Below are 57,671 nucleotides of genomic sequence, written 5' to 3' on the forward strand. Positions count from 1 at the left end.
ACCAACCAGAGGTCGTATCAAAGCCACCAATGGTTAATTTTGATAAAATATCTAAAGGATTGATCTGCAATGCTAAACGAAAGGTCAGTCCAGTTCCCACTTGCCCTTTACTTTGCATAAGATTTAGGGCAACTGGATAGATCAAGACGGACACTAGTCCTATCGCTATAACAGAGTAACTAAAAGTCCTTAGAAGAGGAGAAAAGAAACTCCCTAGCTTCTTTTTCCAATCTCCTTCAACTGCCAGACGAGGAGAAACATAGAAACAAGCATACAAGGCAACAAAAATACCAATCATATAGCCCATATAAAACTGCAAAAAGAAGGTCAAGGCTATCGTCCAGATATAACAAAACGGTTTCCCTCCGTCCAGTAGTTCTTCCAGTACCGCAATAACAAGTGGTAACAAAATCATAGCATCGTAAAAGATTGGATTCATCTGATAAGAAACCAGCATCCCAGACAAAGCATAAGCAGTTGATACAAAAGGCACTAGCCATGCATTTCCTTCCAGCGCTTTATAGCGTCTCACTAAAAGATATGCAAAACTAAGTCCGATAACCCCATAACGCAGCCAAATTGTCAGGAAGACTGCTAAACTAAAATGACTAAATGGAGTGATGATATAGATGAGATTAAAAGGACTCAATAGATAATAAGCTAATACTCCAAGCATATCCCCACCTAGTGATTTGGTAAAGGAGTAGAAAAAACTAGACCAATCACCCGAAAGAATTGCTGATTTCAAGAAACCATAAAAACTGATGTACTGTTGTCCAAAGTCAACTGCCATAAGACTCTTTGTACCAAAAGGGTACATTCCAATAAAAGACCAAACTACCAATATAATCACCATTGGAAGTAGAGCGCTGATAATATAAGTGCTTAACTTTCGGTGAGCCTTAAGCGAATTTAGCAGCCGTTGATATAATCTCGTAAACAATTTCATTCTTACCCTACCCTATCTTTTCTTGCTGCCTCAATATTTGTTTCTCCAACAACAAAATGTGGACGTTGCTTGACTTCATAATAAATCTTCCCAATGTATTCTCCCAAAATACCGATAGAAATCAATTGGACTCCACTAAAAAGAATAATGGCAGCTATAGTTGTAAAATAACCGCTGACCCTATGCCCTGCATACATAAAATATCGAACAAGTTCAACTAACAGGTAGAGCAAAGCGATTCCTAAACTGATTAACCCAAACTGTACACAAACTCTCAGAGGCTTATCGTTAAAGGAGATGATTCCTTGAATAGCATAATTGAAGGACTTTTTCAATCCAAATTTACTCTTCCCAGTTATCCTAACTTGATTTTTGTATGGAATTACTTTTTCTTTAAAGCCAATCCACTCATAGAGCCCTTTATTAAAGCGATTGTATTCCGGTAATGCTATAAAGGTCTCAACAGCACGTCTGCTCAGTAATCGCAATTCTGATTTCCCATCAGTTAGCCGAACATCCATTGAGTGATTCGATACATCATAAAAAACTTTTGCAAAAAGACTTGCTAGTTTAGATTCTCCCACACGGTCTCTCTGACCGCTAACAATGTCATATCCCTCCTTGTAAGCTGCAACAAATTCTGGAATGAGATAGGGTGGGTGCTGAAGATCTCCGTCCATTACCATCACCGCATCACCAGTTGCATATTTAAAACCTGCTAAAATTGCTCCCTCGCGACCAAAATTTCGACTTAAGCTAATATAGCGAACCCTTGAGCTATCCGCTGCAATCGTCTCTATCAACTCAAGAGTTGCATCACTCGAACCATCATCAACATAGAGCAATTCATAATCTGAAAGCCCTGTTCCCAGCATACTATCCAACTGTCTAGACATTTCATCATGTGTTTTAGTCAATATATTTTCTTCATTGAAAAAAGTAATTAGTACAGTTAATTTCATTGAACTACCTTTCTTTCATATTTTCTTAAAGGGAACAAATAATAAAGTATTTATTCCTTCTAAAAAAGAGAGAAAATCTGTTCTCTCTTGTAACATTAGCCTAATGATTTTTTGATTTACGATGGTACACCATCGCTGTGATTATCGAAACAAGGACACCAAATCCAAGCATAGTTGCTAAAAAGCTACCTACTTCTCCCGTAGATGGGAGCGATGCTTTTCTAGATTTGTCATTTGTGGTCGTTTCTGGTTGACTAGGTTTTTCACTTGTTGTGGTGGTGGTCGTTGGCTCCTCAATTGTGGTAGTGGTTGTTGGCTCCTCGGTAGTCGTTGTAGTTGTTGGCTCCTCGGTAGTCGTTGTGGTTGTTAGCTCCTCGGTAGTCGTTGTGGTTGTTGGCTCCTCGGTAGTCGTTGTGGTTGTTGGCTCCTCGGTAGTCGTTGTGGTTGTTGGCTCCTCGGTAGTCGTTGTGGTTGTTGGCTCCTCGGTTGTAGTAGTGGTTGTTGGCTCCTCGGTTGTAGTAGTGGTCGTTGGCTCCTCGGTTGTAGTAGTGGTCGTTGGCTCCTCGGTTGTAGTAGTGGTCGTTGGCTCCTCGGTTGTAGTAGTGGTCGTTGGCTCCTCGGTTGTAGTAGTGGTCGTTGGCTCCTCGGTTGTAGTAGTGGTCGTTGGCTCCTCGGTAGTCGTTGTAGGTTTATTTCCGTCCGCACCACCATCTGCTTTCACGTTAACAACGGAATGATTAAACTCTTTACCTTCAATAGCATCTTTACCATTTTCTTTATACCAAGCCTTAGTATGATTTTCAAAGGTTTGCTGTTCCGAATTGTCAACCTTTGTCTTATACATAATACTGAAATTACTTAAAGATGCATAGCCTTGAGTAATAAGAACTGAAATTTTCCCCGTCGTAGCATCGACTGAAATAGATGATCCAGGAAAGTCCTTGATAAATTTATTAATCGCATCTGAACCATAGTAATGCCCAGGCTTATAGCCTCCGACTGTAATATCAAAACTATTTAAATCCAGTGTCTGACCGGGTTGAATTTCATCTTCTATTCTGATATCACTATCTACATATGCTTTCTCATTATTTATATTTAAAAACCAACGAACATGCTCCGTATCCTCTGGTAACATATCACCTGTTTTATAGTAAAAAACTCCTACTGTTCCCGAGGCACCCTTTTTTACAGTAACAACTACTGATTGTCCTCCACTATTGATTGTAAAAGTCCCTGAATGTTCATCACTTGTCTGTGTCATATCGCGACCTTGAATTTCAAATTCACCCCAACCAGTGATATTCTGTAACCCTTTAACTCCCTCATTAAATGTTACCACCGCTTCTCCATCGCTGATAATCATATCACCAACGTATTCTCCACCAATCATCAGTCTAATTGTCTTCTTAAAACCTGAACCATATACTGTCCCTGAATTTTGCCAATTAACTCTAATTGTATCACCAGAATTGATTTTTTGTGAATGTTCATCAAAAGTAAATCTAACAGTGGTTTTTCCACCGTCATTAATTTGGCTAGGTGATACCGTCAGTGATGTAACGTTAGAACTGACATCTGCTGCTTTAACTATTTTAATGGGATTAAATAATGCTGTAATAAATAAAAGCGGTAAAAAAATAATAAGAAGTGTTTTAACAAATCTATTTTTTAATAACTGTTCCAATTTTCTCCTCCTGCTACTCTGGTCAAGTTTAATTATTATATAAAATAAAAATTACCCCTAACTCAATTAATATCTATATAGTAGAATGTTTGCCAATTTAAAATAATCCGCTCACCTCCTTTAATTATAGATTGATATTTTAAAAAATCTATATTTATTACTATAACGTAAAAAATAACTCTTCTCTAAATTTTTTGCTTTTGAAATCGCTATATTTATAATATTCTGCATATTCATCATAAGATAAATCCTCTTGTGCGAATATCTCATTGGAAGTCCTCAAGAAATACTTTTTCATCTGAAATATCGTTTAGAGTAACCTCTGCTTGAAAAATTTCTCTTTCAAGTTCTTTTATCTGCTTTTGTATTGATAGGATTAGGTTATTTTTTTATGTTAAGTACCTTCTTAATGAATTAGCAATATCCATCTGGGCTCCTAAGTTATAATTTTTATTTTATTTTAACATAATAACACTCAATTGGCAATGCAAAACGCAATGCATATTTAGCGTACAAAATGCTATATCCTAAAAACAAAAAGAGGAGAAAAGATATGGCATTTCAACTAAAATCAAATCGTAAAGAAACGGAAAATAAAACTATTCGATTTCCAGTACCACTTATTGAAGAAATAGAAAAAGCAATTCAAAACAAGGATGTAACTTTTTCGAGTTTCGTGATTCAAGCATGTGAGTATGCGTTGAGGGACATGGAAGATAAAAAATAACAACAAAAACCAATAAAGGTTGACTTTTTTGGAAAAAATCTTAAACTAAGACTACAAACTTTAAAGGAGTATTTAATGAACAATTTGCCATAACCAATCTATAAATTTGCTCAAATATTTTCAACAAGTCACAACAGGGGAGGTTGAGAAAATATTTTCTGATAATGAGTTCGAAATAAAAATAGTCGTCATATTTTAATTTGGGATTTTATTTATCGTGATATTGCAAATACTGCAAAATCAAATAAATTAACATCACCTGCTATGGATATGGGGGATCTTTGGACTCTGAGAGGAGTAATTATTGAGGGAAGCCTATATATTTTTATGATGAAGCAACGATTCGAAGATGTCATTAATAAATACGAAAAGCATCACCATCTTACTTGTATAGCACATTCGAAAAATTCTCATTTAAATGAGAAAGAAGAGGATAAACTATCAATTGAATTATTTAACGACCTAGATGATGAGTTGAGCAATTCATAATCTGAAAGCCCTATTCCCAGCATACTATCCAACTGTCTAGACATTTCATCATGTGTTTTAGTCAATATATTTTCTTCATTGAAAAAAGTAATTAGTACAGTTAATTCATTGAACTACCTTTCTTTCATACTTTCTTAAAGGGAACAAATAATAAAGTATTTATTCCTTCTAAAAAAGAGGTTGGGACAATAGTCCAATTTCATATATAAAAAGCGAACAAAACCAGTTTTCTGACAATCAGAATCTTGGTTTGTTCGCTTTTTTTGTTCAATTATAGATCTAAAGGACTTGATAATTGAGATTTTCAAAATTGAAAATCTTTTTGTCCCAAGCTCTTGTAGTATTAGCCTAATCATTCATGATTAAGATTTTTTTATTTACGATGGTACACCATCGCTGTGATTATCGAAACAAGGACACCAAATCCAAGCATAGTTACTAAAAAGCTACCTACTTCTCCCGTAGATGGGAGCGATGCTTTTCTAGATTTGTCATTTGTGGTCGTTTCTGGTTGACTAGGTTTTTCACTTGTTGTGGTGGTGGTAGTTGGCTCCTCAATTGTGGTAGTGGTTGTTGACTCCTCGGTTGTGGTGGTCGTCGTTGACTCCTCGGTTGTGGTGGTCGTCGTTGACTCCTCGGTTGTAGTAGTGGTCGTTGACTCCTCGGTTGTAGTAGTGGTCGTTGACTCCTCGGTTGTGGTGGTCGTCGTTGACTCCTCGGTTGTAGTAGCGGTCGTTGGCTCCTCGGTTGTAGTAGTGGTCGTTGGCTCCTCGGTTGTGGTGGTCGTCGTTGGCTCCTCGGTTGCGGTGGTAGTTGTTGGCTCAACATACTCATTATTGAACTCAATATCGTTAGGATATTCAACTGCAGCAACAAGAGTACCCTGTTTATCATCGCTCACACGAACAGTTACATGAACTCTGAGATCATCATATTTCAAGCCATCAATCATTTGACCTGCATTAACCTCTTCAATCGTGTATTTATAGATACCAGCCGCAGAGTAGTCAATTGCCTTGAAAACGACAGAACCATCAACTGCATTCTTTACTCTTTGAAGCTCAGTTCCATTTTCATCTCTTAAGATAAATTCAAACTCTTGATTCATGAGAGTACGGCCTTTCAAAGCCTTCTTAACCGCAATCGTTGCTCTAGCTGGTGTAGTCTTATTTAAAGTATTCTTGATGGTAAAGTGACTGTCTGCACTCTTTATATACTCAACAGTATAGATTTTTCCTTCCAATACTACTTTACCATTATTCTCGCCTACTTCTTTAACTGTATAGCTATAATCTTTACCCTTATTGTCTGTTTTATCTAAGGCTTTCCAAGTATATGAACTACTATTTGGTGTTATTGAAATTGGCTGTCCTTCTACCACATTATTTTTATACAATTGTAGCAATATTGTCGGTTTCTTATCATCTAAACCAATCCATTCTTTATTGACTTTAATATCTATTTTTTTCTTTGTATTTTCTATCTGGAAAGTTTTTCCTTCTGTATCACTTTCCTTAACTTCAAATTCATGGGTGATTGCCTTAGATGGTTCAAAGTCTATCCATGCCGGAGCAGAAATTTCTTTCAGTCTATATTTTCCATCTACCAAACCCTTTTGACTGGCAATACCTGATTCATTAGTCTTTATTTTGTACTGCACGTTTGTATTGTTTACTGATTCAATCAGAAACTCTACTCCTGCGATTCCAGTCTCCGTCCCTGCAATCTTCTTAAAGATCCTTACCTCACCTTTTACGGTTCCTTTTGCCCAACCTCCAACACGAATGATTTCAACAGAGGCACTCTTATCGCTCTCCTGTATCTGCCAATCTAGATTGGAAAGGTGAACAGTTGATGTGTTCGTCACTCGTGTAATTGCTGGGTTATTCATGGTTTCTGCTGTCAGCCTAGCCTTCAAACGAACGGAGATACTTCTGCCGTTCAGAGGCTTTACCCATGTACCGTGCTCAAGAACCCACTGATTGGATAGTTTAACATTTAATTTTCGCTTGTTGGAAGTATCAAACGAAATCGTAACTCCCCTTTTTCCAGCCTCTTCTAGACTAATCCAGTTACCAGAACCAAATTCAACTGCATAAGAAGCCTTATTATTATAATCAATGTCCCACTCCATTGTCTCTGGAAGTTCATCGTTAATCTCAAAAGTGGCATTTAAGTCTTCCACAGATTTTCTTGCAGTGTTAACATTAAAGATCCAATCTACACTATCATCCTTATCATCCCAAACTCCAGATTTGTAATACACATTATCCGTCGTTTCTGAGCCTTTCTCGTATTTAAGTGTAATGCTCTTACTAATGCTTCCTGAACTTATATTGATTGTTCCTTGACCTGATTGACTATAATCTCTGTCGTAAAATGCTGAGGCACTAAAATAGAAAGCCCCCGTAACGTCATCAAGAGTTGCTGCATACTTATTAAAAGTTAATACCGCTTCATTGTTATTAAATTTAACACTTCCAAGAGTCTGACTCTTTTCATTTTTCAACTCAATTTCAGTTGACGGAAATGTTACTTTCACATCTTGAAGGTCAAATCTTATTTTTTCAACTTGCCCTTCTTTAACTTTCGTACCTGGACCTCCAAAATCTACATCCACACGGAAATGATCACCATGCCTCATCTCTTGTTTATCAACTTTAATGTCTTTAATCAAGCTCCCCTGCGCTTGGCTCACACTTGCTCCCATAAATGCACCAGCTAAGGTTGACACTACCATTAAGATGCTTAACATCATCGCACCTACTTTTTTCCGCATCATTACCAATCCCTCTCTATTTTGTCTTTTTCTACCACCCACTCCTCTTTTTTCACGATGAAAAGAAGAGTATACAAAAAAATATTTGCATCGATCTGTTACAAATACTATGAAAATACTGGGTGATAGAACATCAACATAACTTATGACAGTGTAACATAGCTGAAAATAAAAGTCTATTATTTTGATTGAAAAAAAAAGACTACTAAGGTGTAGTCTCACGTTCAATCAAGGTCGCTTGGCAATAATGTCCCTGCTTGGTTAGGGGCTTTCCCTCCAATATAGTCATCAACTGTTTGACACTTAAAGCCCCCATTTGTCGAATAGGCTGCTTCATGGTCGTCAGAGAGGGCCTGGACATCCGATCCAGGAAAAAACCATCAAAACCAATCACACCAACATCCTGTGGGATGGATTTCCCCAAAGCTAGTAAACCTCTTGTAATCCCTAGGGCCAAACGATCCGAAGCGCAAATAAAACAGGTATTTTCTAATAATAGGTCACTGTTTTTTACAAACTCTTCTGCTAACCGAGAACTATTTTCTAACCGATAAAGGTGAGTCTCACGTCCCTGCATAGCAGCTTTATAGCCCCCTTCTCTGCTCTTTTCAAAGGCTTCTGGCAAATCAATCCCAACAAATATAATCTGTTCGTATCCTTTGGATAGGGCAAACTGGGTAGCTGATCGGGTCGCCAAGTGATTATCCGAGTCAACAAAGGGAAGCCCCTCTTGATTTTCTCCAAACAAAACCAAGGGTTTTCTCAACCTCTTCAACCAAGTATAGTCCGCTTTCCTAGCTCCTGTTACGATATAGCCATCACACTGATCAGTGATTAGATCAGAATCCGTCACCAGTTGCAGAGTATAATGCCGATGATTTAGTTCATCAGCGATACCGGCTAAAAGGTCGATATAGTAAGGTTCCACCACATCCATCTTCTCCAGAATAATCACCTGAACAATCAAGGTTCGTTGTTGAGCTAAAGCCTTGGCAGCCACATTTGGCGTATAATCTAACTCTTTCATCGCTGCCATTACCAGCGTACGCAATTCTTTCGTGACCTGTTCTGGATGGTTGATGACACGCGAAACGGTCATTTTTGATACATTGGCTAACCTAGCCACGTCGGCTAATGTTGTCATAGAACTTCTCCCTATCCTTCCCTTATCTGATACGATTCGACAAATCAAATGCCTTTAATAGTGCAAACGTTTTCTTGGTAGTATTATATACTATTTATCTTAGAAAAGAAAGCCTTTCTACTTATTATCGTTTTTTATAGCCTTTCAATTTACTCTTGGCATTCGTTCCATAGGCTTGAAAATAGCGTAAACATAGTTCGTACCAACACAGTCTGGTTGGGAGAACTATTCAAACACTCATCCCCATACATAACCTTGTTCGCTAACTTGACCACCTACTCAAATGACTAGGAAAAACACTCCAAAGCTAGACTAGAGATTTTCTATCTAGCGTTTAGAGTGCTGCATAATTTTAAATGAAACTATTGTACGTCTTCCTTTCGAATACGAGCCAAGAATCGCTTAGTCCGTTCTTCTTTTGGATAATCAAACAAATTTTCTGGCTGCCCTTCCTCAATAATCTGACCACCATCCATAAAAATTACTCGATCAGCTACCGCACGCGCAAACCCCATCTCATGAGTAACAACAACCATTGTCATGCCTTCTCTAGCAAGCTGAATCATGACCGCTAAGACCTCTCCAATCAATTCTGGATCCAACGCTGAAGTCGGCTCATCAAAATAAATCACTTCTGGACTGGTTGCAATGGCTCTGGCAATCCCAACTCGTTGTTGTTGACCACCTGAAAGTTGACTAGGGAAAAAATTATACTTGTCTGATAGCCCAACCTTATCCAAGGCTGCCTTACCAATTTTTTCTGCCTCTGGCTTGGCTATGTTTCGTGCCACAATCAACCCCTCTGTTACATTCTCTAGGGCAGTCTTATTGGCAAAGAGATTATAATTTTGAAAGACAAAGACTGTCCGCTTGCGAATAGCCGCAATGTCTTTACTGGAAATCTTGGACAAATCATACTGACTATCACCAAAGACCAAGTGACCTGCGTCAGCTTTTTCCAAAAAATTTAACGAACGAAGGAGGGTGGTTTTACCTGAACCAGAGGGCCCCAAAATCACCACTACTTCTCCGGGATTAACCTGAACATCAATCCCCTTCAAAACTTGCTGATTACCGAAAGCCAACTCTAGGCCATTAACTTGAATCATCTGAACCTCCTAATAAACTGCCAATTTCTTCTCGCCATAGGCTTGAAGTTTTGTCAAAATGGTCGAAAAGAATAAATATATCACAGCGACTTCACAATAAAGAATAAAAGGCTCGTAGGTCCGAGCCGCAATTTGCTGGGTTACCATAAACATCTCCAAAACAGTAATATTGGCTGCTAGTGACGTATCCTTAACGAGACCGATGAGGGTATTAGACAAAGGAGGAAAAGCTACACGAAAGGCTTGCGGTAGGATGATTCGGCGCATGGTCTGAGCAAAGCTCATCCCCACAGAATAACCTGCTTCCAACTGTCCTTTGGGAACAGACTCGATAGAAGCCCGAATGGTCTCAGCAGCATAGGCTCCAGTATTAACTGAGAAAACCAAGACCGCTGATGGAAAAGCTGCTAAGACAATCCCCAGACTTGGCAGACCATAGAAAATCACGTACAGTTGCACCAAGAGGGGAGTTCCACGAATAAGCCAAATGTAAAACCGTGCGAGTTGCCTGAGTACAGGGATATGAGCGACTTGTACCAGAGCTGTCCCAATAGCCAGTAATAGCCCAAAAGCAAAAGACAAGATTGTCAATGGAATCGTCACCAACAATCCTGGAACAAGTATTTGCGAAAATGAATCAATCAGTAGTTGCCATACTCTATCTGTCATATTTTCTCCTGCTTACTTGGCTTTTGACACGTCTTCACCGAAGTATTTATTTGAGATCTCAGCCAGTTTTCCTTCACTTGCTAACTCAGACAAAGCCTTGTCTATCGCCTCTACCAGATCTGTATTACCTTTTGCAACTGGAAAAGCAGTTGTGGATACATCATCTGTTAAGGTCACAACTTTGATCGGTGCGTTGGCGTGTTGCTTGATATAGTCTAGGTACACCAAATTATCATTGATTGTCGCATCCACACGCCCTGTATGCAACAACTCAACCGCTTGGGAAAAACCGTCAACACCGACAACCTCTGCGCCATTTTTGCGAGCTAAATCTGCCCAGTTACTTGTCAGACTGTTAGCAGATTTTTTACCTGATAAATCTGCAAAACTTGTGATGTTTGAGCTATCTTTTTTCGTAACTAGAACGCCATAAATATAGGTATACGGTGCAGAAAAATCAAATTTTTCCCTGCGCTCATCTGTCACCCCAACCTGATTTGCAATCGTATCAAAGCGCTTGGCATCCAAGCCAGCAATCATAGAGTCCCATTTTGTCTCGATAAATTCGACCTTGACACCTAATTTAGCCGCAAGAGCTTCTGCTACTTCTACATCATAACCAACCAACTTACCATCCTCATCATGATAGGAATAAGGAGCATAGGTGCCTTCTGTACCAATCTTGATGACCCCCTCTTTTTTAATTTGGGTTAGAAGAGATTGATTTTCGCCAGCTTCCGATGTAGAGGATGACTTGCATGCAACCAAGACAATTCCTGTCAACAATAAACTAATTAAAAGAACAATTTTTTTCACGATAACTACACTTCTTTCTTTTTCATATTTTACAATAGTATCACGAAAGACTTTTTCCAGCTAATATATATTTTCTATCAGTGAGATTAAAATTTTAAATAGTGGCTTTACTAGACATAAGAAAAAAGAGACCGAAAAAATATTCCGCCTCATTAACATAACAACAAAAATACCTACTCAGTGGACAAGGCTGAAACAAGCAAAATGACCGACCATCTATTTCCTACTCTCCATAGTCCTCTCTCAGACAATAGCTTCTTTGCTAGACAGCTGGCAGATAAGGCAAGACTACACCCCCGCAGGCGGATAAATGTAGCTCACTGTTCCTTCGCTGGTTGCTGTCGGATCAAAGAAGCCACGAACATTGCTAGGATGATAAGCACCACTGTAATTTGATTCCTTTACCTGAATCCGACCATCCTTTGCCACGTCCGTCACATAGGCAACATGGCCATAGCCACCGTCCGTCCAAACAGCAATGGCTCCAGCCTTAGGTTTACTTCCAACTTCGTAGCCTAAAGACTTTGCAGTGGCAGCCCAATCGCCACCATTTCCCCAGTAGTTACCAACCCAAGGAGCCATTTGTTTGGCTCCCCAAGTACACTGACCAGCTGGATAGGTGTTAACAGTATATTCCACAGCAACTTCTGAAATCATATTCGTTGCTAATGCGACTTTAGCCGCTTTCTCGATAGCAACTTTAGTAGCTTTCAGACTCTTCGTCAGTGCCAGATTGTCATTCATTCTGGTGCTGGCGCTAACAGTTGGTACACTTGTCCACAAAAGACTTCCCATAAGAACTATAAACAGCTCTAACTTCATATACTTTCGAATAATGTTATAACTCAAAATACTCAATTTTCCTTCATATTTGTTCGGACTCATCTATCCTAATGGATAATCCTTGCAGCAGGCTTAAAAATATATAACAAATGTTACAAGCAAATTGCAATCTCTTAACAATGACATATTTTAAAATAGCATGATGACAAAAAAACGACCTCCTCATGGAAGTCGTTTAATATGGCAGCTAGTTACCTCTGCTTCTGAGCACACTGATTAGTATCAAAACCAAGCCAGCAATGATATTCAAATACTTATTTCCATAGAGCGGACTAACTGCAATAAGGAAAAATCCTAGCGCTAGTAAGAAGGGAGATTTATTCTTAGAAAACATTAGTCCTCACCAGCTTTAACCCTATTGGCAGCTATGACAAACGGAGTCCAAATCAAGAAGGCGATAAGGAGATTGAAAAGGGACACCAACGCTGCCATGACATTTCCACCTGTAGCAAGGTAAGCATAAAGCCCTGGAGGCGTAATCCACGGTACAGGCGCAAAGACCGGCGGAATCAAGCCAGCTGCTGTCGCCAAATAGGCAATGGCAGCACAGATTGGAGGTACAATCAACCATGGGATGACAAAGAGTGGATTCAACACCATCGGAACACCAAAGATGATTGGCTCGTTGATATTAAACACTCCCATCGGAGCAGATAATTTAGCCACCATCTTATGCTCTTCTCGTTTAGAAAAGATGAAAATAGCAATGATCAAGGCAAGGGTCACACCTGAGCCCCCCATTTGAGCGTAAGCATCAAAAGAACCACGAGTCCAAAGCCAAGGCAAGTTTGCAGCGCTTTGGGTTGCTGTGTAGGCAGCAGCATTTTCATTCAAAGCTACACCATAAATACCATCCATGATCGGTGCCAAAACATTGTGTCCATGCAACCCAAAGAACCAGAACAGTTGCACAAGGAAGGTTAGGAGAACTACTGACCCAAGTCCCTGCGACAATCCCAGTAAAGGCAACTGAATGTAGGTTGATACTAAGTCTCCCAAAGACTGACCAGTCAAAGCAAAAGCAAGGTAGGCAATGATAGAAGAGGCATAAACTGCAGCCGTACCTGGAATAATGGCCGCAAAAGCCTTGTTGACCGCCGGTGGAACAGAGTCTGGTAGTTTGATAGCAACGTTACGTTTCACTAAACTTGCATAAACCCATGTAGCAAGAAAACCAATCAGCAGAGCTGTGAAGAGTCCTGTTGCTCCACCATATTTCAGGGCAATAGCTCCCCACTCACTTGTTTCTAAAGCAGCAGCTCCATTAGTCGTAACAATCTTCAAACCCAAACCTTCTAAAGCTGAAAGCAACGATTTATCTGCTCCATTCAAGGCAGTAGAAATTGTTATGCTTTGGGGAATTGTTGAAATAAAGGAAGCAAAAGAAATCAAGCCCCCGGCTAAAGGATTGACCTTGTACATGAGAGACAAGTTGTAGCCGAAAGTGAAGGCAAAAACAAGAGCCATAATCCCAATGGTACCAAAGTATACATAACCATTGATGTTGATAATAGGTTGCATGGCTTCCACAAAACTAGTCCAACCCATATTAGTTGGAATATCTCGTAGAAAGACATTCAAGAGAACGGCTACTGTACCAGCCATTGTAATTGGCATCATAGAAATAAAGGAATCACGAATCGCTATCAAGTGGCGTTGCGAGCCAATTTTCCCAGATATTTCCATGAATTTCTCAGAAATATTTGACATAATCTGTCTCCTTTTTATTTTTTTGTCACATATGACCTAACTATTAAGCTGAAGTTCCTCTAAAGAATAGCGAATCATCGCTTCTAGCTGAGCTTCTGTCCGGCGTTTCAAGCTCTTTGAAAAGAGTTTTTTCATCAAAAAATAATTTCCCTTTGCAAAAATATCACCAGCTTCCATCTCATAGGAATACTCTATCTCCGTTTGATTGTTTCCCAAATCACGTAGTGAGTAGCGAATATGCTCCTTACCTCGGTTGGAATGAAAACAAACCGCATAGCAACTAGGAACAGCAAATTCTTCCACAATCACTTTGACACTATGCTGACCCTTTTCGCCAAAAGTTTTCGTATAAGTCAAACCTTCTCTGATATCCTGATCAAGAAGGGGAACCCCCGTATGCTGCTGATAATCTTCTTTCAAAGAACGCCGAATCGTATCAAAGAGGTGTTCCACGGGAACCTGTCCTACCCTTGTCAACTTCATACACATATTCCTCCCACCATCAGCTTATTTTCCTATAGACCTCAACAAACTCTCTTGCCAAATCAATGAAAGTTAAAGCGTTCATCAGATGGTCTTGCCCGTGTACCATTAACAAAGATAGTTCCACAGATTCTCCACTTGCTTCTTTTGCTAATAGATTGGTTTGTGATTTATGGGCAACATTCAAAGAGGCAGTCGCTTCTTGAAGCAACTGTTCAGCAGCTTCAAAATCGCCTTGTTTAGCCGCTCGAATTGCCTGAGTAGCATAGCCCTTGGCTTCACCTCCGTACATAATCAGCCCCATGATGGCTTCTAAATACTCTGGAGAACTCATACTACTCCTCCATCAATGTCAACGCTGCTTCTAGGACCTTGGCTCCGTTCATCACTCCGTAATCCATCATATTGATGGCATCTACTTTGATTGCCGGTTCAAATTTGGCCTTGTAATCATTCAGTAAGAATTTCACCTGTGGTCCCAAAAGAAGCACATCGATTTCTTTTTGCCCCACCTCATTATCTGCCTCAGATACAGGAACAGCCCAAATAGTTGCTTCTACCCCTGTTTCTTCCGCTGCTTTTTGCATTTTTGTTACCAACATACTGGTAGACATACCTGCGTTACAAACTAACATAATGTGTTTCATAAAAACTCCTTCTATCCCTGCTTCTGAATCAAGGGAATGAAAATATCTATCAATTCACTGTAGCTTGGGTTCTTCATCAGCCGCTCCTGCAAAGCTCCATTTTTTACAAATTCGACCAGACAAGGGGAAACATACTTCAAGTGAATATTGCGCCCCTTAGATGGAGACAATAGAAAGACTAACTGTACTTGTTTTCCCTGTCCCCACTCAACCGACCTTTGGCAAATCCCAACAACAATCTGCTCTGAGAAGCTCATCGGTAAGGCCGGATGTGGAAAAGCTAAGCTGTCCCCAAACACAACCGAGCTATAAGATTCTCGGACATGGACCTGTTCCAAAAACTGATCAACAAAATCAGAATCAACAGCCTCATTCAGGCACATTGTCAATTGGAATAGCACCGATTCGCGACTCGTTTCTTCTTGTATATAGAGAACTCGCTGAGGGGAGAAAACTGACTCTGCTATCTGTCTTGCCTGTTCTTCCCCCATAAGTACCGACTCCCCTTGCTCCGACTTGACCGGTGTCACTTGTTGTAGATAGGAACGTACAGCTTCCATATCCTTTTCTGATAGAAAGACACTCACATTGATAACGGGTGTCAAAAAAATCAAGTTGGAGAGACTAATAGAGGAGATAATTAAATCAATATCCCTCAGTCGCTCTTCTGTTATCTCATGATAACTGACACTATCTACAACCTCTAAGCTGGTGGAGAACTCCTTCTCCAAACGATTCTTTAACATTAAAGCGCTTCCAACTCCCGTTGCACAGACTACCAAAACCCTCGTCTTTTTAAATCCCTGATAGCGCTCAATCGCAGCCATAACATGAAGAGTCAAATAAGCCCATTCATCATCAGAAATCTGATAACCCATTAGTTCCGGCATCGTTGCAAAGGCACTCTTTGTTAGTTCAAACGCCTCAAAATATTGTTGCTGAATATCTGACGTTAAAGGATTCCCCAATTGGATTTTATTCTCCAAACGAGTCTGTAAAGGAATTAGGTGAGCCAAAATCCCCCTTAGTAACTGTTGATCCTTAAATAGTTCTAACCCTGTTAATTGAGAGAGGGTGCGCAAACAACTTTCCACATGATGTTGAAAACGCCCCTCAACTTCCATGACTTGAGTGGGACTTCCCGTCAATTTCACCTTAAGATGCAAGGCGATATAATTGGTCTCCTCAGTTGGGATTGTGACTTGAAACTGCTTCTCTATCCGCTGGATAATCCTTCCCGCCACTTGGTATTCCTTAGAGGACTGAATGTCATTTGATATTGGAAACTGATCTAAACTGGATCCAATCTTCATCCGCTTCAAAAGAAGCGCTATATGGAGGACAAGATTTTGCATGACAAAATCAGACAGACGGAGCTTAGCATCGCGGCATTCATCCAAAACAATCAACATCAAATCTGTAAACCAAATATCCGGCAAAAGATTGGTCTCAACCATACCATATACTGACTGAGCCTTCCCCTCGCCAAAAAAATAATCCATGATAAAATGACGAATGGCTGGCTCCTTGCCTTCCAACTTGATTCCCCTACGTGTAATAAGAAGCTCCAACTGGTAGGAAGCAAATAACTTACGGATGTCCGATAAGATGGAATGCAGGGTGGTCTTTCCAATAAACAATTCCTTCTGCAAGCAGTCTAAAGATTGAATGGGTTCCTCAAACAGTAATTTATTCAAAATATAGCGCTGACGATCCACAGCTTCTTCCAGTTGCGTCAGATCCGTAATCCGTTTCTTTAATTGGAGCTGCTCCTGCCAGAACATTTCAAATTCAACTGGACGATCAATCTGTAAACAATAGCCCTTGCTCTGTTTGGAAAGGATATGCGCACCGTTTGCCTCTAAAGAAGACGAAAGTTGATGAACATACTTCCGCACAGTACGATCACTCACTGCTAGCAACTTGGCCAATTCCAAACTGGAAACAAAAGTATCTTGCTTTGCTAACAAACACTCTAGCAGACGAACTTCTTTTTTAGATAGCATGACCCTTCCTTTCCTTCATTATATTAGCCACATATTCTATCTCTATTATAACACGCTGACTGTTTTCAAGTGTCCTGTCTTTTTCCGTATGATTAGTGAAAGTGTTCGGATGAGTTGATAATCAGTTGAAATTCTCTCCAAGGCTTGATGAGAGATAACAAGGGGAGATAAGAAGGACAAATCCGCCCAACTCGATTGACCTTGGAACTGACCGTAAATTCTTTCAGAGCAATCTGCAATTCCCCCTTATACCGACCGTAAAGATCATTGTCAATCAAAATATCTCCACGCTGCACGGTCATCATCTGATCTGATCGAGCTGGTATTGAAACATCCTGATACACGACACGCGGCATCGTTGATCGAAGAACATAGGCTGATACATCTCCACGATAGACATGAGGAAACGTTACAATCTCCTGCTCGACAGACGTTAGCCCATCTTCTACTTCCACCATCAGACGAATCTGTTCTCCTTTCAAGACCTCTTGGATGGATTGAAGCTCCTCTTCTGATACAAATTGGTTGGAGATCAAAATACAATCGATCAAGCCAGTCGCTTTCAACCAAGCGATTTGAAGGGGAATAGGTAGGTAACGATGGTCTTCCAGAGTCGGTAATCCTTCTGACAAGGGCCACGGTCCCTCGGTTGCTGATTGTGCACTGACAAAAGCAGCAGTCTGAATCCCAGAACGATGATAAAACGAAGACATCTCCAAAAAATACTCTTCAGAAAGCCCTGTATAAGCATGTGGATAAAAATTATGACAGGCGATTACATTATCCAAATTAGCAGAACTAACCAAAAGTTTGGTCAACAGTGTCTTATCCGTACTCAAATTCAGTTCAATCTTTATACCATAAGGATTGTTGGTTAGCTCAATAATTTCATCCAAAGGAAGGGCTTCATCCAGACGAATTCCTGCTAAGCCAAATTCGGCAACATGTTCCATGAGTGAATCTTGCCAACCTTGTGCCTGTATAAAACGTGGACACACATCAGCCACCACAGTTATTCCTAGTTGATTGGCATAGGAAATCAATTCCCTATATAGATCAAATACCTCTGGTTTACTGGTTTCTAGCTGCAACAAACTCAGAAACATCCGCCGCGCTCCATAACGATGCAGCAAATGAATATACTCTTGACTATCCTGTAAAGAATAATGCTCTGGATAGATAGAAAATCCTAATTGTACCATGATGACCTCCTAACGACTAAAACCATTGGTAGCACTCAAGGTCTTAAACCATTTGCCTGATTTCTTGATAATGCGATCTTGAGTATCCAAGTCCAGCTCAATCAAACCATAGCGATTCTTATAGGCATTGAGCCAAGACCAGCAGTCGATAAAGGTCCACAGCATATAACCCTTACAATTTGCCCCTTCTTGAATAGCTCGGTGCAACTCAATCAAATGATCCTCGATAAACTCAATCCGGTAATCGTCATGGATATAGCCATTTTCCTTAAAGGCAGCTTCTCCTTCCACCCCCATGCCGTTTTCTGTTACTAGCCATTCAATATTGTTGTATTCTTCTTTGAGACTGGTGGCAATGTCGTAAATCCCTTTTTCATAAATTTCCCAACCTCTATGTGGGTTGATTTTTTTCCCTGGCATATCATAAGGAGCAAAGAAGTATTCTGGAGTGAGAACCTCTCCTTCTTTCCATACCCTTGTCGGTGCTTGTACCCGAAGAGGTTGATAGTAGTTGACTCCTAAAAAATCCACTCTATTCTCTTTGATAATTGCCAGCTCCTCTTCGCTAACTTCTGGAGTCAAATCATATTCGGCAATCAATCGAACCAACTCCTCTGGATATTCTCCCAAGACAGATGGATCTAGAAAACTCTTGGTTTGGAAGAGTTCTGCAATTCTAGCTGCCTGTATATCTTCTGGCTGGTCACTACGGGGATAAGCTGGAGTCAGATTCAGCACAATAGCGATTTTTTTATCAGGATTAATCTCATGGCAAGCTTTGACTGCCAAAGAACTAGCTAATTGAGTATGGTAGGCCACGGCAACCGCTGCTTTGGCATCAACCTTACAAGGATAATGATAATCTCCCAGATAACCACATTCTACAGGAACGATTGGCTCATTAAAGGTAATCCATCGGTCAACCACATCATCAAAAAGCTCGAAACAAGTCCGTGCATAGGCTTCATAGGCCCACACCGTTTCTTTTTTCTCCCAGCCACCTTTTTCCTGCAAAGCATAGGGAAGATCAAAATGATAAAGATTAACAAATAATTGGATCCCCTTTTCTTTTATTAGGGAAAATACAGCTCGATAGAAAGTTACCGCTTCTTGATTGACCTCCCCTACACCCTTTGGTATGAGACGCGACCATTGGATAGAGGTCCGAAATACAGTATGACCTGTCTCCGCCAACAAATCAATATCCTTTTCATAATTTTTGTAAAAGGTAGAGGTCTGTTCCGGACCGATACCTCCATGAAAACGCTCCGGCTCTATATTGTACCAATAATCCCAGTTACTTTGGCCTTTCCCGTCACCGGGTTCCATCCCTTCGCTCTGAGGACCTGAGGTAGAAGAACCCCATAAAAAACCTGCGGGAAATTGATAAACTTGTTTGTTCTGAGTCATTGATTGCTCCTTCTTTCTTTTGTATGACCAATGGCAGTTGCACATGATCAACCTGTCTTTCAAACACCTCAGGAGAATTGGTGACGTCACTGATTGTCACTAACTTTGTAGGCTTCATCGCTTAGCTCCCTGCCCCATGTCTATATCCTTATTATATTCCAGCCCTTCTTGTTTGTAAACGCATCCAGCGTTCTCTCTTTTTCCGTAATGAGACGGAAATATGGTACTTTCTAAAAACACTGAGGGTATGTAAAATCGAACCCAGAAACATATGATTTTCCTTTTCCCAAAATCAATCTCTACTCATTTTTGAACATAAAATTAGACTTTTATTGACCTTTTCTCTATTGCCATTCCTTCACAAGAAATTAATCTGTAAGAAAATGCATTTTAAACTCTAAATTTAGAGGTCAGAAAGTCCACACAGTGTCAACCGATTGTTCTTAACTTCCTGTAGTTTAAGTGGTAAAATTTTATCGTAAATGCTAAAAAAAAGCATTTTTCCTGAATAAAATAAGGAAGAGGTGGTCATGATTCGTATTCGGGCTGATTCTCAAATTGGAGATAGATAAACGTCAAAGAAAAGAGGAAAATTTAAAGATGAAAACAGGATTAAAAAGTCGATTTAAGACGATAGTAATGTTATTCTGCTTGCTGTTTCAGGTCTTTGCCCCTGCCAGTACTGCCTTGGCGGAGGAAGCTCCAAAAGAAGTAGAGACTACTATAACATCACTCAAGGTGCTTAGAACACCTAATGGCGAAGAAACAGATAATGTTTTTTACAATGGTAGGTTCTATCTAGCGCTGGACTGGGATGCCAGTGGACATGGCGCAGAATTACGCAAAGGAGATTATTTCGAGGTCACACTGCCTGACGCAATGAGGTTTCCGACCAATTCTGCGGCAGTTGATTTTCCGCTACATGCACCTGATGGAAGTGTCGTTGCCAACGCCCATGTAACACCAAATCCTGATGGTGGTGGAAAAGTAAGAGCGACTTTTACCGATTATGTACAGAACAAATATAATGTCAAAGGCTCAATGCAACTAGCAGCCAATTTTGTTAACTCAAAAGTTCGCCGGAATGAAGAAAACACATTTTCTATAACTGTAAGTGGAAAAGTCCACACCATTAAGGTTAGACCAAATGGCCCAACAGATCTTAAAAATGAAAAGTTGAATAAATGGTCAAAAGAGATCGGTGGAAATCGTGTACAATGGGAAGGTCGTATCAATCATGAAAAGGGAAGCTTCCCAGATGACACTGTTTTTTCTGATACATTAGCACTTAATTCTCCAGAGAAATTTATCAAAGAGACTTTCAGATTACAAAGGGTAGAGTTTGACTCAGTAGGTAACCCAATAAAAGTCCTTGAAACCATTAGTAGTGATAAGATTTCCTTTTCAAATGATGATCGGACTGTCACAGTAAATTTAGGAAATATAAGTAACCAACAGTACTATTTTACTTATCAAACATCTTATACACCGGATACCGTTATAAAAAACAATGTTAAGCTCACTTCTAAAGACAAGGTGCTTGCTGAACACTCTGCTTCCTATATCAATTCCTCATCTGGTGGTACAGGTTCTGGTGACTTGACCAACAAGATTAAAATCATCAAAGTTGATGCTGAAAATCAAGAGACAAAACTTGCCAATGCCAAGTTTAAAATCACCAATGTTGCGAATGGCAAAGAATACGAAGTCACTACAAATGCTCAAGGCGAAGCTGTGACAGAAAAATTAGTCGCAGGTCAGTACAAAATCAAAGAACTGACAGCACCGAATGGATTTGAACTAAATCCAGAAGAAACAACCGTCTCTGTCGCTGATGGAAAAGCGATCATCCAAACCATCACAAACAAGCCAATTAAAACATCAGTAAGCGTTGACAAAAAATGGGTTGGCCCTGCAAAAGATTCCGCTACAGTCCGTCTCTACGCAGATGATGCAGACACCGGAAAAACAGCTACTCTCAACGCTTCAAACAGTTGGAAAGCAACATTTAATGACCTACGCAAGTTTCATGCAGATGGTAAAGAGATCAAGTACACCATCAAAGAAGATGCGATCGAAAACTACCAATCTGAAGTGACAGGCGACATGGCTTCTGGCTTTACTGTGACAAATACCAACATTGAAAAAGTATCTGTACCAGTAACTAAGACCTGGAACGATAACAACGACCAAGACGGTAAACGTCCACAGTCTATCACCGTAAACCTCTTGGCTGATGGCAAAGTCATCAAGAGCCAACAAGTCACTGCCGAAAACGACTGGAAGTATACCTTCACTGACCTACCGAAGTACGCTAACGGAAAAGAAATCGTCTATACCGTGACAGAAAACGCTGTTGAAGGCTACACCACAACCTACGATAAGTACAATATCACCAATAGTTACACACCTGGTCAAACTAGCCTCACAGTAACCAAGGCTTGGGATGACAAGGACAATCAAGACGGTAAACGGCCTGAAGCTATCCAAGTTCAACTCTATGCTAACGACCAGAAATCTGGCGAGGTCGTGACACTAACAGCAGCCAACAAATGGACACACACTTGGACAGGACTTGCTAAGAAGGCAAACAAAAAAGACATCGTCTACACCGTCAAAGAAGTCTCAAAAGTAGAGGGATACACCACTACTGTAGGAACTGTTGAAAATGGAAATGTCACCATTACCAACACCTATAAACCAAGTACAACCTCTATCAAGGTAAACAAGGTCTGGAAAGATAAGGACAACCAAGATGGTCTGCGCCCAACTTCCATTACCGTCAACCTCTTGGCGGACGGTGAAGTTGTTAAGACGGAAACGATCACACCAAATGCTGATGGCGATTGGAGCCACACCTTCACAGACTTGCCTGAATACAAAAATGGCAAGAAAATTACCTACACTGTGGAAGAGGCGAACACACCAAACGGGTATACCTCATCTGTAGAAGGAACTACCATCACCAACACCCATACTCCAGAAACAACGGAAGTTGCAGGTACCAAGACTTGGAACGATAACAACGACCAAGATGGTAAACGTCCAAAATCTGTCACCGTAAACCTCTTGGCAGACGGTCAACCGGTCGCAAGCAAAATCGTCACCGCAGACGACAACTGGGCTTACAAGTTCTCAAACCTACCTGCTAAGAAAAATGGAGCTGTCATTACCTACACGATTAGTGAAAAAGCAGTCGCAGATTACACTACAACCTATGATGGCTACAATATCACTAACAGCTACACACCGGGAGAAACAAGTGTCACTGCCACAAAAGTTTGGGAAGACAACAACAACCAAGACGGACTGCGCAGGGAAATCAAACTAGAACTCTACGCAGACGGTGTTCCCACTGGACAGGTTCAAACCCTTTCTGAAGAGAACAACTGGAAAGCAACCTGGACAGGACTTGCCAAGAAAGCAAACAAAAAGGACATCGTCTACACCGTCAAAGAAGTCACTGCTATTGATGGCTATACTTCAAAAGTAACTCAAACATCAACCAATAACTTTACCATCACCAATACCCATACTCCAGAAACAACGCAAATTGCAGGGACTAAGACCTGGAACGATAACAACGACCAAGACGGTAAACGTCCGAAATCTATCACCGTAAACCTCTTGGCTAACGGTGAGGTCGTTCAAAGTCAGAAAGTCACTGCCGATACGAATTGGACCTATACCTTTACTAACCTACCGAAATACGCTAACGGAAAAGAAATCGTCTACACTGTTTCAGAAGAAAAGGTAGACGGGTATGAGATGAAGGTAGAAGGAACCAATATCACCAATACCCACACTCCAGAAACAACGGAAGTTGCAGGTACTAAGACTTGGAACGACAACAACGACCAAGACGGTAAACGTCCGAAATCTATTACCGTAAACCTCTTGGCTGATGGTAAGGTCATCAAGAGCCAACAAGTCACTGCTGAAAACGACTGGAAGTATACCTTCACCGACCTACCGAAGTACGCTAACGGAAAAGAAATCGTCTACACTGTTTCAGAAGAAAAAGTAGACGGGTATGAGATGAAGGTGGATGGCTACAATATCACAAACAGTTACACACCAAGTACAACCTCTGTCAAGGTAAACAAGGTGTGGAAAGATAAGGACAACCAAGATGGTCTACGCCCAACTTCTATTATCGTCAACCTTCTGGCAGATGGTCAGGTAGTTTCTACAACAACCATCAAACCAGATACCAACGGTGATTGGAACTACACATTCACAGACTTACCTGAATACAAAAATGGCAAGAAAATTACCTACACTGTGGAAGAGGCGAACACACCAAACGGGTATACCTCATCTGTAGAAGGAACCAACATCACTAACACCCATACTCCAGAAACAACGGAAGTTGCAGGGACTAAGACCTGGAATGACAATAATGACCAAGACGGTAAGCGTCCAAAATCTATCACCGTAAACCTCTTGGCTAACGGTGAAGTCGTTCAAAGTCAGAAAGTCTCTGCCGATACGAATTGGACCTATACCTTTACTAACCTACCGAAGTACGCTAACGGGAAGGAAATCGTCTACACTGTAACTGAGAATGCCGTTGATAACTATACAACAACCATTGATGGGCACAACATTACCAACAGTTACACACCAGGTCAGACGAGTCTCACTGTTACCAAGGTCTGGAAGGATAACAATAATCAAGACGGTAAACGTCCTGGATCTATCCAAGTTCAACTCTATGCCAACGGTGAAAAGTTGGGCGAACCTGTAACCCTGACTGCTGATAACAAGTGGACGCATACTTGGACAGGACTTGACAAGAAAGCAAACCAGAAAGATATTGTCTATACGGTCAAAGAGGTTTCAGTGGTTGATGGATACACAGCATCTGTAGGAAAAGTTGAAAATGGAAATGTCACCATTACCAACACCTACAAGCCAACCACTCCTCCTAAGAAGAAAAAATCGACTCCACTGCCATCAACAGGAAGTCTCAGCGGACTAGGACTGACGTTTGTCGGACTAGCACTTGCCGCGACTATCAGTGCTCGAGCGATTTACCGAAAGAGGAAATAGGCATGACAACTTTCATAAACAGAACAACTTGAGAGAATAATACTCTCTTGAGATAGACAAAAGCCCTTAGATTTACTCTAATGGGCTTTTGTGGTATTTGCATAAAATATCACTAGAGGTGTTACAAAACAGGACAAATTTCATATTCTGTATGATTTATGTCGTCTTATAACATCTAAAGGTTAGTCAATTTGATCATCACGTCTTTTTTTCTTAAGAAGTCCTATTGCTCCAAGTACAGTTAAGGCTGCCACAGTGTAGGTAACATCAGGTCTATCTTTATCTCCAGTTTGAGGTAATTGACGAACTGCTTTCGCTTTGGAGATAGGGAGCAGAGAGGCATCTTGTTTAATTGTACCATCTTTTGGAGTTTCCGGAGATGACACAGATGGAACTTCTGAATGCAATGACCGTTGTGAATCCTCCTGAAGTGTTTCTGATAGCTGCGGATTACGAGATTCGCTTTCTGTCTTAGGAGCTTCCGGTGTTGGAACTACTGGAACCTCTGGACGACGTGGCTGGGAATCTTCCTGAGGCTTTTCAGGTCGCTGCGGATTATGAGATTCGGTTTCTGTCTTAGGAACTTCTGGTCTTGGATCAGATGGAACTTCTGGGCGGCGTGGCTGGATACCTTCCTGAGGTCTTTCAGGTCGCTGCGGATTACGAGGTTCAGTTTCTGTCTTAGGAACTTCTGGTCTTGGATCAGATGGAACTTCTGGGCGGCGCGGCTGGATACCTTCCTGAGGTCTTTCAGGTCGCTGCGGATTACGAGGTTCGGTTTCTGTCTTAGGAACTTCTGGTGCTGGGACTACTGGAGCCTCTGGTTGTGGCTGCTGTGGCTCTTCCTGAGGTTTTTCAGGTAAGTGCGGCACTATAGGTTCGGTTTCTGTCTTAGGAACTTCCGGTGCTGGTACTGCTGGAACTTCTGGAGATAGCGGTTGCATTGGTTGTTCCTGAGGTGTTTGTGGTCCCACATTCTCTTTTTCAACTTTTGGCACAGGGATCGTTTCTTTGGTGTACCTTACCTTAACCTCTTCTAATTTCTTATCTTTAACTTCTTTATCATTAATCTTGTAAGATGTAGTATTAGAAATGATTGTTTGATAAGTGGCTTCTTTATTTGTTGCTACACCTGTTGATTTAGAGAACTTATCCTTATTCACCTTCAATTTATAAGTAAAGGTTACTGGTTTTCTTTCCTCAAATGCCTTGGCAAGCTCATCCTTATTGATGGTCCATGTCAGGGATTCTTTGGTGTTAGGAGTGCTAATAATGGAAGAGAAGAGGTTAAAGCCCCATCCCAATAGCCCCCCACCTGTTCTACTAGATTTAGCAGGAGTGTGTTTAACACCAGTTTTGAAACGAGTTTTATCAAAGCTACCATCTACTACCGAAACATTCTCTCCGAAAGTATCGGTAATGGTTACTTCTTTTAAGATGTCCTTAAACTTATCTGGAGTGGTCAAGTCTTTCTCTTCTAGGAACTTGCTACCTTCTGACATCTTCTTGAGATATTCATCAAATTTATCATAAGTTTTTGCAGTGTCAGGCTTAGTGACATCAAAGCTGTAGAATAGGATACCTTCATCTCGAGCTATTTTTGCTTCTGCTTGAGCAGATAGATTATGATTGTAGAATTGGTATTGACGTCTGTAGAATAGGTGATCCAATGCTTTTCCAATAAACCAATCTCTAACAGAATCAGAAGCAGTTTTCAATCCTAGAGTGCTAAGCCATGAAGAAGCCTCTTTCGGTTCCAATTTTTCTAAATTTTTCTTAACTTCTGACTCAATAGTACTCTTAAGACCGACCGTATCCGTCACCCGATTGTAGTAGCTACGGAAGTTATAGCCCTCTCCTAAGCGGTTTGAATAGTCGAACTCACTTTCTTTCAATTCCTTTGTATCTAAATCCGCTAGTGTAATATAATCCAGCGGATTTTTAATCCCAAGCAAACTGTTTCCCAAAGAGAAAAGACTATTTCCTGTAGAAGCCATCCCCTTGACAGCATTTTTGAATTGACTAATTCCTACCTTATCTAAAAATTGAGTAAACTTTTCAGCGTCCTTCACGAAATTATGGGTTTTAGTCGTTGTATCAAAGTAAAACGGCCATGGTAGCAGAGGATTGCTATAGGTTACAGGTCCATCAACCTGTATTTTCGATAACTTTTCTTTGTCTTTTTTAATATCATAACTGAAGGTAGATTCTCCCTGAGAGAATAAAACGATGTGTTGGCGTTTACCTGATTTTTTCTCACCAGTTGAGTTAAATGCTTGACGGGCACGATGAATAGCCCCTTGAAGATCTACGCCCCAATTACGATCTTCTTTGGCAAAAACCCTAGCTTTATCAATTTCAGTATTTACTGTTTCAGGAGTTAAATAGACGGGTTCATTAACCTTATTGTAAAATGTAATCAAACGAACAGTATTGCGAGCATTGGGACTTTTTCCATCAGAAGCTTTGCTCGTTAGAGTATTGACTAATTTTTTAATATTCTCTTTGGCCGTTTTAAAGCTTTCGTCTGTCATCTTGTTAGAAACATCTAGAAGGACCATGACCTCGGCACCTTCATCGATCTGTTTCGGCTCAACAGTCAGGGTAACGTCGATGGTGTCATCGTCGTTTACCTTCACGTCACGAGACACATCAAAAATCTCTCGTTCCTTGCCATCACGGTTCTTGATGAGCTTGTTATCTCCGTCCTTCCCATCTACAACTTTAAGAGTTGACTTTTCCTTCTCAACTTTCAGTTTTTCAACTTCAATGGTCTTAGGCTCTTCTACTACTGGAGCGGCTGGAGTCGCACTTGGGCTCATACTAGTCAAAGCTGCTGGAGCGGGTGTAGAAGCGGGTGCAGCTTCTCCTGCTTGCTCTTGGCCACCATCTGCAGTCGCTGAGGTTACTGATGTTCCCGCGGCTCCCCCATTTTCAGCTTGCTCAGTCCCTCCAGTAGATGCAGTCGCAGACTCTCTACTTTCAGCAGAAGGAGCGGAATCGGAAGTAGAAGTAATTTCTGCCCCCGAAACAGTTGTCGCCATAAACATAGTTCCAACGGAAACAAGTCCGATAGACAATTTCCTGAGTCTATGCTTAATATTAACCTTAATCATTTTTTACCAATACTTTCTTTTTAATGTTTCGTTGTAGTATATAAAATAAACACTAAAAGGCTCATTTCACTACTCTATCAGTGACAAAGACAACAAAAGTAGCCAAGTAAATCACTCATGGCAACGCTCAACCTTAATAGTACAATGCAATACTCACCATGATTACAAGCTTGCCACCGACCCTATGACATTGTTGTGGAACACAGATGATTTGACAGACCTAGAGCGCCTCAATAAGTAAATACAAGAGCGATTATCTCGAAAAATACATCTCCATATAAATTTAGTAGTCACACTAATCCGAGATTATTGATCATCGGACGAATCATTGAAACCAGATTTACCGTCTCAACTCCTACTAAATTACAATGTTGATATACAATCTACGATATTGCATTTGTAACTAACTGTAGGTAGAATAGTCTTTACTATCCCATCTATAAATTGTACTTAAATAAATCACAGTTTGGTGTATTTTTTTTGTAACCTTTATCTGTTTTTTATCTACAGACGACCAGGAAACCTGCCAAACAAGAAAAGACTCTCAAATAAGAATGCGATAGAACCTTATTCACCTTGGACTGAAAGAATCTAAGGCAACTGTTTCTATTCGACTATAGGGTACTGACATTAAATAAATGAAAAAAGCGAACAAATTGGAACGGTAATCAAACCAAATCCCAATACGTTCACTTTTTTAGTTTAGACTGAACTTGTATATTTAGTTCGTCCAACTCCTACATAGAAGCTGTGTGGATAGACGACCCAATCCGGATAGTCACCCCCAAAATAAAAACTTATCGACGAATTCTTTTCTACTTGTCAAATTCTTTCTCACTCTTCCTTACTTCACTACAATATTAACAAGTTTATTCGGAACCGTAATCACCTTTACAACGGTCAAGCCTGCAATTTCTGCTTGGACTTTCGCATCAGAAAGGGCAATCTTTTCTAACTCATCTGCTGATAAATCCTTTGTAACGGTCAAGCGGGCTTTCACTTTACCTTTTATTTGGACAACGATTTCGACTTCACTTTCCACCAATTTGCTTTCATCGTAGCTTGGCCATGCAACATAGCTAATGGATTGGCCTGTATTGGTCAAACCTTGCCAGAGTTCCTCTGCCAAATGTGGTGCAAATGGTGCAATCAACTGCACAAAGCCTTTGGCGTAGTCAACATAGAGGTTGCCCTCCTTGTTGGCCGCATTGACAAAAATCATCAGTTGCGCGATAGCAGTATTGAATTTTAGTTCTTCGATGTGCTCTGTCACCGTTTTCACAGTTTCATGATAAACCTTATCCAAAGCTCCGCTATTTTCCGCTACGATCTCTTTGGTCGTTAAGAGGCGGTAAACGCGGTCAAGAAACTTACGACTGCCTTCCAAACCTTCTTCGCTCCAAGCGATAGAAGCATCAAGCGGTCCCATGAACATTTCATAAACACGAAGAGTATCCGCACCGAATTGATCCACCACATCATCTGGATTTACCACGTTTTTCAATGACTTGGACATCTTGGCTGGAGCCTGCTCCAACTCCTCGCCTGTTTCGATATTGAAGAACGAACCATCACGCTTTTCAACTTTGTCTGTTGCCACAAGCGCTCCACGACCATCGCGGTAACTTGTCCCCAAAATCATTCCTTGATTAAAGAGTTTTTGGAACGGCTCCTTGGTTGGCACAACGCCAAGATCATAGAGAAACTTGTGCCAGAAACGAGCATAGAGTAAGTGAAGAACAGCATGCTCCGCACCACCAATGTAGATGTCAACTGGCAACCATGCCTTGAGCAAATCTTCATCTGCCAATTTCTCATCGTTGTGTGGGTCAATATAGCGAAGGTAGTACCAGCTAGATCCCGCCCACTGTGGCATAGTATTGGTCTCACGACGCCCCTTAACACCATCCTCACGGGTAACCGTCAACCAGTCAGTCAAATTAGCCAGTGGGCTTTCCCCAGTACCAGACGGTTTGATGTCAGAAGTCTTAGGCAAGACTAGTGGCAATTCATTTTCAGGTACAGCTGTTGAAGTACCGTCTTCCCAATGAATGATCGGAATTGGCTCTCCCCAGTAACGTTGGCGACTGAAGAGCCAGTCACGCAGACGATAGGAAATTTTCTCTTGACCAACACCGTTTTCCTCCAGCCAAGCCACTATTTTAGCAATAGCATCTGCCTTATTGAGTCCATCCAAGAAATCCGAGTTGATATGAGGTCCATCTTCTGTAAAAGCAGACTCCTCAACATTTCCCCCCTCAAGAACAGGAAGAATGTCCAGACCGAATTGCTTAGCAAATTCCCAGTCGCGTTCATCATGAGCAGGAACTGCCATGATAGCACCTGTACCGTAGCTGGACAAAACATAGTCGGCAATCCAGATTGGAATTTCTCTGCCATTGACAGGGTTGATAGCATAGCTACCTGTCCAAACACCTGTTTTTTCCTTAGCAAGATCTGTACGAGCAAGGTCTGACTTGAGCGATGCTTGACGTTTGTATTCGGCTACTGCCTCAACTTGTTCTGCCGAAGTAATGCTATCTACCAAATCATGTTCAGGGGCTAAAACAGCATAAGTAGCACCGAAAAGTGTATCAGGGCGGGTAGTAAAGACTGTGAAATCCTTATCTGTATCCTTGATTTTGAAGGTCACATTGGCACCAGTTGATTTACCAATCCAATTGCGCTGCATATCCTTGATAGACTCCGGCCAATCCACTTCTTCCAGATCAGTAAGTAACCGCTCTGCATAGGCGGTAATCTTCAACATCCACTGGCGCATTGGTTTGCGGACAACTGGATAGCCCCCACGTTCAGATGTTCCATCAGGAAGTACTTCTTCGTTAGCAATAGCTGTTCCCAATTCCTCTACCCAGTTGACAGGCACTTCTGCCTCATAGGCTAGACCTTTTTCATACAACTTAGTGAAAATCCATTGAGTCCACTTGTAGTAGCCAGGGTCTGTCGTGCTGACTTCGCGATCCCAGTCGTAAGAAAAACCAAGGGCGTTAATTTGACGCTTAAAGTTGGCGATATTTTCTGCCGTAAAGTCAGCTGGGTCATTCCCTGTATCCATTGCATACTGCTCTGCAGGTAGACCAAAAGCATCCCATCCCATTGGATGAAGCACATTGTAACCTTGTGCCCGCTTATAACGACTGAGAATATCCGTTGCAGTATATCCTTCTGGATGTCCAACGTGCAGGCCCGCACCAGATGGATAAGGGAACATATCTAGCGCATAAAAGTTTGGCTTGTCACTATCTGTCCCCGTCTTAAAGGTATGATTTTTCGCCCAAAATTCCTGCCACTTTGGTTCGATTTCCTTATGATTGTAGAAGCTCATATATTTTCTCCATGTCAATAAATTATCCTTACTATTATACCATGAAAAAAGGAAAGAAAAAAGGTAGAGACTGAACTTTGCGACTTCCTATTTTCTAGTCAGCAAACAAAAATATGATACCATTTGTAAAAAATCAACTTCTAAATACCAAGTTCAATTTATTTCATCTAAATAAATTAAAAAACAGTAAACCTTCCGATTTACTGCTCTTTTATTCTTTAAAATCAAATAGATAGAGATCTCTCTGCAATTACCAAATAATCACACGATCCTCTTTTGAGCGCCACATACCATCACCTTCCTGAATGCCGAAGGTTTCATGGAACTCATCGAAATTTGGCAACTGTACATTGGTACGGAGATGAGCTGGTGCATGGACATCAACGCTTGCCAGCATTTGCATATATTCAGGGCGAGCCTTCATACGCCAGATACGAGCAAAGTTGGTGAAAAATTCTTCAGCCGAAAAGTCTACTTCTGACTTGGCTGCCTCAAGTGCTGCCGCAATACCACCCAAGTCAGCGATATTTTCTGACACAGTTAACTTACCATTGATCTTAGCACCATAGGACTCCTGACCTTCAAATTGGTCAATGACCTGCTGGGTACGTGCTTCAAAAGCGGCATAATCAGCCTCTGTCCACCAGTTATTGAGACTTCCATGCTCGTCAAAAGACGCACCATTTGAGTCAAAGGCATGAGAGATTTCATGAGCAATCACCGCTCCGATACCGCCATAGTTTGCAGACGAAGACTGTTCCAATGAATAGAAAGGTGCTTGCAAGATAGCAGCAGGAAAAACAATTAAGTTCTTCTGTGGATTATAGTAGGCATTGACCATGTGAGCTGGCATGCCCCATTCTTTCATATCTACAGGCTTGTTCCACTTGCTCCAACCATGGGCAATGTCAATTTTTATCAGCTCAGCAACATTTTCCACCAAGGACTTGCTTGAATCGATAATCTTCTTGTAATAACGTTCTGGCAAGGCTTCTGGATAACCGATATAAGGCTTGATGACATTAAGTTTTGTAATAGCCTTGTCACGAGTTTCTTTGGCCAACCAGTCTGCGGTCTCCAAACGTGACTTGTAAACTTCAATCATCTTAGCAACCTTGTTTTCCACATCAGCCTTAGCTTCTGGAGAGAATTTTTCTCCTGCATACCAGAGACCAAGAGCTTGGCTAAAGTAGCCTTGAGCAAGGTTATAAGCTGCTTTTTCTTTATTCTGAGCTTCTGGTGTTCCCGATAAAGCACGACCATAAGCACCTGAAAGAACTCGGATTTCATCAGAAAGGAAAACAGCATACATAGCTACTGCTCCCAAAATCAATGTCGCTTTCAGCAAGTCCCAATTATCCTGACTATAAATCTCCTTAGCTGCTTGCCAGAAACGCTCCTCCGGAACAATAATCTTATCAGGCGTCTGACCTAAAATATCTGTAAAGTAGGCATCCAGCGGCAATTCTGGCACTAAAGCTGTAAATTCTGCCCACTCATAAGGATGATAGAGTTTAGCGTACTCAGAGCCTTCTTCACTAGACAAGACATACTGAGCCACTTTTGCATCTAACTCCAAACGTTTATCCAAGAGGTCCTTGATTTCCTCATCTGTAAAACCAAACTTTGGCAAGAGGGCTTCCTGACACTCTCTCCAAGTTTTGAGCAATTCCGCCCCCTTCTCATGACCTTCTTCATAGTAGGTCGTATCCGGTAAAATAATCCCTATCGAATCTGCCCAAAGAACATTAGTCTGAGCATTCATAAAGTCCGGTGCTACACCAAACGGCATGAGGTTTGGTTTCCCTGCCAACTCGTATTCTGCCAACTTGCTGGTAAATTCTTCAAAGGAACTCAAGGACTTGTACTCAGCAATCAAGGCCTGAACTGGCTCTGCACCCAGACGGTCGCGGGTTTCATAATCTGCTACTTGCTTGTGGAAAGCCACAAAGTTTTGCAAGACGCTATCTTCTGGAACATTTTTTCCTGACAACCAATCGCTGGTCGTGTCAATCATAAGCTGTTCAATGTCATCAGCCAAATCTGAAAAACCACCTGTTCTAGGCTTATCATCTGGAATGACCGCTGTCTTAGCCCATTCACCATTGACATATTCATAAAAATCATCTTGTAATCGTGTCATAGTTCGCTCCTTTACTTCTTCTTAATACAACTATAATAACAAAAAATTCTGACAATTTCACTTACCAAACGACCTTTTCCAAGTATTTTTTACAAAAACACTGAGACAGACCACAAAGAGACTCACTGTCGCACAGGTTCCTGACATTGTTAGATCCAACTGGTTTGCTAATAGAAACCCAAGAATAACCGTAAGGACTGCAATCAATTGTCCCCAAACGAGTAATTGCCAAAAGGATTTAGCCCAATGGAGAGCTGCCATACTAGGAGCCACCAGAAAAACAATGACAGTTATAGATCCGATTGCTTCAAAGGCCAGAACAGTCGTTAAAGAAACTAGGATAAGAATCGCAACTTCTAAAAGAGACGTCTGCAAACCAGACAACCGTGCATGATTACTATCAAATAGATAAATCCGCAGACGATAATAACCCCAACTGAAAAAACCTAAAATCACCAACCAAGCAAAGGTAGACTTGACCAGACTGACCGGCAAAGACCAAGTGAAAATATCCATTCTATGCAAAGGAGCAAAGAGGACTTCTCCCTGCAAAACCATATCCACATCCAAATGAACATTACGAGCAAAAAGAGAAATGAGCATGACTGCTACTGCAAAGAAAAAAGAGAAAACCAAGCCCGTTGCTGCATCATGAGCCACCTTCCGACTATGTAAACGGTCAATCGCAAGAACAGATAACAAGCCAAATAGACTAGCACCCACTACCAAGAGGGGAGAATCCAAGCTATGGCTAATAAAAAAGCCCAAAACAATTCCCAGTAAAACCGAGTGAGACAAGGCATCAGCTAACATGGACTGATTTTTTACTACCAAGATAGAGCCGAGTAGACCACAGGAGCTAGCAATCACAATCAAAATGAGTAAGACTTCAAACACGACCATTCTCCTTTCTTACATAGGTGACATAGGTAAAAGCTAGCAGGGTCAAGCTTGTCAGACAAACAATAATCGTCGGTCCTGTTGATAGACCTGATATAGCCGAACTGAGCCATGTTCCGAAAAAGGCTGAACTAACAGCGACTAAACTTGCTAGTAATAGACTACGATGATAAGATTTTCCTAATATCAGACCAAATACAGCCGGTGCAATCAAAAAACTACTCATCAAAACTGCCCCTACCAACTTGAGTCCCACTGCAATCAAGCAAATCATTAAAAACATGGTCAGCCTTTGTAACCATTTTACCCGTACACCAATAACCTTGGCAAAGGTCGGATCAAAAAGATAGAGCTTATAGTCCTGATAAAAGAAAAAGAACAACCCTAAAGAGACCAAAGAAATGCAGCCAATCAACACAACATCATCTAGCTGTATAAAGGCAGCTTGTCCAAACAAGTAGGTCTGCAAACCTGCCTGAGATGCTCCTGCAAAAGCCTCATTCCCCTGGATAGCATTTTTCAAAACCATTCCAAGGCCAAAAAAGGAAGCAGATACCAGCGATAAGGCATTAACAAGACTATGCCCACCTTTTCTACAGAGCCAATGAACGAGACCATAGGATAAATAACCTGATAGAACAGCCCCTAAAAGTAAGTGGAGGGGTTGGCGTGATTGAAACACCATAAAGGAAAAGATTACACCAGGATAAGAAGCATGCCCCAAAGCATCTCCCAGCAAGCTCTGTCTGGTTAAAACCGTTACACTACCTATCATGCTGGCAGCCAGAGCCAAACTAATCGTCCCCAAAGCAACTGTCCAAAAGGAATATTCTTTGAAAACTTCAAACATGACTGCCTCCTTTGGTATTTCTCAGAAAAATTCCTGTCCCTATACCATAGGTAGCCTGATAATTCTCCACCGTTAGAGCTTGTTCTATCGGACCAGAAGCCACCACTTGCTTGTGGAGCCAGACCAGATGATCAAAGTAAGATTCTAGGGTTGTCAAATCGTGGTGGATGACTACAGAGGTCTTACCTTCTTGTTGGAATTCCTTCAAAATATCCATAATCATCATCTCTGTCGCCTGATCAATCCCTGCTAAAGGTTCATCCATAAGATACAACTCAGCTTCCTGTGCCAAGGCACGCGCTAAAAAGACCCGCTGTCGCTGGCCGCCTGAAAGCTGATCAATCTGGCGATGGCGCAAATCCGTAATTTTCATACGCTCCAAAGCCTGTTCAACAATCAACCTATCTTCCTTGCTCGGTCTTCGCAATATCCCCTTACTGTGAGCAAAGCGCCCCATGAGAACAATCTCAAAAACAGTAGCAGGAAACTGCCAGTTAACCTGACTAGACTGAGGAATATAGGCTACTTTTTGGGCAATCAAGCTCGGTAGCTCCGTCTGCTGACCGAACAGACTAACCCTGCCAGAATCTGGTTTTTGCAAGCCCAAGATGACCTTAAATAGACTGGACTTTCCCGCACCATTTGGGCCTACGATAGCTGTACGACTACCTTTCGGGATAGCTAAATCTACCTTTTCCAAGGCTAAGGTCTGACTGGCTGCATAGGCCAAACTGACATCTTCTAATTCTATTATCGGGAACATATTTCCTCCTGTCTAAAAAGGGACAGAACTCGACCAAGACCGAGTCCTTTATTCTATAAATTCTGTTTCAAAAGTATCCAAAACAGGTCATTCAACGCACTTGATTATTTCAAGTGTTCAACAATCAATTTAATGTTGTGTTTATACATATCAATAAACGTATCCCCAGCTTCTCCTTCTGGCGCCAACGAATCAGAGAACAATTCCTTGCCTTCACCTGATACAACTTCAACTTGACCACCCTTAGCCTTTACAGCTTCTTGCAGTTTTTTCATACGCTCTGGATTCGTTGTAGATTCTGTAAAGATAGCCTTAATCTTATGTTTGATGATAAGGTTAACCGTTTCAATCATATCGCTGTTAGCGACCTCTGAATCTGTGCTAACACCTTGAGGTGCAAAGAGGGTAAAGCCATAGCTAGAAGCAAAGTAGTTAAAGGCATCATGTGGAGTAACCAAGTAACGACGGTCTGCTGGAATCACACTCAATTCTTTTTCGATCCATTTATGCAAATCATCCAACTGGGCTAGATATTTTTCTGTGTTCTTCTTGATAAGATCTGCTTTTTTCGGAACGAGTTTCTGCAATTCCTCAGACGCTACAGCAACAGCTGACTTGTAGAGAGGAATTGAGAACCAGAAGTGAGGGTCAACAATTTTCTCACCATCTTCATCCATCGTGTTCAAGTCTTTCTTATCAAAGTTTTTAGAAACAGCAACTCCAGACTTTTCAAGTGCTTCTACCATTTTTCCTTCAAAATGTAGGCCATGATAAAGAACCAAATTTGCCTTTTGCAATTTTGACAAATCGCTAGACTTAGCGACATACAAGTGGGGATCTTCTCCCGCAGGAATCAGCAAATCACGCTCTACCTCATCTCCTGCTAACTGATGAACCATATCGTTAAGGAAGGAAGTAGTCACCGCTACGCGTGGCTTACTAGATCCCTCTTGGGTTTGTGATGAACGGCAAGCTCCTAGTCCAATCAAGGACAATAGCAGAGCAAAACTAAGAAATATTTTCTTCATATAGGTTCTCCTTCTGTATTTATTAAGTATACCTAACTTTATAATTAGATTAAGATAAAAAAATCAATTTGTCAACTGATTTTTTAAATTTTTGATATAATAGCTGTAGAAAGTGAGTTCTTATGACACCAAATAAAGAAGACTATCTCAAATGTATTTATGAACTTGGTCAGCTAGACCAGAAGATTACCAATAAACTAATCGCTGAAAAGATGGCTTTTTCTGCCCCAGCCGTATCGGCAATGCTCAAAAAAATGCTGGCTGAAAACCTCATATATAAAGATGCGAAGACAGGCTACCTCCTTAGCCAGACTGCCCTTAAAATGGTGGCCAACCTCTATCGCAAACACCGCTTGATTGAGGTATTTCTAGTCAAACAACTGGGCTACTCATCAGAAGAAGTACACGAAGAAGCAGAGATTCTTGAACATACTGTTTCGGATCGCTTCATCAATCGATTGGATCTTCTGTTGGAGCAACCACAAACCTGTCCTCATGGTGGCACCATCCCTCAAGAGGGACAACCTCTGATTGAACGCTACCAAAAACGATTGTCTCAGCTAGTAGAAGCCGGAAATTACCAACTGGTCCGAATCCACGATTTCTACCAGCTTCTCCAATACCTAGAATCACACGATTTACGGGTCGGTGATCAACTAACCGTAGCAGGATTTGACCAATTCGCTCAAACCATTACCATCCAGTACAAGAACAAAGAACTGGCTGTGCCAATAGCTATTGCCCAGCAGTTATTTGTAGAAAAAACAAACGATTCCCACCCTGCTAATGAGAATCATCCTTGAAGAAAGTTATCTAAATCCTAAGTAAGAATAATAAAAAACGAATGAATAGTAGTGAGCTTCCCTGACTTCCTACCATCATTCGTTTTTTTGCTATTCAACTATATAAACCATATATTTGAGATTCTCAGTTTGCGTTTCCTGTGAAAAATTGCAAACATAACTTAAGTACCCTATAACTTTTAGCAGAAAAATAGAGTTTTAACGCTACATTCTGCAATTTTTAACAGTAGATAAAAAACCATCGCAGGTCTTCACCCGCTGATACAGCAAAAATAACTCAAAACCAAACTAACGATTTTTTGTGTCAAGTATGATGGTCACCGGACCATCATTCACCAGACTGACCTGCATATCTGCCCCAAAAACCCCCACTTCTACGGGAACAAAAACCGACAAAGCTTGGTTAAACTTATCATAAAAGCTACTAGCCAGATCAGGAGTAGCCGCTCCTGTAAAGGCAGGACGATTCCCTTTTTTAGTATTCGCAAAGAGAGTAAACTGAGAGATGGACAAAATCTTCCCAGCCACCTCCTGAACAGACTTGTTCATCTTTCCTGCCTCATCAGAAAATATCCGCATATTGACAATTTTTCTCACTGCATAGTCTATATCCTCTTGATTATCATCAGGACTGATACCAACTAAAAGCAAAAGCCCTTGGTCAATTTCCCCGTGAACAATTCCCTCGATCGTTACCGCTGCCTGCGAAACTCTTTGTAGTACAATTTTCATCTTATCCGTTGGTCCTTTTCACTGAATACACTTCTGGTACTGACTTGATCTTGTCCACCAAACTAGTTAAGGTAGCAAGATTAGAAATACCGAAAGAGACATGGATAGTCGCAAACTTCATATCCTTGGTTGGCTGCGCATTGACAGAAGAAATATTCTTGCTAGCATTGGTCAGAACTTTGAGGACATCGTTGAGCAAGCCAGAGCGATTCAGACCGTAAATGTCAATATTGGCTATGTATTCCTTGGTAGAATTTTCATCTTCCCAACCAACATCGATCAGGCGAACATCATAATTCTCCTGGCTCTTGAGATTCATGCAATCCACCCGATGAACAGCAACTCCGCGTCCCTTTGTGATATAGCCGACAATCTCATCTCCAGGAACTGGATTGCAACACTTAGCAATCCGAATCAACAACCCTGATGCCCCTTCAATCACCACACCGCCCTCATGACGGATTTTTAGACTGTCTTTGTTATCGTGCTTGACCTCACCACCGTTAACCAATTCGTCTGCGACAGCCTTAGCCTTGGCACGCTCAGCCTCTCGACGCTCTTTCTCTGTCAAACGGTTCAGAACAGCCATGGCTGAAATTTCTCCAAAACCAACTGCCGCATAGAGAGACTCGTCTGTTTTATAGCCTGTCTTCTGCAACACCTCGTCCATGTGCCGACGATCCAAGTACTGATTTGGAACATAGCCATTCTCCAATAGGAGATTCTGCAACATCTCACGCCCCTTGGAAATGGACAATTCCTTATCTTGATTTTTGAAAAACTGCTTGATTTTATTGCGAGCCTTATGCGTTTTTACCAAGTTTACCCAGTCACGGCTCGGACCAAAAGAGTTAGCCGAAGTGATGATTTCCACCTGATCCCCTGTCTTGAGTTTCGTTGTTAGGGGCACCATCCGCCCATTGACCTTAGCACCCGTTGCCTTTTCACCGACTTTTGTATGAATCTCGTAAGCAAAGTCAATTGGGATTGAATCTTTGGGCAACTCACGTACCGCCCCATCTGGTGTAAAAACGTAAATGCGCTCTGTAAAAATATCTTCCTTGACAGAATTGACAAAAGTCTGAGCATCTCCAGCACCTTCTTGAAGCTCAATTAGATTGTTAATCCAACGGAGTTCTTTTTCTGTTGCAGCAGCCTTACCACCACGTTTGTATGCCCAGTGAGCCGCAACTCCATACTCCGCAACCTGATGCATTTCCATGGTCCGAATCTGAAATTCAATCGGTCCTCTTGGTCCATACACTGTTGTATGAATCGATTGATAACCGTTGGCTTTTTGGTTAGCGATATAATCCTTAAAACGTCCCGGCATCGGCCGCCAAAGTTCATGAATATATCCCAGCATAGCATAGACATCGCTCGGAGTAGCCATGATACACCGAATGGCAATCAAATCATAGAGCTGGTCAAACCTTTTTTTCTTGTCATACATCTTGCGATAGATGGAATAGATATGTTTGGGACGACCATAAATTTGTCCGTGGAGATGGCGTTCTTCTGTATACTTTCTCAATTTATCAACAACTTCACTGACCAGCTCTTCTCGTTCTCGGCGCTTCTCCCTCATCATGCGGGTAATTTTATAAAATTCGACTTCATTGAGGTAGCGAAAAGCCATATCTTCCAGCTCCCACTTGATAGAGGAAATCCCCAAACGGTGGGCAAGAGGAGCATATATTTCCATTGTTTCACGTGAAATCCGCTCCCGTTTATCCGGTCGCAAGTGCTTGAGCGTACGCATATTGTGGAGACGGTCTGCCAACTTAACCAAAATAACCCGCATATCTTGAGACATGGCAATCAACATATTGCGGTGGTTCTCTGCTAGTTGCTCTTCGTGTGACTTGTATTCAACCTTACCCAACTTAGTGACTCCGCCGACAATATGACGAACTTCAGGACCAAATTCGTCCTCCATTTCTCCTAGAGTAATATCCGTGTCTTCAACAACATCGTGTAAAAAACCACAGGCTACAGTAACTGCGTCCAGCTTGAGCCCGGCCAAGATTCCGGCCACTTGAATGGGATGAACAATGTATGGCTCACCTGATTTACGAAATTGATTCTTATGAGCTTCTGTAGCAAAATCCAAAGCTTTTTTAACAAAAGTAACATCTTCTGCTGGCAGATAGGTTGCTGTCAAGGCAACCACTTCCTCACCAGTATAGGTAATTTCTTTCATTCCGTACTCTTCCTAATTTTCTGTTTCCTATTATTCTACCATTTTCACATAAAAAGAAAAAGGAATCAAGCTGAATCCCCCTAGCACCTTAAAAACAATACATTTTGGTCTTGTTTGTTAGATAATGTTCACTTTTCCATGTTTTTTCTTGAAATTTTCGTATACTTTTCACAACAACGTTCAGATATATCCTTGAATTTTCCCCAGCTTCACTGTATAATAATTGATGGAAGATTATTATAAAAAGAAAAATGGAGGATTCTTATGAATTTTCGGTTTAGTAAATGTGCCATTGCACTTGCCTTGGCATTTTTTTCAGCTAGTAGCTCACATGTCGTTCAAGCAGAAGGTGTCACCGACACAAATCCCACCCCTTCAACCGCGGCCAATCTCCCCACCTCAGACAAGGCAGAAGAAGTAGCAACCGTAACCAGCGACAACCTTGCCCTTTCTGCCAGTACAACAGAGTCTCCAGTTCCTTCAAAGATTGAGGAAAGCAACGCCAAGATTGAGACCGAACGCCAGTCCGCCCCAGAGGCTAAAGCTACTACTCCTACAACCACCGAAGCAAACCAGCCTGTAGAAGGACAGTCTGTTGACGTTCGCATCCTCTCAACCACAGACCTCCATACTAACTTAGTCAACTACGATTATTATCAAGATAAGCCTGTAGAAACACTTGGCTTGGCAAAGACAGCTGTCTTGATTGAGAAAGCTAAAAAAGAAAATCCAAACGTTGTCTTACTAGATAACGGTGATACTATCCAAGGGACGCCTCTCGGTAACTACAAATCTCTTGTCGATCCAATAAAAGATGGTGAACAACATCCTATGTATGCCGCACTGGAAGCTCTCGGCTTTGATGCTGGCACACTTGGAAATCATGAATTTAACTATGGCCTGCCCTATCTGGAAAAAGTTATCCAAACAGCAAATATGCCACTTGTCAATGCCAATGTCCTTGACCCAACAACCAAAAACTTTCTTTATCAACCTTATGCGATTCTGAAAAAGACCTTCACAGATACAGATGGAAAAGCTGTAACACTCAATGTCGGCATTACAGGAATCGTTCCACCTCAAATCCTCAACTGGGATAAGGCCCATCTAGAAGGTAAGGTCATCGTCCGTGATGCTGTAGAAGCCGTCCGCGACATCATCCCAACCATGCGTGAAAAAGGTGCCGACATTGTTCTTGTCCTCTCTCATTCTGGTATTGGTGATGATAAACATGAAGTAGGTGAAGAAAACGTAGGCTACCAAATCGCCAGCCTAGCGGATGTTGATGCAGTCATTACAGGGCATTCACATGCAGAATTCCCCGGAACTTCTGAAAAACCTAGTTTCTATGCAAAATACACCGGTGTGGATGACCTTAATGGTAAAATTAACGGAACACCTGTTACCATGGCTGGTAAATACGGAGACCACCTTGGAGTCATTGATCTCAGCTTGACCTTCAAAGATGGCAAATGGACAACCACTTCCAGCAAGGCTTCCATCCGTAAGATTGATACAACATCACCAGTAGCCGATAGCCGCGTTGTTGATATAGCCAAAGAAGCACATGGCGAGACGGTCAAATATGTTCGTCAACAAGTTGGTGAAACAACCGCTCCAATCAACAGTTTCTTCTCTCTTGTTCAAGATGATCCGTCTGTTCAGATTGTAAACAATGCACAAATCTGGTATGCTAAGCAGCAACTAGCAGGTACACCTGAAGCCAGTCTTCCAATTCTCTCTGCCGCAGCACCATTTAAGGCTGGAACCCGTGGAGATGCCTCAGCCTACACAGACATTCCTGCTGGACCAATCGCCATCAAAAACGTTGCTGACCTCTATCTTTATGACAATGTAGTCGCTATTTTGAAAATCAATGGCGCCCAACTGAAGGAATGGCTAGAAATGTCAGCTGGACAATTCAACCAAATTGATCCAACCTCAACCAATCCACAAAATCTGGTCAATCCAGACTTCCGCACCTACAATTTTGATGTCATTGATGGAGTGACCTATCAGTATGATATTACTCAACCAAACAAATATGACCGCAACGGTAAAATGATTAACGAACAAGCCAGCCGGGTTCGCAACCTACAATTCAACGGGCAACCCGTTACAGCAGACCAAGAATTTATCGTTGTTACAAACAACTATCGTGCAAGCGGAACATTCCCTGGTGTCCGTGAAGCCTCGCTCAACCGTCTCCTTAATTTGGAAAATCGCCAAGCCATCATCAACTATATCATATCAGAAAAGACAATTAACCCTACAGCAGATAAGAATTGGACCTTTACCAACAACATTAAGGGATTGGATTTGCGCTTCTTAACAGCCGAACGAGCAAAAAACTTGCTAGCAAACCAAGAAAATATCATCTACCTACAGACTTCTGCAACGAATGACGGGTTCGGAGAATTTAGATTCGTTTATACTGAGCCTAAGGTAGCTATTCTGGATAGCAAACAAGCCGACCAAAACGAGCGAGGTCAGGATATTATTCTTGATTCTGGTTTGCGTATCACCCTCCCAGTAGAAAAACCTTCTGCACCTACCCCAAAACACACGCCTACAACAGCAGGCTCACAAACAAGCGCTCAATCTCTCCCTGCAACTGGTGAAGCAGTTTCTCTGCTCAGCTTCCTAGGTTTCACCTTAATTGGATTTGTTAGCACCTGGAATAAGAAAAAAGAAAAGTAATCATCGTAAGAGTTTAGGATTTCCTAAGCTCTTTTTCGGTACCTTTCTACGTCAAATATATAGCTAGTAGCAAGCACTAAGTAATTTTAGCAAAAACAGCCGGAACGTCCTATTCCAAGCTGTCAAGATGATATGCTCTCCAGTCAGAAAATTTGCGGAGGAAATAAACCATCACCAAGATCTCCTAAAGTAAGATTTGGCTTCTTACTTCAGTAATTCCATAGCATAACTAATCGCACTCAATGCGTACAAAGGAGCCGTTTCCGCTCGTAAAATACGTGGTCCCAACCCCGTCTTGATTGCTCCAGCCCCTTCAAACATAATCACCTCATCCGGTGACACCCCCCCTTCAGGTCCAACAATCACCAAGACTGACTGTCCCATTTGTAAATCAGATAGAATGTTGACGAGGTTGACGTGTTCCCCTTCTTTTGCGGCCTCTTCATATGCCAAAATAATTCGGTCAAAACCTGCTAACTGTGCTAGAAAATCCGCTTTTTTCTCAAAAAGCCTAATCGTAGGAATACAATTTCTTTTACTTTGTTCAGCTGCTCCTTGAACGATTTTTTCAAGTTTTGCTACCTTTTTAACCAGTTTTTTACCATCCCATTTGACAACAGACCAATCAGCAGGAAAAGCCCAGAAAGCTGCCATACCGAGTTCTGTAGCTTTTTGGGCAACAAATTCCAACTTGTCTCCCTTGGGAAACCCCATTGCAATCGTAACAGAAACCGGTAATTCAACGTTATCCGCTAATTCTTGGATGAGTTCGATGGATTGACTTTGACTGTCCACCACACGCGCTAATCGTTTGATACCATCATCAAAGACGAGAATGACCTCATCACCAGCCTGCAAGCGCATGACAGAAAACATATGCTTGGCAGTATCCCTATCCGTGATTGTGACGATTCCTTCTTGCGGTGCTCTGCCATTGACAAAATACTGCTGCATCTTAGCCTCCTATCACGCCGGATCGGTCGGTCGTTTTCTTGAAGATACAGCAATTCCATTCACCCTGAATCATGTGAGTCTCAAGGAAAAATCCTGCTGCCTCCGCAGCAGTCCGTACCATGTCCCACTTATCGGCAATGATCCCGCTCATAATCAAGTAGCCCTCGTCCTTGACTAGACGATAAGCATCTTCCGTCAGATGAACGAGGATGTCAGCTAGAATATTGGCAACAATGACCTCTGCCTCAATCTCAATACCACGCAAAAGGTCACCTGCTGCCACATGGATATTGCCTGTATGGACATTCAGGTCAATATTTTCCTGTGCTACACGCACCGCTACCTCATCTAGATCGTAAGCATAAATTTCCTTAGCACCCAACAGTGAACTTGCAATGGAGAGAACACCTGACCCTGTACCCACGTCAATCACCGTTTCACCACCACGGAGCACCTGCTCCAGAGCAAAGAGGCTCATCTTGGTTGTCGGGTGGGTTCCTGTACCAAAGGCCATACCTGGATCCAGACGGATTACCTTCTCACCAGATGTCGGCTCATAGTCTGTCCATGATGGCACAATGGTCAAGTCATGGGTGATACGAGCAGGCTCATAGTATTTCTTCCAGTTGTCTGCCCAGTCTTCCTCAGCCAGTTCCTGATTTTCTAGCCTTATCTCCCCTGTTTCCAAGCCAAAACCTGTCAACTGGGTCAAACGATTCTCTAAGTCTTTCTTTACCTCCTCAATATCCAAGGTATCAGGATAGTAGGCTGTGATGGCAATCATATCTGATTGCTCCACTTCAGGATAGAGTTCTCCAAAACGATCTTCCTGCCCCACATAGTCAGCCGAGTCGCTAATGGCTACCCCCTGACTGCCCGTTTCAATCATAAGGTTTGAAACAGCCTCTTCTGCATCACGATGAACGTGAACTGTTAATTCTTGCCAGTTGTTCACTCTATAGTTCCATCCTTTCCTCTAATTCTTTTAAGGTCTGCCCCTGTTTATTCTTCCAATCCGTTCTCCCATTGGTATGCATACCTAAAACAAAGGCCGCTGCATAGGAAGGACTGTTAAATAATTGATTTTCTTGTAAAATACCATCTTTTATGACAAAGGTTTCTTGTAATTGCTGACGAAGTTTTTGAATCGTTGTTGGAATTTTTGGAGAATCAATCTGTTCGATCATGCTACCTTTCAGCACTACAAAACCTTCCGTTGTCTGCTGACACCTAGCCATAATTTCCAAGTTCGATTTTTTACTTTTTCGTTTTAAAAATAACTGGTGGTTGCCACTAGAATCATCTAACACTTCTTGTCTAACAACAGGTACAAACAAGCGATAACCCAAAGTCCCGATAATGATAAGAGTATTATCAACGACTTCATCTAATTCCGATTGTTTTTCCTCGGTCACATTCCCTAGATTAGGTTCATTACTATTTCTAACAATGAAACGAGCAGCTTCTTTAGCAAGTTGAGTCAACCGATTCTCCAAGTAACTGATTTCTGTCGGACCAAAAGAATTATTCTGTGTCGTCAGGATGACGACATCACTAAAATAGTTCGAATGATCATCTCTCGTATGTTCTTGAATCCGTCTCAAAATACCATCGCCATTTTTTCGCGTTGTAGCTTGTCCAATATAAACTAAATCTTTCTGTCTATGTTCATCACGACCAAACAAGAAATAAATGCCACTTTGCTTCATTTCGGAACGATTTTTCAAGTCAGCTAATTGCAATCTTGGTATTTTATAAACAACCCCAGTCCAATTAGACAGAGTACATTTCATTTTTCCTGTGACATCACCATCCATCAGGAACATGTTAATATTCTTGCCACGTTTCATACATTTCCTCACCTTTACGCTTTTCCATATATACCAAATCCATGCCCTCTTGCACAGGATCTGTATGAGTTAGCTGGTACCCACAAGTTTCATAGAACTTCACCAGCCCCCTATTTTGAAAATCGGATTCCCTCAAAACATCATCATATGGTAAGAACTATACAAACGAAAAATTTTTTTCTCTATTCATTTACGAGTTTCCAAATAGGGATTACCTGAGTCATGGTACTTGTCATAGAGAGATTTGCTGAATCGCTTCAATAATATCCCAATCGGATCGTTCTGCTTGAATCAATACCATCATACTTCTACCACCCTTACTTCTATGCCAACTGCACCATACGTTTCTAATTGTTCTAGCGAATAGTAAACTTCCATATCTTCTGGCTTTGCTGTCCCTACATTACTTTTCGTATAGCCACAAGATAATAAATCCAATTCTTTATATAATTGAGTAAAATTATCAAATACATGGATAACGAGCACTTCCGTCAACAGCGTTTGCGCCCGATTCTCCGTACAATAAAAACGAATATGATCTCCAATTGCTAGTCTTTTCCGCTTTTCATCATAAAGACGTAGTTCAATGCTCTTCTGACCAGATTTCATCATTTCAAAGGGTTTTGGAGCCAATAGCATTTCATGAATCATCTCAATACCTCGGATAAGGATAAAACTCACTCTCCACCAGCTCAGCCCTTCCTGCTTCAAAGGCTTGCGCATTCCACTCCATCGCAAACTCTTGGGCTTCTGGATCCACCAAGAAGTCCATGAGATCATCCAAGCCTTGATCTGCTGTATCCTTTAAAAATCTTACAAAATAGGTCAAAAACTCAGCTGAAAAGCCTTTTTTGGCATCAAATGGTAGGGCAACTAGATAATCTTCTGCATCAAATTGAGATTTTTCCTTGTTGTAGAAAAGGACGTACTCTTCCAAAAAAATATCCTCAGTAGATGCGGTTCCCTCATCATCTACCGTTTCAATCCCATCCGCATTTTGTGCTTCCAAGATAAAAGCCAATTCGACAGCATGATTTTTCTTGTCCCAGTTAAGCTCATAATCATAAGTAAAATGCCTGTCCAATGCTGCTTCTAGCACATCTAAAAAGCCATGTTTTGCCATGTTTATCTCCCCTTTTCTATATATTCCAGCAAATTGGTTTCGTGACCATATTTGACAGAAGCGCATTTGTCTTTCTCTATAATCGCCTCGGTTAAATCTAACTGATTGACAGCTGCGATAGCTACTGCGTAGTGAATGACATCGGCCAATTCTTCAGCTAGGCGACTCGATAAATCTTCCTCCTCGCTTACCATCTTACGGCCAGCACGCTTATTGAGCAGCTCTGCTACTTCACCCACTTCTTCCACTAATTTCATAAATAGACTTTGTTCGGAAACTTCCATCTCATAATTGTCACGCAAGTATTCTTCCAAAACAGATACCGTCACTTGAACCATCTTCTCCTATCCCCAACTCCTGAATTTGTAGTATAATGATTATACCATAAAAGCACAGAAAGGAAGCCTATGCCAGCCAATCTCGCCCTTCGCATGCGCCCTAAATCTATTGATGATGTCATCGGTCAAGAACATCTGGTCGGTCCCGGAAAAATCATCCGTCGCATGATAGATGCCAACATGCTGTCATCCATGATTCTCTACGGTCCTCCAGGCATTGGCAAAACCTCAATTGCCTCGGCGATTGCAGGCACAACAAAATACGCCTTTCGGACATTCAATGCCACGACGGATAACCAAAAACGCCTACAGGAAATCGCTGAAGAAGCCAAATTTTCAGGTGGTCTTGTCTTACTTCTGGACGAAATCCATCGCCTCAACAAGACCAAGCAAGATTTTCTTTTACCTCTCTTGGAAAATGGAAATATCATTATGATTGGAGCCACGACAGAAAATCCCTTCTTTGCCATTCTACCTGCCATTCGTAGTCGCGTACAGATTTTCGAGTTACAGCCCTTGGATACCAGTCATATTCGACAAGCCTTGGAAACAGCTTTGCTAGATACAGAGCGAGGCTTCGCCTTCCCCGTCACCATTGAACCAGAAGCTCTAGATTTCCTAGCCAATGCCACCAATGGTGATTTGCGTGCTGCCTACAATTCACTGGAATTAGCCGTTCTATCCACAAAAGAAACAAATGGCAACCGCCATATTGACCTTGACGCTGTGGAAAATAGCCTACAAAAATCCTATATCAGTATGGATAAGAGTGGGGATGCTCACTATGACATCCTATCCGCCCTACAAAAATCAATTCGAGGTAGCGATGTCAATGCCAGCCTCCACTATGCTGCCCGCCTGATTGAGGCTGGAGACCTGCCTAGTTTGGCTCGCCGCTTGACCGTCATTGCCTATGAAGACATCGGTTTAGCCAACCCAGAAGCGCAGATCCACACGGTAACAGCGCTTGAAGCAGCACAAAAAATCGGTTTCCCAGAAGCACGGATTTTGATTGCCAACATTGTCATCGACCTTGCCCTGTCTCCCAAGTCCAATTCTGCCTATCTGGCTATGGATGCAGCTCTAGCTGATTTGCAAAAAAAGGGACATTTACCAATCCCAAACCACTTGCGGGATGGACACTACGCTGGTAGCAAAGAGTTAGGCAATGCGATTGGCTACCGCTACCCTCATTCCTATCCGGAAAAATGGGTCAACCAACAATACCTACCTGATAAGTTACTGACTGCAAACTACTTCACTGCCAACGATACTGGAAAATATGAGCGCGCTTTAGGCATGACCCAAGAAAAAATAAAAAATTTGAAAAAAATAAAATCGTAAATCCCTTGATAGAACAGGGATTTAGATTCTCTTTTGTTGATATCGCTTACATTTTTTTGATTTTTCCTCTTGATTTTTCCAAAAAATGTGGTAATATTAAGTTAGAAATAAGAACTGCTGTGGTATACGAATTCATACCTATGTGTTGACCGACTATTTTTGTATTACTAGGGAGACAAAGATCTTCTGACAGTATGCAAGCTGGCACACCCAGAAGCAACTAAGTCCGAAACGTGTCACCCACCTGCTTTTAGCGTGCGGGATCAATACAATTCATGGATAACCGGTACCAATACAGCATTTTTATTTTCTATCCTTCCTTAGCTCAGCTGGCAGAGCAGCGGACTCTTAATCCGTGGGTCGTAGGTTCGATCCCTACAGGGAGGATTGGTTGATATGTGGGAAAGTCTTGTTTTACAAGGCTTTTTCTCATTTTATGATAGATTTTGATCCAGATATGGTCGAAAATCTTTTCTCTTAGTCCTAACTTTCAACAACCATCAATTCTCCTATTTCTGGGAATCCTTCTTTTCCTATCCCTCGTAAGCCATAACTTTCTATGTTTTGAGCTCTCTACTTATTCTCATCTTCTCTTTCAACGATGACCAAAAATCTTTTTAAAGCCGTTTTTATCGTTTTGATTTTGTCTGCCTTATCGCAAAATTTCCTTTCAATTTTTTGGAGTTCCCTATATGATTTATTATTGCCTATCTATCATGTAATTCTTTTGTGTTTTTGTTCTGTATCCTATTGTCAAACCTCCCCTCGTAAGCTATCCTATACGTAGAACGCGTTTTCATTCTAGGTACCTGGATAAAATACCATTTTAGTTAAAGAGGTTAATATGTTTACTATTACTAACAAAAAGTTTTCTGCCCGTATTCTAGCAATGACAGGCGCTCTACTTCTTACCATTTTAGCTCCATCTGCTAGTGCCGAAGAAAATTATAACGGAGACACTCGTCTAGCTGGCTATCTCTACTCCCGTGGTTTGACTAACAATGACTATGGAAATGAAGAAAAGCATGACTACAACGGAGACACTCGTCTAGCTGGCTATCTCTACTCCCGTGGTTTGACTAACAATGACTATGGAAATGAAGAAAAGTATGACTACAACGGAGACACTCGTCTAGCTGGCTATCTCTACTCCCGTGGCTTGACTAACAATGACTATGGAAATGAAGAAAAGCATGACTACAACGGAGACACTCGTCTAGCTGGTTACCTTTACTCTCGTGGCTTGACTAACAATGACTATGGAAATGAAGAAAAGCATGACTACAACGGAGACACTCGTCTAGCTGGTTACCTTTACTCTCGTGGCTTGACTAACAATGACTATGGAAATGAAGAAAAGCATGACTACAACGGAGACACTCGCCTAGCTGGCTATCTCTACTCCCGTGGTTTGACTAACAATGACTATGGAAATGAAGAAAAGCATGACTACAACGGAGACACTCGTCTAGCTGGCTATCTCTACTCTCGTGGCTTGACTAACAACAACTACGAATACGGAGACAAATAGGACTATAGCGGACACACTTGCTTAGCTAGTTGCCTTTGTTAGCGTGGTCTTGATCTATCATCGCCACAAATATAAACTTATCCATAATAAATAGGAATTCCCTCAAATTTATCAATGATTTTTAGAGTCATTATTCACGTTTTCTACACCTTTTCTGAACTCCACAAGATGTGAAATGCTTTTGAGATAAAACCATAACAACTCTATTACATTATGGAGTCAGAGAAAAACTAGTTGATAAATGAAACACAGAAACATGTTGACTTGATGCATTTCAAGAATCCAACATTTTCTGTGTTTTTCATTCTCTTTCAAACCAAGAAGAGATAAAATGACAGTGTAAACATATAGCGAAGCCTATCCCCCTCCCATGCACATAAAAATAGAGTTGAATAGACTCATAAGCTTATCTTCCTACCCCTTATTCCCCAAGCCTTTTTCATAACGTGACCAGCCACTGTTATCCTTTATTCAAGCAGGCGCAAATCATTTTTTCATCTGGCTTAATTTGACAAATTGCGTTATAATGAAAGGTAGATTCATTTTTACTATCAACTGTTTTTAATAAAAATGAACAAACGACTCGGTAAGTACATTTTATACATGAGGAGAAATCCGTGAATCACTCACAAATCAGAGAAGAACTAGAAGCAGGACGCTCAGTGATTTATGTAACACAGGGCATCAGCATGCGTCCGCTCTTGTATGATAAACGCCATAAAAAAGCCACACAAATCCGTTTAGAACCCCTCCCAGATCACTCATTAAAAATAGGGGACATCCCAATCTTCCAAAAAAAGTCAAACGGTCAACTTGTCCTCCACCGCATCATCCATCAGGATGAGCAGTATTACTACACACGGGGAGATAACTGCCTGCACGGGGAGACAGTAGCAAGAGAGCAGGTTTTTGGTTATGTGACCAAAATCTATCGGAAAGGGAAGTGGTTCTCTACAGACCACAAAGGCTATAGGATCTATGTATCCATCTGGCTACATAGCCTCTGGCTTCGCAAACCCTTCATGTTGCTCCGTCAACAGCTATCACGACTAAAAAGAAAGATTCAAGGGTAATGAAAGAACTACACCACCCACCCATAAAAGATGTTTTTACATGGCTATTTTCTATATTGCCAGTTTCCAAGAAACTGCAAATCGCTTTTCTCTGCCTCTTGGAGCTGATTTCCTCTATTTTTTCCGTACTCTTTGTCTTGTATTTTCGCAATATCATTGATGCGGCAGTTGCAAAAAATAGTAACGAACTTTGGTTTTCAGCCTTCATGCTCTTATTTATTATAGCAGTGCAAATACTAGCTCACGCATTTCAACGTTATTGGGGGGAAGCAACGAGAGCTGACATTGAAAATCACTTTAAGACTTATCTGCTAACAACACTTTTTCAAAGGGAATATCAATCCATTTCCCAAATTCATACGGGCGAATGGCAGACTCGCTTGACTTCTGATACAGGGATTATCTCACGAGGAATGGCAACCGTCTTGCCAGGACTGGTCGGTATGGTGAGTCGGCTTGTTGCGATTCTACTAATGCTCAGCCATATTCAACCCCAATTTTTATGGCTCATCTTTCCAATGGGACTCATCTATCTCTTGATTGGTCTTGGAATGAAGCTAAAACTACGTCGCCTTTATCGCAATATTCAAGAAAAAACGAGCCAATTACAGGTTTTCTACAAGGATTATCTCAGCAGTCTCTTAGTGATAAAGACCTTTTCTATTGAAAAAAAGGTTGAAGAGCAAGCTCATGACTACCTAGAACAGCATAAAAAAGCCAGACTGGAGCAGACTACTTTTTCAAATATCAATATCACAGCCCTCAGTCTAGTCTTACAGACAGCCTATATCTTATCAGCCATCTATTGTGCCTATGGTATCTATACAGGCGCAATCTCCTACGGAGCCTTTGTAGCCATTACACGCTTGGTTGCTCAAGTCAGCCAACCCTTTTCGACTGCAACCAGCTACATTCCAAGTTTTTACTCAACCTTGGTGAGCTGCGAACGATTGATGGAGGTTAGCCAGATGAGTGCTGTACGAGGAGAAGCTAAGTCCTATTCAGAAATCGAGGAAGTCTACAAAAAACTTGATGCCATTGTCTTTGAGGAGGCTAGTTTTTCCTACACAGGACGCAATCTCTTTGCCAATCTCCAGCTAGACATTCAGAAAGGGGACTACATCGCCTTTTCTGGCCCTTCTGGCTGTGGCAAAAGCACCTTGACCAAGCTGATTCTTTCCATCTACGATCTACAAGCAGGGCAGCGCTTCTTGCGCTTGACAGACGGAAAAACCATCCCATTAGATGCTCGTTTTCATCGCCTATTTGCCTATGTGCCACAGGTTAAGCATTTAATGGTTGGAACAATTCGTCAGGTCGTCACATTTTCAGAAAACCTGTCTGCGGATGAGGAGCGATTACTGTGGCAAGCACTTGAGTTGGCCTGCGCACGAGAATTGGTCGAAAATCTTTCACAGGGCTTAGATTTTGTCTTGGGCGAAGACGGCTCAGGCTTGTCTGAAGGACAGTTGCAACGTTTATCCATTGCACGCGCCATCTATTCTCAATCACCTATTCTAGTGCTAGATGAATCCACCAGTGCCTTGGATGAGGAGACAGAAAAAGCTATTTTAGAAAATCTCAAGGCAATGACAGATAGGACAATGATTATTGTAACCCATAGACCAGCAGCCTTAGGCATCTGCAACAAACAACTCCATTTTTCCGAGTCAGGAGTGGAGTTAAAATACCGAATGAATTAGAAAGAAACGTATGTTTTCACAAACACAAGAAGATTTACTCTATTTATTGGCATATTACCTTCAAAAAAAGCCAATCTGTCAGGAGAAAATAGCTCAGATGAACTTGGAAAAACTTTACAGTTTCTCCAAATTTCACAGCTTGTCCGCTATGGTAGCCATGATATTAGAAGATTCTATTGATCTACCTCAAGATTTTCAGGAATCCAAAAATCAAGCTATCCGCCGAGAATTATTATTTGATCATGAACGCCAAAAGATTACCAGATGGTTGTCCCAGGAAGGTATTTGGTACATGGAACTAAAAGGGATTCACCTGAAGAAATACTATCCTAAGCTGGGGATGCGGGTCATGTCGGATAATGATATTCTCTTTGATGAAACTTTTGAAAAAGAAGTCAGAGAATTTTTCAAAAAAGAAGGCTACGAATTTATCTATGAAATCAACGTTGATGCCTATATGAAAAAACCAATCTTTCATTTTGAAATGCATCGAACACTAATCGATCCACTCATTTCATCACTAGATAAGATCGGAAAAAATTACTATAAAGACATCAAGGAGCGCCTCATTCAAGATCAGGACAATCCTTTCGCTTATCGTTTCTGTTTGGAAGATTTTTATCTCTACCAACTGATTCATGACTACAAGCACTATTCGGAATCGGGTACCGGTATCCGCAGCCTGGTAGACCTTTTCTTACTCCTAGAAGCTGAACAAAACAAGATGGACTGGACATATATCCGTCAGGAACTGGAAAAAATTGGCTTGACAAACTTTGAAGAGCAACATAGATCCTTAGCCTTTAAGCTATTTGGTTCAGAGGCAGTTCCCTTAAAAGATTTGACAGAGGAAGAAATGAGAGTCCTTTCCTATATGCTCTCATCAGGAACCTATGGCTTAAAGGATAACCAGATTATCAACCAGTTGGAAAACCATAGTGGCAATTCACTTACCTATTGGAAAGAACAATTCTTTCCACCGGTGGAGCGACTGCGCTTGGTATTTCCTATCCTACAAAAACATCCCTATCTTCTTCCTTTTATCTATATCTATCGCTGGGTTCCAACCAAGAAAAGGTTGCAAAAATTTTCAAGTATAGTTCGTATTATGTCGAGGAAAAAAGAGAAATAACATAGTATAGAAAGAGATGTAATGAAAAAATATTTTTGCTTTACCAATATGCAGGTTATGATCGCTCTGATGAAGTATAAAAAAGAGGAACCCATGGCCCTCTTTCTCAATCGGAATGTTCGCGGCTATCAAGAACTCGCAGAAAGGATTAACATCCTCTTTCCAGATATTTGGGTCAAGATCCTGACAGCAGATGTCGTCCAAGCAGAAATGTATTTTGACTGGCTAGAAGATGAAGACCAAATCTACCTCTTTAACGATGCCGATCAGATCGGTCAAGCCTTTCGAGATAAACGCTATCCCTACCATCTGATAGAAGACGGTTTAAATTTTCATTATCACTATGCACAGTTGAAAAATCTGACAGATAAGGACCCAGTCAACGGTTTGTACGGTTCCAGTCCCGTCTGTCTAGATATTGAGATCAATGACCTCAGCAAAATCAAAGACAATACCTATTATGCCCAGTTCCTGGACAAATTTATTGAGGTTCCTCGTCAAGTTTTATTTGAAAGCCAAGAGGAGACGCACTTACAAAAGCTTTTTGAACTCTATCAGTTAGAAAATCTAGAGCTTACCTCGCCATCCTATTTGATACTGACCCAGCCTTTAGCGGATGACTTTTGGAAGAGTTTTAGAAAGGCAGACAAGAGTCCGGACTACGTAAAGCAGTATTATTTTTATTTTAAAATAGCGCAAGAAGCGCAAGAAGCCGGTTATCACGTCTACCTCAAGCCTCACCCAAGGGATGATCTTGATTACACAAAAATCCCAGGTGTCACAGTGCTACCAAGGTATGCACCGATGGAAATGCTAGACCTACACCTCTCAAGCTCCTTTGATGTAGTGGCGACACTTATGTCTTCTTGCATCGATTGCTTGACAAAAGTCAAAGAAAAAAGAGTGATCTACACAGAAGAAAAATCAAAACAAGATGCGGCTGGACAAAAGACAGCTTCCACTGTATAAAGTATCCGCCTAAACAAAATCAAAAACACAGAAAATATTGACTTGATGTATTCAAGAATTCAATATTTTCTGTGTTTTTTAGCTCACTTTGCAATGGAAGTTTATCAAACCAAGTCTACGCTTAACTTTCAAAGAATAACGTTGAAAAGCAGTCCAAGACACAATTCAACAGTAATTTTCCTCCATACCCAATCCGAGGCTTAATTTGAGTAATTCTCAAGTAAGCCAATCTCATCCAACTCCTGCAAAAGTTTCTCCAAGTCCTCAGCTGCTTCTTGAGGGCTGACGGTATATTCTTTGCAGAGAATATCTACCAACTCCTCTTTGCTGATGTCAGACTGAAGTTTCTCCAAAATAAAATGAGTTGTCGCATTGTAACGGATCATGCCATTAAATGTTTCCGCTAAGTCACCCATGGTGATGCCGATATATTCGTCATCACGGTCATGATGTAGTAGGATTCCTTCTTTTAGTTTCATCTGTTTCTCCTATGGTAATAAGTTCGTTGATAATGTTATGACTTCATCTGCTGGTAAATCAAATCAACAGCCTCTGTTGAAATGGTACAAGTCAGTTGATAGATGGGTAACTGACTCACCTTCTGCAACAAAGATAAGGTCTTTTGCAGTTGCGTGACCGACTGTAGAGGACGGTAAGTTTGAGTTAGGAGTCGATCAAAAGCGGCTGTTTCTGATAATTGTTCGACCACATTCTCCGATCCTTGCTTTAGAAAACAGATCGACTGCAAGGGAGCACAGCCATTGTAAGATCGCCTGTGCTTTCCGTCCCAAGGTGTACCGTAAATCCGGATGTGGTCGTCAGTAATGAACAACAAAGGCTTGTCATCATTCAAGATACGTGCCCTGTCACCAAAGACCTGAAGCCAGAGTTGGCTATGAGTAGATTTTCCTGTCCCACTTGGTGCTGTAAATAGGTAGGCTTTGTCATCCACCACCACTGTTGAACCATGGACGAGCAGTCGATTATGGGCGGGTAACTCTTCACAAATCAAGCGATAGAGGGCGATTTGTTCCAAATAGTTTCCCGAAAAATGCCGCGCCTCCTCACCACCTTTCATCCGCTCAAAATCAATATCCTTTTGTTGCACTTCGATGGTAAGGTCGGGTTCGTCATCTGTCAGATAATCTTTGCAAAATGTCCGTGTCGAAGCAAAGCGACAGATTACCCGAATCACCAACTCTGCTAGACGAATAGTAAATATTTCCACTTTCTCTTCCTTTTCTTGTTCATCACTGTAAGGATCTGTCAGATAGGCCAATCCTGTCTTTAACGAAATAAATCCGAATACTACTTCTGAGCTGTCGTTAACTGATCTGAACGATTTTCATGGTATCTAGATAGGCAACAAAATCAAACAAGTCTTGTCTTCCCCATTCTTCTTCAATTCCAAAAGCTTGGCTATAGGCTTTGATAACCTCTTGGATGGAGCCTTTTTCGTGGATGAGGGTCCAAAGTAGGTAGCTAGTATCGTTTAATTCAATGTAGCCAGGAACCTTTTCTTTGATTTCATCCAAAGGAATAGCAATATAGGCTTCCTTCACCTGATTGGTGATAAAGGTGCCTAAAATTCGGATAGTGTCATAATCTTGTGGTCGAATCTTCACAGCTTGAATCGCCTTTACATAGTGGATGGAACCGAGTTCTGGGGATACTTTATCATGCTTGAAAAAGAAAGGGGGGATATTCTTCCACTCTGTCTTGTAAAAAGCAGGCTCATCCTTACTCAAAACCCCAGCATTATGGAGAATCTTATAGTCATTCCATTCGTTTGCAGGACGACCCGGCCACGAAAAGTTCAACTCAGTAGAGGTGTGTACAGTGATACCGTATTTTGGAGCCATCCAGGCTAAACACCACATATCTGTCAGCCATTTTCCATACCTATCTAGCTTTTCTTCTTCCTCTAAAGGCAATTGGAGCTTCTCCATCGTCAACAGAAAATCGTAAATCCGCTCACATTGGACATACATTTCGTGAAAAAAAGCTGCTGTCGGCTGAGCAAGCAGCCACTGGGCACCAGCAGGACTGGTTTCTGTCCATTCTAGCTCTTCGTCTGTTACATTCAAAATGGTCTGTAATCCCTGTAGGTAGAAAGGATGTTTTGAGCGCAAGAAACTTGCCTTGACAGTGGGGCTATGAGCTCCGTACCACTGGTGAGCACTCACCGGAATCTTATCAAAATCGACCATCTCCCTAAAGATAATATCTGTATCAATATAGAAGAAAGTCTCTTTTTCCATGTGGGGATATTTTTTCAAAAATTGATACCAGAGGTAGGGGCGAATCGAGGTTGGGTATTGATGGTTGGGACGATCATCCTCAAAGTAATGGTAAGTAATGCCATACTTTTCTTGGAGGTAGG

Annotated in this window: 45 protein-coding genes, 1 tRNA gene and 1 other RNA gene (2 of these 47 running past the window's edge); 13 read left to right on the forward strand and 34 right to left on the reverse strand. The window is 41.4% G+C overall.

All coding sequences use genetic code 11. The features are described 5' to 3' along the window. The 3 genes from pgfM1 to BZG42_RS09315 all read right to left on the reverse strand — a co-directional run. A protein-coding gene (gene pgfM1 / locus BZG42_RS09305) for a glycosyltransferase PgfM1 (RefSeq protein WP_155996180.1) crosses the window boundary here: on the reverse strand, positions 1-949 show its start. The gene continues 2,039 nt to the left of window position 1, outside the view; the window shows 949 of its 2,988 coding nt (coding positions 1-949); its start codon is at positions 947-949; its stop codon lies off the left edge, out of view. Positions 950-951: 2 nt separating this feature from the next. Then, positions 952-1,911 carry a glycosyltransferase PgfS gene (gene pgfS / locus BZG42_RS09310; RefSeq protein ID WP_155963913.1) on the reverse strand — a complete coding sequence of 320 codons (960 nt, stop codon included), beginning with the start codon at positions 1,909-1,911 and terminating at the stop codon, positions 952-954. A gap of 100 nt (positions 1,912-2,011) precedes the next feature. Continuing rightward, positions 2,012-3,598, reverse strand: a complete 1,587-nt coding sequence (locus tag BZG42_RS09315; RefSeq protein ID WP_159780126.1) for a collagen binding domain-containing protein — start codon at positions 3,596-3,598, stop codon at positions 2,012-2,014. A gap of 553 nt (positions 3,599-4,151) precedes the next feature. On the opposite strand from BZG42_RS09315, the gene BZG42_RS09320 reads away from it, so the two are divergent. Together BZG42_RS09320 and BZG42_RS10165 are read left to right on the forward strand one after the other, a co-directional pair. After that, positions 4,152-4,325, forward strand: coding sequence for a YlcI/YnfO family protein (locus BZG42_RS09320; protein WP_018376428.1), 174 nt, complete (start codon positions 4,152-4,154; stop codon positions 4,323-4,325). A gap of 222 nt (positions 4,326-4,547) precedes the next feature. Then, the gene (locus BZG42_RS10165) at positions 4,548-4,814 is read left to right on the forward strand and encodes a hypothetical protein (protein WP_236563903.1); all 267 of its coding nucleotides are present in this window, start codon (positions 4,548-4,550) and stop codon (positions 4,812-4,814) included. Between the two features lie 373 nt (positions 4,815-5,187). Here the strand turns inward: BZG42_RS10165 and BZG42_RS09325 are convergent, their stop codons facing one another. From BZG42_RS09325 to BZG42_RS09385, 13 genes are all read right to left on the reverse strand, one after another. Then, positions 5,188-7,596, reverse strand: coding sequence for a Spy0128 family protein (locus BZG42_RS09325; RefSeq protein WP_159780128.1), 2,409 nt, complete (start codon positions 7,594-7,596; stop codon positions 5,188-5,190). A gap of 202 nt (positions 7,597-7,798) precedes the next feature. Beyond that, the gene (locus tag BZG42_RS09330; RefSeq protein WP_024532661.1) at positions 7,799-8,737 is read right to left on the reverse strand and encodes a LacI family DNA-binding transcriptional regulator; all 939 of its coding nucleotides are present in this window, start codon (positions 8,735-8,737) and stop codon (positions 7,799-7,801) included. Between the two features lie 362 nt (positions 8,738-9,099). Beyond that, positions 9,100-9,846 (reverse strand): amino acid ABC transporter ATP-binding protein, encoded by a 747-nt coding sequence (locus BZG42_RS09335; RefSeq protein WP_155996185.1) that lies wholly within the window; start codon positions 9,844-9,846, stop codon positions 9,100-9,102. A gap of 9 nt (positions 9,847-9,855) precedes the next feature. Beyond that, positions 9,856-10,515 carry an amino acid ABC transporter permease gene (locus tag BZG42_RS09340; RefSeq protein WP_024532423.1) on the reverse strand — a complete coding sequence of 220 codons (660 nt, stop codon included), beginning with the start codon at positions 10,513-10,515 and terminating at the stop codon, positions 9,856-9,858. Positions 10,516-10,527: 12 nt separating this feature from the next. After that, entirely contained in the window at positions 10,528-11,331 is an 804-nt protein-coding gene (locus tag BZG42_RS09345; RefSeq protein WP_024532424.1) for an amino acid ABC transporter substrate-binding protein, read from the reverse strand. A gap of 288 nt (positions 11,332-11,619) precedes the next feature. Then, positions 11,620-12,180, reverse strand: a complete 561-nt coding sequence (locus tag BZG42_RS09350; protein ID WP_178084910.1) for a CHAP domain-containing protein — start codon at positions 12,178-12,180, stop codon at positions 11,620-11,622. Positions 12,181-12,507: 327 nt separating this feature from the next. After that, on the reverse strand, positions 12,508-13,884 hold the full coding sequence (locus BZG42_RS09355) for a PTS sugar transporter subunit IIC (RefSeq protein ID WP_024532426.1): 1,377 nt from the start codon (positions 13,882-13,884) through the stop codon (positions 12,508-12,510). Positions 13,885-13,920: 36 nt separating this feature from the next. Continuing rightward, positions 13,921-14,367 carry a DUF3284 domain-containing protein gene (locus BZG42_RS09360; protein ID WP_120172366.1) on the reverse strand — a complete coding sequence of 149 codons (447 nt, stop codon included), beginning with the start codon at positions 14,365-14,367 and terminating at the stop codon, positions 13,921-13,923. 19 nt (positions 14,368-14,386) lie between these two features. Continuing rightward, positions 14,387-14,701 (reverse strand): PTS lactose/cellobiose transporter subunit IIA, encoded by a 315-nt coding sequence (locus tag BZG42_RS09365; RefSeq protein WP_155996188.1) that lies wholly within the window; start codon positions 14,699-14,701, stop codon positions 14,387-14,389. A gap of 1 nt (position 14,702) precedes the next feature. After that, positions 14,703-15,014 carry a PTS sugar transporter subunit IIB gene (locus tag BZG42_RS09370; protein ID WP_024532429.1) on the reverse strand — a complete coding sequence of 104 codons (312 nt, stop codon included), beginning with the start codon at positions 15,012-15,014 and terminating at the stop codon, positions 14,703-14,705. An 11-nt stretch (positions 15,015-15,025) separates the two neighbouring features. Further along, a complete protein-coding gene (locus tag BZG42_RS09375; protein WP_155996192.1) occupies positions 15,026-17,020 on the reverse strand; it encodes a BglG family transcription antiterminator in 1,995 nt (664 codons plus the stop codon). Between the two features lie 92 nt (positions 17,021-17,112). After that, positions 17,113-18,222: a DUF871 domain-containing protein gene (locus BZG42_RS09380; protein ID WP_165437140.1), complete on the reverse strand. Its 1,110-nt coding sequence runs from the start codon at positions 18,220-18,222 to the stop codon at positions 17,113-17,115. A gap of 9 nt (positions 18,223-18,231) precedes the next feature. Continuing rightward, complete coding sequence (locus BZG42_RS09385; RefSeq protein WP_155963565.1) at positions 18,232-19,632, reverse strand: glycoside hydrolase family 1 protein; 1,401 nt, start codon at positions 19,630-19,632, stop codon at positions 18,232-18,234. Positions 19,633-20,232: 600 nt separating this feature from the next. Here BZG42_RS09385 and BZG42_RS09390 point away from each other — a divergent pair. Next, positions 20,233-24,687: a Cna B-type domain-containing protein gene (locus tag BZG42_RS09390; protein WP_159780130.1), complete on the forward strand. Its 4,455-nt coding sequence runs from the start codon at positions 20,233-20,235 to the stop codon at positions 24,685-24,687. Between the two features lie 182 nt (positions 24,688-24,869). Here BZG42_RS09390 and BZG42_RS09395 read toward each other — a convergent pair whose 3' ends face one another. The 7 genes from BZG42_RS09395 to BZG42_RS09425 form a co-directional block, all read right to left on the reverse strand. Continuing rightward, positions 24,870-27,803 (reverse strand): serum opacification factor, encoded by a 2,934-nt coding sequence (locus BZG42_RS09395; RefSeq protein ID WP_155995280.1) that lies wholly within the window; start codon positions 27,801-27,803, stop codon positions 24,870-24,872. A gap of 844 nt (positions 27,804-28,647) precedes the next feature. Beyond that, positions 28,648-31,149 carry a leucine--tRNA ligase gene (gene leuS / locus BZG42_RS09400; RefSeq protein ID WP_155995281.1) on the reverse strand — a complete coding sequence of 834 codons (2,502 nt, stop codon included), beginning with the start codon at positions 31,147-31,149 and terminating at the stop codon, positions 28,648-28,650. Positions 31,150-31,399: 250 nt separating this feature from the next. Then, positions 31,400-33,292, reverse strand: a complete 1,893-nt coding sequence (locus BZG42_RS09405; RefSeq protein ID WP_155995282.1) for a M13 family metallopeptidase — start codon at positions 33,290-33,292, stop codon at positions 31,400-31,402. A gap of 57 nt (positions 33,293-33,349) precedes the next feature. Continuing rightward, a complete protein-coding gene (locus BZG42_RS09410; protein WP_024532510.1) occupies positions 33,350-34,189 on the reverse strand; it encodes a metal ABC transporter permease in 840 nt (279 codons plus the stop codon). Beyond that, positions 34,182-35,042: a metal ABC transporter permease gene (locus BZG42_RS09415; protein WP_120172376.1), complete on the reverse strand. Its 861-nt coding sequence runs from the start codon at positions 35,040-35,042 to the stop codon at positions 34,182-34,184. Before BZG42_RS09415 ends, BZG42_RS09410 begins: the two co-directional genes overlap by 8 nt. Beyond that, positions 35,035-35,805, reverse strand: a complete 771-nt coding sequence (locus tag BZG42_RS09420) for a metal ABC transporter ATP-binding protein (protein ID WP_120172377.1) — start codon at positions 35,803-35,805, stop codon at positions 35,035-35,037. Before BZG42_RS09420 ends, BZG42_RS09415 begins: the two co-directional genes overlap by 8 nt. Positions 35,806-35,909: 104 nt before the next feature. Then, positions 35,910-36,833, reverse strand: coding sequence for a metal ABC transporter solute-binding protein, Zn/Mn family (locus tag BZG42_RS09425; protein WP_120172378.1), 924 nt, complete (start codon positions 36,831-36,833; stop codon positions 35,910-35,912). Positions 36,834-36,955: 122 nt separating this feature from the next. Here BZG42_RS09425 and BZG42_RS09430 point away from each other — a divergent pair, with 122 nt between their 5' ends. Beyond that, positions 36,956-37,636 carry a metal-dependent transcriptional regulator gene (locus BZG42_RS09430; protein WP_120172379.1) on the forward strand — a complete coding sequence of 227 codons (681 nt, stop codon included), beginning with the start codon at positions 36,956-36,958 and terminating at the stop codon, positions 37,634-37,636. Positions 37,637-37,924: 288 nt separating this feature from the next. On the opposite strand, the gene dtd is transcribed toward BZG42_RS09430, so the two are convergent. Together dtd and BZG42_RS09440 are read right to left on the reverse strand one after the other, a co-directional pair. After that, entirely contained in the window at positions 37,925-38,368 is a 444-nt protein-coding gene (gene dtd / locus BZG42_RS09435; protein ID WP_155974385.1) for a D-aminoacyl-tRNA deacylase, read from the reverse strand. A gap of 1 nt (position 38,369) precedes the next feature. Then, a complete protein-coding gene (locus BZG42_RS09440; RefSeq protein ID WP_155995283.1) occupies positions 38,370-40,571 on the reverse strand; it encodes a RelA/SpoT family protein in 2,202 nt (733 codons plus the stop codon). A gap of 264 nt (positions 40,572-40,835) precedes the next feature. On the opposite strand from BZG42_RS09440, the gene BZG42_RS09445 reads away from it, so the two are divergent. Further along, positions 40,836-43,271: a bifunctional 2',3'-cyclic-nucleotide 2'-phosphodiesterase/3'-nucleotidase gene (locus tag BZG42_RS09445; protein WP_155995284.1), complete on the forward strand. Its 2,436-nt coding sequence runs from the start codon at positions 40,836-40,838 to the stop codon at positions 43,269-43,271. A 204-nt stretch (positions 43,272-43,475) separates the two neighbouring features. Here the strand turns inward: BZG42_RS09445 and BZG42_RS09450 are convergent, their stop codons facing one another. The 6 genes from BZG42_RS09450 to BZG42_RS09475 all read right to left on the reverse strand — a co-directional run bounded on the left by BZG42_RS09450 (position 43,476) and on the right by BZG42_RS09475 (position 47,536). Further along, on the reverse strand, positions 43,476-44,225 hold the full coding sequence (locus BZG42_RS09450; RefSeq protein WP_155995285.1) for a 16S rRNA (uracil(1498)-N(3))-methyltransferase: 750 nt from the start codon (positions 44,223-44,225) through the stop codon (positions 43,476-43,478). Between the two features lies 1 nt (position 44,226). Next, complete coding sequence (gene prmA, locus BZG42_RS09455; protein ID WP_155995286.1) at positions 44,227-45,180, reverse strand: 50S ribosomal protein L11 methyltransferase; 954 nt, start codon at positions 45,178-45,180, stop codon at positions 44,227-44,229. A 1-nt stretch (position 45,181) separates the two neighbouring features. Further along, positions 45,182-46,075, reverse strand: a complete 894-nt coding sequence (locus BZG42_RS09460; protein WP_155995287.1) for a GIY-YIG nuclease family protein — start codon at positions 46,073-46,075, stop codon at positions 45,182-45,184. A 300-nt stretch (positions 46,076-46,375) separates the two neighbouring features. After that, the gene (locus tag BZG42_RS09465; RefSeq protein ID WP_155995320.1) at positions 46,376-46,726 is read right to left on the reverse strand and encodes an ASCH domain-containing protein; all 351 of its coding nucleotides are present in this window, start codon (positions 46,724-46,726) and stop codon (positions 46,376-46,378) included. A gap of 1 nt (position 46,727) precedes the next feature. After that, the gene (locus tag BZG42_RS09470) at positions 46,728-47,198 is read right to left on the reverse strand and encodes a DUF3013 family protein (protein ID WP_155995288.1); all 471 of its coding nucleotides are present in this window, start codon (positions 47,196-47,198) and stop codon (positions 46,728-46,730) included. 2 nt (positions 47,199-47,200) lie between these two features. After that, positions 47,201-47,536 carry a MazG nucleotide pyrophosphohydrolase domain-containing protein gene (locus tag BZG42_RS09475; protein WP_155969380.1) on the reverse strand — a complete coding sequence of 112 codons (336 nt, stop codon included), beginning with the start codon at positions 47,534-47,536 and terminating at the stop codon, positions 47,201-47,203. Positions 47,537-47,605: 69 nt separating this feature from the next. Here BZG42_RS09475 and BZG42_RS09480 point away from each other — a divergent pair, with 69 nt between their 5' ends. The 8 genes from BZG42_RS09480 (at position 47,606) to BZG42_RS09515 (ending at position 55,288) form a co-directional block, all read left to right on the forward strand. Then, positions 47,606-48,880, forward strand: a complete 1,275-nt coding sequence (locus BZG42_RS09480) for a replication-associated recombination protein A (protein ID WP_155963139.1) — start codon at positions 47,606-47,608, stop codon at positions 48,878-48,880. A gap of 111 nt (positions 48,881-48,991) precedes the next feature. After that, positions 48,992-49,185: non-coding RNA, 6S RNA (gene ssrS / locus BZG42_RS09485), on the forward strand. 9 nt (positions 49,186-49,194) lie between these two features. After that, positions 49,195-49,267: transfer RNA gene (locus tag BZG42_RS09490), tRNA-Lys, on the forward strand. A 457-nt stretch (positions 49,268-49,724) separates the two neighbouring features. Further along, complete coding sequence (locus BZG42_RS09495) at positions 49,725-50,411, forward strand: hypothetical protein (RefSeq protein WP_159780132.1); 687 nt, start codon at positions 49,725-49,727, stop codon at positions 50,409-50,411. 617 nt (positions 50,412-51,028) lie between these two features. Further along, entirely contained in the window at positions 51,029-51,484 is a 456-nt protein-coding gene (locus BZG42_RS09500; protein WP_120172390.1) for a S26 family signal peptidase, read from the forward strand. Next, on the forward strand, positions 51,484-53,187 hold the full coding sequence (locus BZG42_RS09505; protein ID WP_155995290.1) for an ABC transporter ATP-binding protein: 1,704 nt from the start codon (positions 51,484-51,486) through the stop codon (positions 53,185-53,187). Before BZG42_RS09500 ends, BZG42_RS09505 begins: the two co-directional genes overlap by 1 nt. 10 nt (positions 53,188-53,197) lie before the next feature. Further along, the gene (locus tag BZG42_RS09510; RefSeq protein WP_155964204.1) at positions 53,198-54,319 is read left to right on the forward strand and encodes a nucleotidyltransferase domain-containing protein; all 1,122 of its coding nucleotides are present in this window, start codon (positions 53,198-53,200) and stop codon (positions 54,317-54,319) included. A gap of 21 nt (positions 54,320-54,340) precedes the next feature. Continuing rightward, positions 54,341-55,288: a glycosyltransferase family 52 gene (locus BZG42_RS09515; RefSeq protein ID WP_155995291.1), complete on the forward strand. Its 948-nt coding sequence runs from the start codon at positions 54,341-54,343 to the stop codon at positions 55,286-55,288. 200 nt (positions 55,289-55,488) lie between these two features. Here BZG42_RS09515 and BZG42_RS09520 read toward each other — a convergent pair whose 3' ends face one another. The 3 genes from BZG42_RS09520 to BZG42_RS09530 form a co-directional block, all read right to left on the reverse strand. Continuing rightward, a complete protein-coding gene (locus tag BZG42_RS09520) occupies positions 55,489-55,767 on the reverse strand; it encodes a PqqD family protein (protein ID WP_024532280.1) in 279 nt (92 codons plus the stop codon). Positions 55,768-55,802: 35 nt separating this feature from the next. After that, positions 55,803-56,516, reverse strand: a complete 714-nt coding sequence (locus BZG42_RS09525) for a hypothetical protein (protein ID WP_145981841.1) — start codon at positions 56,514-56,516, stop codon at positions 55,803-55,805. Positions 56,517-56,613: 97 nt separating this feature from the next. Next, positions 56,614-57,671 carry the 3' portion of a PqqD family protein gene (locus BZG42_RS09530; protein ID WP_155995292.1) on the reverse strand. The gene runs 133 nt beyond the window's last position, so only the last 1,058 of its 1,191 coding nucleotides appear in the window; its start codon lies off the right edge, out of view; its stop codon occupies positions 56,614-56,616.

It is taken from the genome of Streptococcus sp. DAT741 (assembly GCF_009866825.1).
In the GTDB taxonomy this organism is placed as follows: domain Bacteria; phylum Bacillota; class Bacilli; order Lactobacillales; family Streptococcaceae; genus Streptococcus; species Streptococcus ruminantium.

Bases quoted from the DNA above. Each gene is read 5' to 3' on its own strand.
- pgfS (WP_155963913.1), bottom strand. From the start codon at position 1,911: ATGAAATTAACTGTACTAATTACTTTTTTCAATGAAGAAAATATATTG.
- BZG42_RS09320 (WP_018376428.1), top strand. From the start codon at position 4,152: ATGGCATTTCAACTAAAATCAAATCGTAAAGAAACGGAAAATAAAACT.
- BZG42_RS09325 (WP_159780128.1), bottom strand. From the start codon at position 7,596: ATGATGCGGAAAAAAGTAGGTGCGATGATGTTAAGCATCTTAATGGTA.
- BZG42_RS09330 (WP_024532661.1), bottom strand. From the start codon at position 8,737: ATGACAACATTAGCCGACGTGGCTAGGTTAGCCAATGTATCAAAAATG.
- BZG42_RS09335 (WP_155996185.1), bottom strand. From the start codon at position 9,846: ATGATTCAAGTTAATGGCCTAGAGTTGGCTTTCGGTAATCAGCAAGTT.
- BZG42_RS09340 (WP_024532423.1), bottom strand. From the start codon at position 10,515: ATGACAGATAGAGTATGGCAACTACTGATTGATTCATTTTCGCAAATA.
- BZG42_RS09355 (WP_024532426.1), bottom strand. From the start codon at position 13,884: ATGTCAAATATTTCTGAGAAATTCATGGAAATATCTGGGAAAATTGGC.
- BZG42_RS09360 (WP_120172366.1), bottom strand. From the start codon at position 14,367: ATGAAGTTGACAAGGGTAGGACAGGTTCCCGTGGAACACCTCTTTGAT.
- BZG42_RS09365 (WP_155996188.1), bottom strand. From the start codon at position 14,701: ATGAGTTCTCCAGAGTATTTAGAAGCCATCATGGGGCTGATTATGTAC.
- BZG42_RS09370 (WP_024532429.1), bottom strand. From the start codon at position 15,014: ATGAAACACATTATGTTAGTTTGTAACGCAGGTATGTCTACCAGTATG.
- BZG42_RS09375 (WP_155996192.1), bottom strand. From the start codon at position 17,020: ATGCTATCTAAAAAAGAAGTTCGTCTGCTAGAGTGTTTGTTAGCAAAG.
- BZG42_RS09380 (WP_165437140.1), bottom strand. From the start codon at position 18,222: ATGGTACAATTAGGATTTTCTATCTATCCAGAGCATTATTCTTTACAG.
- BZG42_RS09385 (WP_155963565.1), bottom strand. From the start codon at position 19,632: ATGACTCAGAACAAACAAGTTTATCAATTTCCCGCAGGTTTTTTATGG.
- BZG42_RS09390 (WP_159780130.1), top strand. From the start codon at position 20,233: ATGAAAACAGGATTAAAAAGTCGATTTAAGACGATAGTAATGTTATTC.
- BZG42_RS09395 (WP_155995280.1), bottom strand. From the start codon at position 27,803: ATGATTAAGGTTAATATTAAGCATAGACTCAGGAAATTGTCTATCGGA.
- leuS (WP_155995281.1), bottom strand. From the start codon at position 31,149: ATGAGCTTCTACAATCATAAGGAAATCGAACCAAAGTGGCAGGAATTT.
- BZG42_RS09405 (WP_155995282.1), bottom strand. From the start codon at position 33,292: ATGACACGATTACAAGATGATTTTTATGAATATGTCAATGGTGAATGG.
- BZG42_RS09415 (WP_120172376.1), bottom strand. From the start codon at position 35,042: ATGTTTGAAGTTTTCAAAGAATATTCCTTTTGGACAGTTGCTTTGGGG.
- BZG42_RS09420 (WP_120172377.1), bottom strand. From the start codon at position 35,805: ATGTTCCCGATAATAGAATTAGAAGATGTCAGTTTGGCCTATGCAGCC.
- BZG42_RS09425 (WP_120172378.1), bottom strand. From the start codon at position 36,833: ATGAAGAAAATATTTCTTAGTTTTGCTCTGCTATTGTCCTTGATTGGA.
- BZG42_RS09430 (WP_120172379.1), top strand. From the start codon at position 36,956: ATGACACCAAATAAAGAAGACTATCTCAAATGTATTTATGAACTTGGT.
- dtd (WP_155974385.1), bottom strand. From the start codon at position 38,368: ATGAAAATTGTACTACAAAGAGTTTCGCAGGCAGCGGTAACGATCGAG.
- BZG42_RS09440 (WP_155995283.1), bottom strand. From the start codon at position 40,571: ATGAAAGAAATTACCTATACTGGTGAGGAAGTGGTTGCCTTGACAGCA.
- BZG42_RS09445 (WP_155995284.1), top strand. From the start codon at position 40,836: ATGAATTTTCGGTTTAGTAAATGTGCCATTGCACTTGCCTTGGCATTT.
- BZG42_RS09450 (WP_155995285.1), bottom strand. From the start codon at position 44,225: ATGCAGCAGTATTTTGTCAATGGCAGAGCACCGCAAGAAGGAATCGTC.
- BZG42_RS09460 (WP_155995287.1), bottom strand. From the start codon at position 46,075: ATGAAACGTGGCAAGAATATTAACATGTTCCTGATGGATGGTGATGTC.
- BZG42_RS09465 (WP_155995320.1), bottom strand. From the start codon at position 46,726: ATGATTCATGAAATGCTATTGGCTCCAAAACCCTTTGAAATGATGAAA.
- BZG42_RS09470 (WP_155995288.1), bottom strand. From the start codon at position 47,198: ATGGCAAAACATGGCTTTTTAGATGTGCTAGAAGCAGCATTGGACAGG.
- BZG42_RS09475 (WP_155969380.1), bottom strand. From the start codon at position 47,536: ATGGTTCAAGTGACGGTATCTGTTTTGGAAGAATACTTGCGTGACAAT.
- BZG42_RS09480 (WP_155963139.1), top strand. From the start codon at position 47,606: ATGCCAGCCAATCTCGCCCTTCGCATGCGCCCTAAATCTATTGATGAT.
- BZG42_RS09495 (WP_159780132.1), top strand. From the start codon at position 49,725: ATGTTTACTATTACTAACAAAAAGTTTTCTGCCCGTATTCTAGCAATG.
- BZG42_RS09505 (WP_155995290.1), top strand. From the start codon at position 51,484: ATGAAAGAACTACACCACCCACCCATAAAAGATGTTTTTACATGGCTA.
- BZG42_RS09510 (WP_155964204.1), top strand. From the start codon at position 53,198: ATGTTTTCACAAACACAAGAAGATTTACTCTATTTATTGGCATATTAC.
- BZG42_RS09515 (WP_155995291.1), top strand. From the start codon at position 54,341: ATGAAAAAATATTTTTGCTTTACCAATATGCAGGTTATGATCGCTCTG.
- BZG42_RS09520 (WP_024532280.1), bottom strand. From the start codon at position 55,767: ATGAAACTAAAAGAAGGAATCCTACTACATCATGACCGTGATGACGAA.